Genomic DNA, 55,709 nt, shown 5'->3' with positions numbered 1-55,709 from the left:
TGGTGCGGCTGAGCCGCGTGCTGGCCGGGCCGGAGATCTCTTTGCTGGGCCAGCTTGAAGTGATCTTTGGCGTGCTGTGGGCGTGGCTATGGGCAGCTGAAGTACCATCTACGGCTGCCCTGTGGGGCGGCGCGATGGTGCTGTCGGCCCTGATCGTCAATGAGCTGCTGGCCTGGCACCAAGGCCTTGGCAAGCCCCCGCAAGAACAAGCACAACAACCATCCCGGAGAGAGGTATGAGCGCTACTTTGAATTCCCCGCTGATTCCTGCCCTGCAGTCCGAAGGTCAAATCCTGGCCGAGGTGAATGGCTGCCTTGGCATCATCACCCTGAATCGCCCCGAGGCTTTGAATGCCTTGTCCCTGGCAATGATTCACGACCTGACCGCGCTGTTCGAGGCCTGGGCCGCCGCGCCCGCCATCGAGGCCGTGCTGCTGCTGGCGGCAGGCCGCCCGGGCAAGCCCGCCGCATTCTGCGCCGGCGGGGACATTCGCTTCTTCCACCGTGCCGCCCTGGCCGGGGACGCGTCGCTGGCTGAGTTCTTTACTGCTGAATACGCGCTCAATCACCTGATCCACCAATTCCCCAAGCCCACCATCGCCTTGATGGACGGCATCGTAATGGGCGGCGGCATGGGCATCAGCCAGGGCTGCAAGCTGCGCGTGCTGACCGAGCACAGTCGCCTGGCCATGCCCGAAACCAATATCGGCCTCTTCCCCGATGTGGGTGGTGGCCACTTCCTGAGCCAATGTCCCGGCCAAACCGGCCGCTGGTTGGCGCTGACCGGCCAGGCCCTGAGCGCAGGCGATGCGATCGAGCTGGGCCTGGGCGATGTCTTCGTGCAGAGTTCGGCCTTGCCCGCCATCATCGAGGCCTTCAAGTTCGGCGCGCAAAGCAGCGCCGAGCATGTGGTGGCCACCGTGATGGAGCGTGTGGACCTGGCCCCGGCGGCCGATCACATCAGCCTGCGTCAGCGCATCGACCAATGCTTCGGTCAAGACGATGTGCCGGCCATCCTCGCTGCCCTGGCTGCGTTGGATGACGAGTGGGCCCGCAACACCTTGGCCACCTTGTCCAAGCGCTCCCCCCTGATGATGGCGGTGACCTTCGAGCAGCTGCGCCGCGCGCGCAGCATGAGCTTGGCCGAGGATCTGCGCATGGAGCGCGATATGGTGCACCACTGCTTCCATCTGCGCCCCGTGGCGCAAAGCGAAACCGTGGAAGGCATTCGAGCCCTGGCGGTGGACAAAGACCACGCGCCGCGCTGGCAGCCCGCCGCGCTGGACGAGGTCAACGCGGCCGAGGTACAGGCCTTCTTCGTGTCGCCCTGGTCGGCCGAGCAACATCCTTTGCGCCACCTGGCCTGATCGGCATTCACACGCTGCGGCCGAGCCGCCGCGGCGCAGATAATGAAAAGCGAGCTCCTACCCGGACCTCGCTTTTTTCTTGTCCCACTCGGACTTCAACCAGGACCGACAGATGCCCACCGACATCGACATCGCCCAAGCCGCCAGCCTGCAAAAAATCCTGCCCTTGGCCCATGCCAAGCTGGGCCTGCCCGAAGATTCACTCAGCCCCTACGGCCACTACAAAGCCAAGCTGAGCCTGGGCCAGGTGCAAAGCCTAGGCACCGAACCTAACGGTCACTTGGTGCTGGTCACCGCCATCTCGCCCACGCCGCCCGGTGAGGGCAAAACCACCACCACGGTGGGCTTAGGCGACGGCCTCAATCTGATCGGCAAGCAGGCCATGATTTGCCTGCGCGAGCCTTCGCTGGGCCCATGCTTTGGCATGAAGGGTGGGGCGGCCGGCGGCGGGCGCGCGCAGGTGCTGCCGATGGAGGACATCAATCTTCACTTCACCGGTGACTTCCACGCCATCGCTCTGGCCAATAACCTGCTGGCGGCCCTGATCGACAACCACATCCACCACGGCAATGCGCTCAAACTGGACGTGCGCCGCATCAGCTGGCGCCGCGTGGTGGACATGAATGACCGAGCCCTGCGCGACATCACCGTAGCCCTGGGCGGCCCCGGCAACGGCTACCCCCGCCAGGACGGCTTCGACATCGTCGTCGCCTCCGAGGTGATGGCCATCCTCTGCCTGGCCACCTCCCTGGCCGATCTGCAGCGCCGCTTGGGCAATATCGTGGTGGGCACCACGGCCGACAAGAAGCCGGTCACCGCCCGCGAACTCAAGGCCGACGGCGCCATGACGGCCTTGCTCAAGGACGCGCTGGCGCCCAATCTGGTGCAAACGCTGGAAGGCAATCTGGCCTTTGTGCATGGCGGCCCTTTTGCCAATATCGCGCATGGCTGCAATTCGGTGATCGCCACGCAGACGGCCCTGAAGCTGGCCGACTATGTGGTCACCGAGGCTGGCTTTGGCGCGGACCTCGGCGCCGAGAAGATCATGTCTATCAAATGCCGCAAGGCCGGCCTGAACCCCAGCTGTGCGGTGCTGGTCGCGACTGTGCGGGCACTGAAGTTCCACGGTCACGGCGATGATCTGGCGGCCCTGGAGCGTGGCCTGGCGAATCTGCGCCGCCATATCGAAAACATCCGCCAGCACTACGAGTTGCCGCTGGTGGTCTCCATCAACCGTTTCGACGCTGACTCGCCCGAGGAAATCGCGCTGATCCAGGCCGCCTGCCAAGCGCTCGGCGTTGCCTGCGTGCTAGCCACGCATTGGGCCGAGGGAGGCGCCGGTGCCGCTGAACTCGCGCGTCAGGTGGTGGCGCTGTGCGAGGCGAATGCCAGCCGCGCTGCTCAACCCGCCGCGCAGATGTATCGCGATGAGGACCCCTTGGCCGACAAGATCCGAGCCGTCGCCGCCAAGATCTACCGCGCCGAGGAGGTGCAGTTTGAGGGCCGCACGCTGGCGCAACTGCAGGAGTGGCAGGACGCCGGATGGGGCCATCTGCCGGTGTGCATCGCCAAGACGCCGTATTCCTTCAGCAGCGATCCCACGCTGCGCGGCGCCGCCACTGGCCACACCTTGCGGGTTCGCGAGCTGCGCCTGAATGCGGGTGCTGAGTTCATCGTGGCCATCTGCGGCGACATCATGACCATGCCTGGCCTGCCCAAGGTGCCGGCGGCCGAGCATATCGGCGTGGACGCTGCCGGGCGCATCAGCGGCTTGTTCTGAAGGCGCTGCCTGGCCAAGATTTTTGAAGCTGAAGAGCTGGGCAAGGGCAGTTGCGATGATTACGGCAATTGCGACTGCTGGCCCGCCTCTGCTCAGTTTCGGCACAAATCGGCAGCTTGTGGTAACGGGCAAATTACACAGGCTTGGGCTCTGGCAAACTCAGCGCATCAATCATTCACCTTGGCTTGCCTAGCTTCAGAACCATGCCCAAACCTGTTTTCAATTTCGCCCGCGCCGGCCTGCAATTGGCCTCGGCTGTCTGCCTCGTGGGTTTGACGGCTTGCGCCAGCACGTCCTCAAAGCCAGGCAAGCCCGGCACTGATGAACAGGTGGCGGGTGCGGTGACCGCACCGCTGCAGGACCTGAACCTGATTCAGGCCAAGATTCCCCCGGTCTTGCTCGCCGCCCAGGATGCCCCGTTCAAACTGCCGGCCGATGAAACTTGCGCTGGATTGGCGCAGGAAAAGGCAGCGCTGGACCAAGCGCTGGGCCCGGACCTGGATTCGCCCGAGCGCCAGAAGTTGCAAAGAGATTTGATGCAAATGGGTGGTGAGGCGGCCAGCGACGCGGCCGTGGGCGCCTTGCGCAGCGCCAGCGAGAACCTGATTCCCTTCCGCGGCTGGGTGCGCAAGCTCAGCGGGGCTGAGAAACATTCCGTGGCCGTCACAGCCTCCTTGGTGGCCGGGCAATCCAGGCGTTCCTTCTTGCGCGGTTTGCAATTGGGCAAAGCCTGCCCCTGATCTCGCTTGGCGGCGATGCCGTCTTTGCTATCGGAGGCGAGCGGGGACGCCTCCTCGCGATCTTTGGGATAATCAGTGCCGCGCTCGGCGCGCCCTGACTGCTCAAGAAGGGCATCCCATTCGCTGGCTTGACACATCTTGTTCGCCAGTCGCTCGCTAGGCACCTACTAACGCTTGGGTGTTTTCGGTCCGCCGAACTCACCCCATAGCCCGACAAATGACAGTTTCCTCACATACCCCCGCAGCGCAAAGCCCCTGGCGGCTGAGTGTTGCCCCAATGCTCGATTGGACCGACAAGCACTGCCGGACTTTCCATCGCCTGCTGACGACCCAGACCCGCCTCTACACCGAGATGGTGACCACCGGCGCGCTGCTGCATGGCGACAAGCCGCGGCATCTTGACTTCAACGAGGTCGAGCACCCGGTGGCGCTGCAACTCGGTGGCTCTGAGCCGGCCGATCTGGCGGCTTGCGCCAAGTTGGCCGAGCAATGGGGTTATGACGAGGTCAACCTCAATTGCGGCTGCCCGAGCGAGCGGGTGCAGCGCGGCGCCTTTGGCGCTTGCCTGATGGCCGAGCCGGCCTTGGTGGCCGATGGCATCAAGGCCATGCGCGACGCGGTGAGCATTCCGGTCACCATCAAGCACCGCATCGGCATCGACCGACTGGAGAGCTATGAGTTTGTGCGCGACTTCGTTGGCCAAATCGCCGCTGCAGGTTGTGAGGTCTTCATCGTCCATGCCCGCAACGCATGGCTGCAAGGCATCTCGCCCAAAGAAAATCGTGAGCTGCCACCGCTGCGCTACGAGATCGTGCACCAACTCAAGCGCGAGTTCCCGCAGCTGACCATCGTGCTCAATGGCGGCATCAAGACCGATGATGAAATCGCCACCCAGCTGCAGCATGTGGACGGCGTGATGGTGGGCCGCCAGGCCTATCACGAGCCCTGGCAGATGGCAGCCTGGGACCAGCGCTTTTTTGACCAAGCCGGCCCTGCGCTCAGCCGAGAGCAGGTGGAAGCCGCTTGGGTGCTGTATCTGCAGCAGCAAGTAGCCGCCACCGGCCGGCCCTGGAGCCAGACCATGCGCCACGCGTTGGGCTTGTGGAACGGGCAGGCCGGCTCGCGCCGCTGGCGGCAGATTTGGTCTGACCACCAGTACAAGGCCATGTCCGTGGACGAAGTGGCTGAGCTTGCCACGCAGGCCCGCAGCGGCATCGCGGCCCAAGTGGATGTGCACGAGCAGGGCTACCAAGCGCGCAAGCAGGCTGCGGCCTGAGTTTGCGCCTGAGTGCTAGCCGCGATGGCAAGACCTGACCCTCAGTACTTCTATTGCTTCGACACGGCCTTGGGCTGCTGCGCCATCGCCTGGACCGACGCACATGGCGTGCAGGGCTCGCAGCTGCCCGAAGAAAATGCCGCCGCCACGCGCGATCGCATGCGGGTGCGTTTTCCGCAGGCCCAGCACCTTAAGCAAGATCAGCAGCTGCCTGCCGAAATTGCGCAGGCAGTGGCCGCCATTCAGGCGCTGTTGGCAGGGCAGACCGGCGATGCCAGCGAGTTGCTACGCGTGCGCCTGGATGAACGTGCGCTGCCCGAGTTTGATGCACGGGTGCGCGCGCTGACGCGCCACATCCCCGTTGGCCAGACGCTCAGCTATGGCGAAGTGGCAGCACGCCTGGGCCAGCCAGGCGCGGCGCGCGCGGTGGGCCGTGCGGAAGGGCGCAACCCTTTTGCACCCATCGTGCCCTGCCACCGGGTAGTGGCGGCGACGCCAGGGCAGGGCGGCTTCTCGGCGCATGGCGGCCTGCAAACCAAGCAAAAGCTGCTGATCATTGAGGCTCGCGCCAGCGGGCAAGCGGTGAGCGAGCAGCAGGGCTTGTTTGAGTAGGCCGCCTCTGCAGGGCTTCAATTGCAGTGTTGATGCGGGTTCGCTCCCTCTGGTTGTAGCTCTGGCCGTAAAATCGCCGCTTCACTTTTAGGCCCTTCATGTCATTCGCTACCCTGGGCCTGTCGCCCGCCTTGTTGCGCGCCGTGCGCGAGCAGGGCTACCACGCCCCCACCGCCATCCAGTCCCAAGCCATACCCGCGATTCTGAGCGGTGCGGATGTCTTGGGCCTGGCGCAAACGGGTTCGGGCAAGACGGCGGCCTATGCCTTGCCTTTGCTGCAGCAGGTGCTGCGGCAACGCCAGCAACAGGGCCGCTCCACCCAGCGCCTACCGCTGGCCTTGATTCTGGTGCCGACGCGCGAGCTGGCGGCCCAAGTGGGTCAAAGCCTGCATGAACTGGCCGACTTTCTGCCCGGCCCACTGAAGATTTCCATCGCCTTCGGCGGTGTTTCGATCAACCCGCAATTGATGGGTCTGCGGGGTGGTACCGACATCGTCGTGGCCACGCCCGGCCGGCTGCTGGACTTGCTGGAGCATCGCGGCTTGAGCCTGGGTGCGATTGAATGCCTGGTGCTGGACGAGGCCGACCGCCTGCTGGATTTGGGCTTTGCCGAGGAATTGCAGCGGCTGCTGGCCGGCCTGCCCGGGCGGCGCCAAAACTTGTTCTTCTCCGCCACTTTCCCCAAGGCCGTCGAGGCGCTGGCGCAGGCCTTGTTGCGCGAGCCGACCCGCATCGAGATCGCTGCTGAACCGGCCCGCGTGGCCGCCATCACCCAGCGCGCGCTGGTGGTTGACGAAGGCCGCCGCACGGCTTTGCTGCGCCACTTGCTGGCGGAGGAGGGCTGGACCCGGGTGCTGGTGTTTGTGGCCACCAAATACGCGACGGAACATGTCTCCGACAAGCTCTGGAAGGCCGGCATCAAGGCCGCCGCCTTGCATGGTGAATTGAGCCAGGGCGGGCGCACCGGTGTGCTGAATGCGTTGAAGAGCGGTGAGATTCAGGTGCTGGTGGCCACCGATGTGGCGGCGCGCGGCCTCGATATTCCTGAGCTGCCGGTGGTCTTGAACTATGACCTGCCGCGCTCGGCCACCGACTACACCCACCGCATCGGCCGCACCGGCCGCGCGGGGCAGACGGGCCTGGCGCTGAGCTTCATCAGCGGGCAGCTGGGCAATGGCGAAGCGCATTTCCGCTTGATTGAAAAACGTCAAGGCCAGCGCGTGGCGCGCGAGCAGATCGCCGGCTTTGAGCCCAGCAGCCTTGCCAGCGCCGAGGCCGGCGTGGGCGGTGTCAAGGGCCGCCGCAAGAGCAAGAAGGACAAGCTGCGTGAAGCTGCAGCAGCCGCCGCCGCTTCTGCCGGGTCAGCCGAATCATCCGGTCCGGTTGACGAGAACAACTGAGCGGGCAGGGCGGACCGGGCAACGAGCGGACGCCCGTCAAGCACCTGTCGGGCAAGCAGCGCGCACAAGCGTGCGCCAGCCAGGGCAGCCGCCCCATTGATTTCGAGTCGGCTATCGCACAGCACGGGCATTACCCGAGGCTGTTGTCATCCTCAAGTTGTACGATGCCGCGCATCGGATTCAATTTGAGGAGATCTGCATGAACAAGCCCAAGCAAGAACCCCTGGCTGGCCGCCGTCAATTGTTGGCCGGCAGTGCCACCGCCCTGGTGGCCGCTGGCCTGGGCTCATTCACGCAGGCCGCCCGAGCACAAGTCGCCGCGCCAACTGCGGCGCCAGCGCTCAAACCCTTCCCGCCCTATGTCAGCTGGAAGGATGCCAACGCGATGATTCTGCACAGCAGCAGCACCATCGAAACCAAGCGCTCGGCCATGGGCATGGGTTTGATCACCCCGGCCGAGCAGCTGTATGTGCGCAACAACCTGCCCGCACCGGCGCCCGCCATTCTGGAAAACCGTGATGCCTGGACGGTCAGCGTCGAGGGCGTGAAGTCGCCGCGCGCGCTGAGCGTGGCGGAGTTGAAGACCTTGGGCGTGGAGACCGTGGCCATGGTCTTGCAATGCTCGGGCAATGGCCGCGGCTTCTTCCCCAGCAAGCCCAGCGGCACACCGTGGACGGTGGGTGCTGCCGGCTGCGTGGTCTGGACTGGCGTGCCGGTGCGAGACGTTGTGGAATTGCTGGGTGGCCTGGTGGCTAGCCCTGAGTTCATGACCGGCACCGGCGGTGAAACCCTGCCCGAAGGCCTGGACCCGAAGTCGGTGATGGTGGAGCGCTCGCTGCCTGTGGCGGCCATGACCGACGCCTTGCTGGCTTGGGAGATGAACGGTCAACCGATCTCGCTAGCCCATGGTGGGCCGCTGCGCTTGGTGGTGCCGGGCTATCAGGGCGTGAACCAGATCAAATACATCAAGCGCCTGGCCTTCGGCTCGTTGGAGTCGGATGCCAAGATCATGGCGCACGGCTATCGCATCTCGCCACCCGGCAGCAAGGCGGACGTGAGCCAGCCTTCGGTGCTGGAGATGGGCGTCAAGTCCTGGATCACCAATCCGCTGCCCGAGCGGCCCGGCGTGGCGGGTCGGGTGCAGATTCAGGGCCTGGCCTTTGGCGGCCTGCGCGGCATCAAGCGGGTCGAGGTGTCGGTGGACGGCGGCAAAAGCTGGAGCCGCGCCCGCCTGGTTGGACCCGATCTCGGCAAGTACGCCTGGCGCCAGTTCGCCTTTGCCACCACCTTGCCCGCAGGCACGCACACGCTGGCCAGCCGCGCCATCGACACGGCCGGCTTCATCCAGCCCGAGCAGCGCCTGGAGAATGTGGGTGGCTACAACAACAATAGCTGGGCGGATCATGCCGTCAGCGTGACGTTGGCATGAGATTGCGCCGCTTCGTGATCATGGCGCTCTGGGGTCTGGCTGGGGTGCAAGCCTCGGCCCTGGCCCAGGGTGCCGCTGAGGCTGGCCAAGCCGAATTCGATTTGGGCAAGCAGCTCTTCACCAAGAGCGCCAAGCCTGCCTGCGCGCTATGCCACACCTTGCGTGACGCCCAAAGCGAAGGCGCGGTGGGGCCGGTGCTGGATGAAATCAAGCCCGACGCGGAGCGGGTCAAACGCGCCCTGCGCAATGGCTTGGGCAATATGCCGGCCTTCCCGCACCTGAGTGAGACGGAGTTGGCAGCGCTGGCTCGCTATGTCTCACAAGCCTCGGGCGGCGCAGCGGCCGCGGCTGCAAAGTAGGTTCAGGCCCAGTTCCAGGTCAAGGTTCGTTCGGGCGCGGCTTCAGCTGCGCCTTCACGCCAACACTGACCTCACTTAAAACTCCACCACCACCGGTGCATGATCGCTGGGTCGCTCGTTCTTGCGTGGCACTTTGTCGATCAGGCAAGACTTGACCCCCGCTTGCAGTGCCTTGCTGACCAGAATATGGTCGATGCGCAGGCCTTGGTTTTTGCGGAAGGCCAGATTGCGGTAGTCCCACCAGCTCCAGCTCTTGGCCGGCTGCTCGAACAGCCGGAAGGCGTCTACCAGGCCGAGATCCAGCAAGCCCTGGAAATGGGCGCGTTCCTCGGGCGTGCAGTGGATTTGACCGGCCCAGGCCACCGGGTCGTAGACGTCGCGGTCTTCCGGGGCGATATTGAAGTCACCCATCAGCACCAGCTTGTCGTGGACCTTCAACTCGGCTGCCACCCATTCGCGCAGCGCCGTCAGCCAGCCCATTTTGTAGACGAATTTGTCGCTATCGGGCGCCTGGCCGTTGGGGAAATAGGCGCCGATGCAGCGCACCCCATCCACCGTGCCGGCGATCACCCGGGCTTGCTCGTCAGCCAAGCCCGGAATGTTCTTCTGCACTTCCAGTGCCCCACTGCGGCTTAGCAAAGCCACGCCGTTATAGGTCTTCTGGCCGAACCATTGCACGCTGTAGCCGGCGGCTTCAATCTCTGCCGCAGGGAACTTGTCATCGGTCTGCTTGGTTTCCTGCAGCACCAGCACATCCACGGGGTTGGCGCTCAACCAGTCCAACATCTGGGGCAGGCGGACGGTCAAGGAATTGACGTTCCAAGTGGCAAGTTTCATGGCGAATTGATGGTGGAGGTTGTCGGGTTGAGCGTGGTTTTCGACGACGAGCTCAGAAATGGAACCAGGCCAGCGCGCCAAGCGTGACGCCAAGGCCACCCATCACCAGGGTGGCCCATTCCATCCAGCGCTTCTTGGTCAGCAAGGCAATGGCGGCCAGGGCGATGGAGACTTGCAAGGCCGTGGTGGCCTGGGCCCAGCGGTGATGCTCATGCATCTGGGCTTCGCTCTTTTCGTCGAAGCTCTTGGACTCGGCTTCAAGCTTTTCGGCTGCCAGCTTGATGTCGGCCTTTTCGGTCTTGTAGCGGTCCAGCTCGCCCAGATATTTGGCTTTCTGGTTGGGGTCCACCACCAAGGCCGCAGCCAACTCGGCCAGGTTTTGCTTATTGCTCTTGGATTGATAGAGCGCCCATTGATTGGCGGCTTCGGTCTTCTTGATGGCCGCGTCGTTCTTGTACAGGCCGGCATTGGCTTGCGTGGCGCCGCCCATATAGGAAAACATCGCGCCAACCGTGGCCAAGACAGCGGTGATCACCGCCAACTGGCCGGCCAGGCCCTTGGGGTCGTGTTGACTGGCATGCTCCAACTCGTGGTCATGCGGGCCGTGTACGTGAAATCCATGTCCAGACATCGTCGTTCCTCTGTATTTGTATGTGAATTGCTTGCGCCGCCAATTGCTGAGGGGCGAGGCGGGGCTGTCGCTTTTTCGGCCTGGGCGTGAATACTCTTTAAAGCGCCACAAGGCTTGCGAGTTGTGCGCCGGCTATTTTGACGCGCCTTGCTCGCTGTGCTCGCCGCAGCAGCCGTACCTGCTCAGCGGCGCAGATAGCTGACGAAGTCATAGCGCCAACCCTGCGCGCTCTTGTGTTGCTCTCGTGAGGTTTCGATGAACAGGCCGCGATCCCAGGCGGGGAAGAAGCTGTCGGCCTCGAACTCGGCATCAATCTCGGTCAGCTCCAGGCGGTGCGCCAAGGGCAGGGCCTGGGCATAGATATCGGCGCCGCCGATGATGGACACGCGAGCCTCAGCCCGGCAAGCCGCCAGCGCATCTTCCAGGCTGCCGAATACCTCGGCGCCACTGAGCTGCAGATCAGGGCTGCGGCTCAAGACCAGATTGCGCCGCGCGGGCAGGGGGCGAAACTTGACTGGCAATGAATCCCAGGTCTTGCGGCCCATGATGACGGGCGCGCCCAGGGTCAGTGCCTTGAAGCGGGCCATGTCCTCGGGCAAGCGCCAGAGCAAGGCGTTGTCACGCCCGATCGCGCCGTGGCGCGCCACGCCCGCCACCAAGCTGATCTGCGGGCCAGTGCCGAAGCTGCTCATACAGCCACCGGCGCCTTGATGGCGGGGTGGTGTTGATAGTCTTGCAACTCGAAGTCGTCGAACTCGTAGTCGAAGATCGAGGCTGGGCGGCGCCTGATGTGCATGGTCGGGTAGGCAAAGGGCTGGCGGGCCAGCTGTGTTTGCACCTGCTCGGCATGGTTGCTGTAGATGTGGCAGTCGCCACCGGTCCAGATGAAATCACCCAGGGCCAGGTCACATTGCTGCGCCAGCATCTGGGTCAGCAAGGCATAGCTGGCGATGTTGAATGGCACGCCGAGGAAGATGTCAGCACTGCGCTGATAGAGCTGGCAAGACAGCTTGCCATCGGCCACATAGAACTGGAAAAAAGCGTGGCAAGGCATCAAGGCCATTTGGTCCAGCTCGGCCACATTCCAGGCGCTGACGATGATGCGGCGCGAATCCGGGTTGTGCTTGAGTTGCTTAATCACTTCGGCGATCTGGTCGATGTGGCTGCCGTCGGCTTTGGGCCAGCTGCGCCACTGCACGCCATAAACAGGGCCTAAGCTGCCGTCCGCACGGGCCCATTCGTCCCAGATGGTGCAACCGCGCTCTTGCAGCCACGCCACATTGGCGTCGCCGCGAAGAAACCACAGCAGTTCAAGAATGATGGACTTGAGGTGCACCTTCTTGGTGGTGACCAGCGGAAAGCCTTCGCTCAGATCGAAGCGCATCTGGTGGCCAAACACCGAGCGCGTGCCGGTGCCGGTGCGGTCTTGTTTGAGCACCCCGTGCGCTTGAACATGGGCCATCAGGTCTTCGTATTGACGGCGAACCGGGCGCTCGCCGGCGGGAATTTGGGGGCTAGGGATGCTGCTGCTCATGGGGGCTGATTCTAGTGAGGTTTGCCGCTATCCTTAGTCGCATTGGCCGCCATCGGCCCTGACTTACGCTCACAGGTGTCATCATCAAAACCAAATTTGCCACTCTGATCCTGATTGCCGCCACCAGTTTGAGCGCGTTTGCCGCGGGCGATTTCAAGGTCATGCGAGATAACCCCTTCACCCGCTTCAACGCCGCCGACCAAGCCCTGCTGCAAGCCAGCATCGACAAAGCCTTGCTGGCCGAGGCCGAAGGGCAAGAGCAGGCCTGGAAGAACGACAAGTCCCGCGCTTCAGGCGCCGTTTGGGGTCTGGCGCGCTACCAAGACAAAGGTCAGGCCTGCCGCAAGCTGCGCGTACGTAATCAATTCGGCAAGATGATCAGCGAAGGCGTGTTCAATTTCTGCAAGCAGCCTAACGGAGAGTGGAAACTGCTTGGGCCGGATCTTGAGCCTTGAGCCTTGAGCCAAGCATGACAAGTGAGGCCAGCGGCTGGGGCCGGACTGGCTTGCGAAGATAGCGGCTCACGGGCTTGTGCCAGGTCGGCAAGACCTGCGCCAAGATGCTTGTGGGCAGTTCTTCGACTGCTTCAGCAGGCAAGGTTCAAAGCGCCCGGGTCGACCCTTGCACGCGCTCGTACCCCTAAGCCTAAGCCCTTGGCTGACACAGATCGGCGCTAAGCTCTCTTGATTGGTTGAATGAAGCAGGAGCTAGGCAATGAGCAAGCGCGGCGCGCGTGGTTTGGATGATTTTTTTGGTACACGGTTGGGCCAGGGCGCAGCGCTTGGCGGGGCGATGTCGGTGTCCTCTGTGTTCATGGCAATCGTGCTGGCCACACAGGCGACGGCCGTTGTTGCCGCCGATAAGGCCGCGCCAAGCCAGACGGCAGCCGCCACAACACTGATGGTCGAAGGCAGCGCCAGCTACCGTGAACGCATCGCCTTGCCGCCGGGTGCGGTGCTGCAAGTCAAGGTGGAAGACGTGTCGCTGATGGATGCGCCGGCCAAGGTACTGGCAGAACATCAGCAAGTGCTGGGCGGCAAGCAGGTGCCGCTGGCTTTTGCGATCCCCGTGGCTCCTGAATTGGTCGACTCCCGCCATCGTTACGGTGTTCGCGCCACTATTTTTGTCGACGGGCAGAAGCGCTTCACCAGCACCCGCCACTATCCGGTGCTGACACAAGGCGCGCCTAAGCGCCAGGATTTGCTATTGCAGGCGGTTCCCGCCAGCAGGCCCCAAGCCGACGGCGCAGCATTTGGCGCTGATCTGGGCTTAGCCCTGCCAGCCAGTTTCGCGGGCATCGTGCCCTGTGCTGATTGCCAGGGCATCGCCCAGACCTTGACGCTCAGGCCCGATGGTCTCTACCGCCTGCGCAGCCTTTATCTGGGCAAACCGGCCGGGCCGTTTCTGGAGCATGGCCGCTGGAGCAGCCAAGATAGCGGCAGCAAGCTGGTCTTGCGCTCTGGGATGGCGCAGCGCGTTTTAGCTCTGAGCAAACCTGCTGGTGTGCAAGCGGCTGAGTTGAGTTGGTTGAGTCCCGAAGGCAAGGCCATCGTGTCCGCATCCCCGTCGGTCTTGCGAGCAGTGGCCCAAGTTGATCCCATCAGCGAGACTTTGCGCTGGCGGGGCGAGTTGCAATGGCGCGGCGACGCCGCCCGATTCACCGATTGCGATAGCGGCCTGACTTGGCCTGTGGCCGCTGCATCGGGCGCGCTCTCCATCTTGAAGACCGAGTTCAGCCGCTTGCGTGGCAACTCGGACGCCCCTTTGCTGCTGCAAATTGATGGCCGGCTGCAGGGCGGGGCCACCGGGCCATCGGGCGCAGGCGAACAGCTTTGGGTGGAGCAAGTCATCAGCGCCGAAGCCGAGGGGCGATGTGCCGTTCGGGCCGTTTTGAAAGTGCCGCCGGACTATCAAGCCAGCGGTGCCGCGTCACCAGCACAGGCAACAGCGGCGGCAGCAGCTTCCGCGAGCCTGATCAACACCTACTGGAAGCTGCTGGAACTCAAAGGCAAGGCTGTGCCGCGCCCCGAGGAGCAAGGCCGCGAGGTGCAGATCACTTTGTTGGCGCAAGACCAGCGCGTGGCCGGTTTTTCAGGTTGCAATCGCTTGATGGGCAGCTACCGCTTGGGCGCGACCGGGCAACTCAAATTCGGCCAACTCGCCGGCACCATGATGGCCTGCCCGCCTGCAGCGATGGCCTTGGAACAGCAAGTGCATGCCATGTTGGCCGATGTGGCGAGCTACCGCCTGCAGGGCCAGCAGTTGGAGTTGCTGAATGCGGCGCAACAAGTCTTGGCCCGTTTTGAGGCCGTGTACTTGCGTTAAGCTTTTGCTGTTGATGAATCATCCAGGCACGCCGCCAAAGGCGCTGCCCAAAGAGCAATTTTTTTACTGGGAGTTTTTGCAATGACAAGTATTTCTTCGCGCGTGAAGGCCTTGAGCCTGGCCCTGGCCCTGGTGGGTAGCGTGGCCATGCCCGGCCTGGTGAATGCACAAGCCAGCGCAGGCGTGGCGACGGTGTCCACCGATACGGTTCGCGCCAAGGGTGGCGAATTCGAATTGCACGCCAAAGTGGTGGAATTGGACCAAGCCCAGCGCAGCATCGTCTTGCGCACCAAACAGGGCAAGCTTTTGAGCGTTGACGTGCCGGCCTCAATTCCTAACTTCGAACAAGTGCGGGTGGGTGATGGCCTGGTGATTCGTTATGCCGCCGCCGTGGCTGTGGAGTTGGAGCCGCTGGCCAGCACCACCGGCATCCGCGAGAAGATTGAATCGATGAGCGATGGCAAGAGCAATGTCGGTGGCTTGCCCGGCGCCGTGGCCGGCCGCAAGGTCGAGGTGCTGGCCGTTGTTGAAGGCATTGACCGCCAGGCCCGCACCGTCAAGCTGCGCGGTGTCAAGCGCATCGTCACGGTCAAGGCGCCTGACAACGTCGATCTGGCCAAGATCAAAGTGGGCCAAGAAGTGCGTGCCGTGTTCATCGAGGCCGCCGCCGTTAGCGTGGAACGCCGCGCCGTCAAGTAATTCACTTGTTGATTCATTGAGCGTTTGAAGGAGAGCCCTGTCATGACAAACACTGCGCCCAAGTTTTCCATTTCCTCCCTGCTGAGCGCCGGACTACTGGCGACGGGTTTGTTGCTGACGGGCTGCGCCAGCGGCCCCGAGGTCAAGGCGAACGCTGCGCAAGGCACTGACTTCGCTAGCTACAAAACCTTCGGTTTTGCCTCGCCGCTGGGCACCGACAAGGGTGGCTATCAAAGCATCGTGTCGCAGTACCTGAAGGCGGCCTCGCAGCGTGAGCTGGAAGCGCGCGGCCTGAAGTACGAGCCCAATGCGCCGCAGCTTTTGATCAACTTCAACGCGGCCTTGAATGACAAGCTGATGGTCACCAGCATGCCGACCATGGGTGTGGGCATGAGCCGCGGCTACTACGGCTATCGCTCGGGCATGTACTCGACCTGGCCGATGTACCAGGACCAGGTCAGCAGCTACAAGGAAGGTACGCTCAATGTGGACCTGATCGACGCCGCCCGCAAGCAGATGGTTTGGGAGGCCGTGGTCACTGACAGCGTCACCCAAAAAGACGTTGATCAGCTGAAGCAAGCCATCGATATCGCGGTGGCGGCGGCTTTTGCCAAGTTCCCGCTGCCAGCCACGGCACCTATGCCGGTGCAAGCCAAGTAAGCGAAAGCCGTCCTGGCACAAGCCAGGGTTCAAGTCCTCAGCTGACTTGAACCCTGGCTTTTTTTCGTCATCGCCGCCGGGCAGGGCGCAACAGCGGCCAAAAATCGCGTCCAATGCGCTTCTTGCAGCCGACGCGTCATTGGCTCAATCCGGCTTCTACCGAATAACCACCCATCATGATTTTCAAACGACTGATTCTTCCCCTGCTTGTGCTGGTGCTGCTGATTGCGGCCTATTTCGCCTTTGTGCTGAACTGGAGCTATTCCTCGGGGGAGCGCGCCGGCTGGATCCAGAAGCTTTCGTACAAGGGCTGGATCTGCAAGACCTGGGAAGGCGAAGTGGCGCTGGTTTCGCTGCCCGGCACCTCGCAAGTGGAGAAGTTCACATTCACGGTGCGGGACGATAAGGTTGCCGCGGAACTCAATGCCGTCATGGGTCGCCGGGTGGCGCTGCACTACGAACAAAAAGTGGGCCTGCCCACCAGCTGCTTTGGCGAGACCCGCAATTACGTGACCGGCGTGACCATCACCAATGACATCTCGATCTCCCCCGGCGTGGTGGTGCAGACTCGCGAAGGCCAGGTCGCGGATCAAGCGGCGGCAGCTGCAGCCAGCGCTGCCGCGGCGTCTGCTGCTCAGGGCTACTGAGCCCGCGGCGCAGAGGCTGACGATTCGACAAACAAGAATCGATCAATAGCCCGCGTCAAATTGCAGGGCCGCCAGGCGGGCATAGAGCCCGCCTTTTGCTGTCAGCTCGGCATGTGTGCCTTGCTCGACGATGCGGCCATGCTCCAGCACCACAATGCGGTCGGCCCGCTGCACGGTGGCCAGGCGGTGGGCGATCACGAGCGTGGTGCGGTCTTGCATCGCAGCTTCCAGCGCGGCTTGCACCATGCGTTCGCTCTCGGCGTCTAGCGCGCTGGTGGCTTCGTCCAGCAGCAGCAAGGGCGGGTTCTTCAGCATCGCCCGCGCAATGCTGACGCGCTGCCGCTGGCCGCCTGACAGGCGCACGCCGCGCTCACCCAAAAAGGTTTGATAGCCCTCGGGCAGGGCGCGGATGAATTCATCGGCAAAGGCCGCCTTGGCGGCTGCCATCACTTGTTCATCGGTCGCCTCGGGGCGGCCGTAGCGGATGTTTTCCAGCGCGCTGCTCGAGAAGATCACGCTGTCTTGTGGCACCAAGCCGATGCTGGCGCGCAAATCATGCAGGCTCAGCTGCTGGGTGTTGACGCCGTTGAGCAAGACCTGACCCTGCTGGGCATCGTAAAAACGCAGGAGCAGTTGGAACACCGTGCTCTTGCCCGCGCCACTGGGGCCGACCAGGGCCACGGTTTCACCCGGCGCGATGTCCAGATGGAAGTCCTGCAGCGCCGCCTGCTGGGGGCGCGAAGGGTAGTTGAACTGCAGGTTCTGCAGGCGCAGCGCTGTCCCGCCCGCCAGCTGGGGCAAGGGCAGGGGCTGGGTGGGTTCAGCCACTGGTGAGCGGCTGGCCAGCAATTCCATCAAGCGCTCGGTGGCGCCCGCCGCGCGCAGCACATCGCCGTAAACCTCGGCCAAGACGGCCACGCTGCTGACCATCAAGATGGCGTAGACCACCGACTGGCCCAGATGCCCGGCGCTGATGCGCCCGGCCATCACCGCTTGGGTGCCGATGTACAAGCCCCACAGCAGGGCGGCAAACGTGGCGGTGATGATGAAGGCCACCAGCCCGGCGCGCATCTTGGTGCGTTTGCGTGCGGTCTCAAAGGCGTTCTCGCTGGCCTGGGCAAAACGACTGGCTTCACCAATTTCCTGGGTGTAGCTTTGCACCACCGGCACGGCATTGAGTACCTCGGCAGCAATCGCGCTGGTGTCGGCCACACGGTCCTGGCTGGCCCGGCTGAGCTTGCGCACGCGCCGGCCAAAGTAGACGGCAGGCACCACCACCAGCACCAAAATTCCGAGGACCTGCAGCATCACGACCGGGTTGGTGGCCACCAGCATGGCCATGGCGCCCACGCCCATCACCAGGCTGCGCAAGCCCATCGAGAAGCTCGAACCCACGACGGTTTGCACCACGGTCGTGTCGGTGGTGATGCGGCTCAGGACCTCGCCGGTTTGGGTGGTTTCAAAAAACTCGGGGCTTTGGCGGATCACATGGCTGTAGACCGCATTGCGCAGGTCGGCCGTGACCCGCTCACCCAGCCAAGTCACCATATAAAAGCGCAGGGCCGAGAACACGCCCAGGGCCGCGCCGACGCCGAACAGGGCCAGAAAGTGCTCACGCATGGCCATCAAGCGGGCGCCCGGGTCGCCGCTGACCATGCCTTGGTCCACCAGGCCACGCAGCGCGAGCGGAAAGGCCAGGGTGGCCAGTGCGGCCAGGGTCAGGAATACCAGCGCGGCGGCAATGCGCCAGCGGTAAGGCCGCAGAAATGGCGCCAATCCGCTCAAGGAGCGGGGCTTACCGGTCGGCTTGACGTCGCTGGTGGCTTTGTTGGTGGGCAGGGGGGCGTTTGCGCTCAGGGCTGGGTTGGATGCAGGCATGGGCGCAGTTTAGGGGCGGGGCCATGACCTTGTGCTGACGGGCTGGTGCAGAAACCCTATTCCCATGTTTGACTTGAAATAATTGCATTGACAATGATTGCCTAGGCAACTAAATTGCACGCCTTGCCAAACAAGCGCCGCCACCGTGCCCAAAAAAACCACCCATGCGCCGCCCGAGTTTTACCGGGCTGAAAGCTATTGCCGCGAGGACAGCCTGGGCTGGTTGATGCGCAAGTTCAAACAGTCCGTCACGCGCCAGGCGGAGTTGCGCCTGCACGATGTCGGCCTGACGCATGCGCAATGGGGCACTTTGATGAGCTTGCGCTTCGGCGGCCCCAGCTCCACCGTGGCCCTGGTGCGTGAGTTGGATGTGGATGCCGGTGCTTTGAGCCGGCTGCTTGACCGCCTGGAAAGCAAAGGCTTTGTGACCCGTGAACGCAGCGAGGAAGACCGCCGCGTGGTCACTGTGGCGCTGAGCGCAGAAGGGCTGCGTGTCACGGCAGAGTTGCCCGCTGTCTTGTCCGACGTGTTCAACGCCCATCTGGCGGGTTTCAGTGAACAAGAGTGGCGCCTGCTGCTCAGCTTTTTGCGACGAATGATTGATAACGGCGAGGCCTTGCGTGACAGCAACGCAGCCCGCCCCAGCTCGAACGACACCCCCCTATGACAATGCGCCTAAGCTTGCTGATGACAGCGGCCCTGAGCCTGGTGGCTTGTGCCCCAGTGCCCACACTCAAACCCGCCGCACAGGCGATTTCAGCCGAGCAGGTCGGGCTGTCCAGCCCCAGCCAGCCAGCCAGCAGCCCAGCTGCGCCAGAACTTGCCCAGCCTCAAGCTTGGTGGCAGGCCTTCAAGGATGCGCAGCTCGATGCCTTGATCGAACGCGCCCTGGCCAACTCGCCCAGCTTGGCCTTGGCCCGCGCCCGCATGGACCGCGCTGCCGCGCAGGTGGAGCAGGCGCAGGCAGCAGACAAGCCGGTGGTCGGCGCCGGCCTGGACATGACTTACCAGCGCTTCCCCGAGCACAGCCTCTATCCGCCGCCGTTGGCCGGCAGCCTGCGCACCACGTCGACGCTGCAGGCGGGTGTTGGCTATGACTGGGACTTTTTCGGCCGCCACCAGGCGGAACTCGACACGGCCTTGGGCCAGGGGCGGGCGGCGCAAGCCGACCAGGCTGCCGCGCGACTGAGCTTGTCGGCCCAAGTGGCGCGCAGCTATCTGGCTTTGGCGCGGACCTTGGCGCAGCAAGAGCTCTTGCAACGCCAGCTGGCCGAGCGCAAGGAGACACTCAGCCTGGTGCAGCAGCGTGTTGCCGCCGGCTTGGATAACGGCCAAGATCAGCGCAATGCCGAAGCTCCCTTGCCTGAGCTGCAGCGCCAAAGCGTTTTGCTGGACGAGCAAGCGGCCGCCTTGCGTCAACAGCTGGCCAGCCTGAGCGTGCAGCCGGCCGCGGCCCTGCGTGAGCTGGCGCCGCGCCTGCCCGCCGCTTTGAATCTGGGCCCCGAAGCCCAGGCGCAGCTGGGCGTGGACCTGCTGGGCCGCCGCCCCGATGTGGTGGCCGCGCGCTGGCGGGTTGAAGCAGCCAGCAGCCAGGTCAGCCTGGCGCGCGCCCAGTTCTACCCCAATGTCAGCCTGAATGCTTTTGTGGGATTCAGCTCGATTGGCATCGACAAGCTCTTGCAGCCGGGCAGCTTGCAATATGGCCTTGGCCCCTCGATCCGCCTGCCGCTGTTTGACACCGGGCGCCTGCGCGCCCAGTTGCATGGCTCGGCCGCGGAGCTGGATGCGGCCGTGGCCGCCTACAACGGGGCGGTGATTGAGGCGGTGCGAGAGGCCAGCGATCAGCTGCGTGCCTTGCAGTCGGTGCAGAGCCAGCAGCAGGCCCAGCAAACCGCGCTGCTCAATGCCGAGGCCTCGCGGCAGTTGCAGACGCAGCGCTTTGAAGCCGGCCTGGGCAACAAGTTGGCCCTGCTGAGCGCGCGCGGCAATGCCTTGCAGCAACAGCGCCAGATGCTGGACTTGTATGCGCAGCAGCTGGACACGCAGGTCAGCCTCGTGCGCGCCCTGGGCGGCGATTGGCAGGACCTGCCCAAGCGCTGACCCACTGAAGCACTCCGCGCACTGAGCACTCCCAGACACGCCAAACATTGAAGTGGCACGCCGGCCAGCCAGGCCCAGCGCGTGCCAACCACAGCTACTTACGCCAACCTAGAGCCACATTCATGAGCGACTCTGCCAACTCGGCTTCCCCCATTTCCGCCCCGGCCTCAGCGTCTATGCCTAAATCCTCCGCCCGCAAACGCGGCCTCAGCATCGTTGGCTTGACCGTGCTGGTCGGGCTGGTGGCCTATGTTGGCTATCAATGGCTGGTGAGCAGCCGGGTCGAAGTGACCGACAACGCCTATGTCAACGCCGATGTGGTTCAGATCACGCCCCTGGTGGGCGGCACGGTGCGTGCCGTTCATGTGGATGACACCGACTTCGTCAAGGCCGGCCAAGCCCTGGTGAGCTTAGACCCCGCCGACACCCGCGTGGCGCTAGAGCAGGCCCAAAGCGCGCTGGCGCAAACCGTGCGTGAAGTGCGCACCTTGTATGCCAATAACGCCACCCTGCAAGCGCAAATCCGCGCCCGCGACGCCGATGTGCAACGCGCTCAAAGCGAGCTGACCCGACTGAGCGCCGATGTGCAACGCCGCCAGCCCCTGCTGAGCAGCGGTGCCATTGGCCGCGAAGAGCTGGACCACGCTCAGGCCCAAGTGGCCGCTGCCAAGTCCACGCTGGCCGCCGCGCAATCGGCCCAGCAAGCCGCGCAGGAACAACTCAGCAGCAATCAGGTGCTGACCGATGGCACCAGTGTGGCTCAGCACCCCAATGTGCAGCGTGCTGCGGCCAAGCTGCGCGAGGCCTTTTTGGCCCAGCAGCGCACCAGCTTGCAGGCGCCGGTGGACGGCTGGGTGGCCCGTCGCTCTGTGCAGTTAGGCCAACGCGTCGCCGCTGGCGCGCCGCTGATGGCGGTGGTCGGCCTGCAGCAAGCCTGGGTGGATGCCAACTTCAAGGAAGGCCAAGTGGCCCGCCTGCACATCGGCCAAAGCGCCAAGCTGGTGGCTGATGTTTACGGCAATAAGGTGGAGTTCCAGGGCAAGATCGTCGGCCTGTCGGCCGGCACCGGCGCGGCATTCGCCTTGCTGCCTGCGCAGAACGCGACCGGCAACTGGATCAAGGTGGTGCAGCGTGTGCCGGTCCGCATTGCGCTGGACCCCAAGCAATTGGCGGAGCATCCGCTGCGTGTCGGCCTGTCGATGATGGTGACGGTGGATGTGCAAGACCAGAGCGGCAAGAGCCTGGTGGACGCGCCCCGCAGCGCGCCGGCCAGCCAGACCGCCATCTTTGACCAGGCGGACGCCGCGGCCGAGGCCGATGTGGCCCGCATCATCAAGGCCAATCTGGGCCAGCCGGCCGCTAAGCCTGCTGCCAAGCCCGCCGCCAAGGTGCACGCCTAAGCCATGAGCGCACCGCACGCATTGCCTGAGCCGCTGAAGGGCTCGGCCCTGGTGCTGGGCACCATCGCGCTGTCCCTGGCCACTTTCATGAATGTGCTGGACTCCAGCATTGCCAATGTCTCGCTGCCGGCGATCTCGGGTGACCTGGGGGTCAGCCCGGTGCAGGGCACCTGGGTCATCACCAGCTTTGGTGTGGCCAACGCGATCTCGGTGCCGCTGACCGGCTGGCTGACCCAGCGCTTTGGCGCCGTGCGCCTGTTCACCACCAGCGTGCTGCTCTTCGTGCTGGCCTCCTGGTTGTGCGGCTTCGCGCATTCGCTGGAGATGCTGGTGGCCTGCCGGGTGCTGCAAGGCCTGGTGGCTGGGCCGATGATTCCGCTTTCGCAAACCTTGCTGCTGGCCAGCTATTCGCGGGCACGCGCCGGCACGGCTTTGGCCTTATGGGGCATGACCACGCTGGTCGCACCCGTGGTCGGGCCCTTGCTGGGCGGCTGGATCACTGACAACGTGTCTTGGCCCTGGATCTTCTACATCAATGTGCCGGTGGGCTTGTTCGCCGCCTTTCTGACCTGGAGCATCTACCGCGAACGTGAGACGGCGATCAAGAAGCTGCCGATCGACGGGGTGGGTCTGGCCTTGCTGGTGATCTGGGTCGGCGCGCTGCAAATCATGCTCGACAAGGGCAAGGAGCTGGATTGGTTCGCCAGCGGCGAGATTCAAATCCTGGCTGTTGCCGCCGCGGTGGGCTTTGCCTTCTTCGTGGTGTGGGAGCTGACGGATAAGCATCCGGTGGTGGATCTGCGCTTGTTCGCCCGGCGCAATTTCGTCTTCGGTGCGGCCACGCTGTCGGTGGCTTATGGCCTCTTCTTCGGCAATGTGGTGCTGCTGCCGCTGTGGTTGCAGCAGTACATGGGCTACACGGCAACCGATGCAGGCATGGCCCTGGCGCCGGTGGGCGTGCTGGCGATTTTGCTGTCGCCCGTGGCAGGTAAAAACGTGGCCCGCTTTGACCCGCGTTGGATGGCCAGTTTTGCCTTCGTGATGTTCGCGGTGGTACTCGGTATGCGCTCCAACTTCACCACGCAGACCGATTTCGCGACCATCATGATCCCGACGATTCTGCAGGGTGCGGCGCTGGCCTTCTTCTTCATCCCGCTCACCACCTTGACGCTCAGCGGCATCACGCCGGACCGCTTGCCCGCCGCCGCCGGCCTGTCTAACTTTGTGCGCATCACCGCTGGCGCCATGGGCACGTCCATCGCCACCACCTTGTGGGAGAGTCGCGCCACCTTGCATCACCATCACATGGTGGAGCAACTGAGCCTTGGCAACCCGGTGGCGGGCGAGACGCTGGGCAAGTTGATGGCAGGGGGCTTGAGTGAAACCCAGGCTCTGGCGCAGATCAACCGGCTGATCGATCAGCAAGCCTTCACGCGTGCGGCCGACGATATTTTCTTGGCCTCGGCCATGATCTTTGTGCTGCTGATCTCCACCATCTGGCTGACCAACCGCCCGCCCAAGCTGACTGGTGCCACAACAGTGGATGCCGGAGGCGCCCACTGAGCGTGTTGGCCTGCGGGCCTCAAGGCAGATTCATGCCGCCCGCATAACCGGTCATTTCCAGGTAGCCATAGCCCAGCGCTGGGCCGCCCTGGGCTGGCAGCAGTTCAGCCGGCCCTTCCCAGTAGCGCATGCCGGTGCTGAGCCGGGCGTCGATTTCCTGCGCTTCGCTGATGGCCTTGAGGCGCCACTGACCGACCGGTGTGCTGAGTTGCCATTCCACCGGATAGCGGGCGCCGCCCTGTGGGCTGTCCCAATGCCGCAGGGCTTGCATCTGCAACACGCCGTTGGGGAAGTTGAGCGTGCTGCCGTCCGGCCGGCGCCAACTGCCGCCGCTCCACAGCACCGAGCCGTCGGCCCGCCGCAAGCGGAACAAGGTCAGCGCGCCACCGTCCAGCAAATTGATGCCGCACCAGTCCCAGCCCACGGCGCGGTCGGCCCCCGCCACGCCCAAAAAGCTATGGCTCCACTCATGGTCCAGCCAGGAGCGTCCTTGCAAGTCCAGGCGCTGGTTGCCCAGGCGCAGCTGTGCGTGGGCCTGCAATTGCACCTGGCTGTAGTACTGGCTGAACTGCGCGGCTTGGGGGCCTTTGCGTGACAGGCCTTGCTCGCCTTGCAGCAGCAAGGCTTGAGTGGATTGCAACTGCAGGTCCAGGGCAAAACCTTGCTCGTTCTTACTATCCCCGCCGCCAAAACGAGCTTGGTAGCGGCTACGCCCTGGGCTCAAATCCTGGCGCCGCAGCTGCCAATCACGCAGATGCACAGCGCAGTCGCTTTCGCTGGCTTCGGCAATGCCCAGGCCGGCGCGGGCGCTGCGTTGCGCGTGCCAGGTCTTGCCGCTGCGCAGATCACTCAGCGCGATATGCCCGATCAGCAATTGCTTGGCGGCCAAGGCGCTCGGGTGACTGGCTGCGGCCGGGCCTTTGAGGCGAAAGAAAGTAAGCTGATATCCGAAGGCAGGGCGCTCTTGCGCTTGGGGCGCCAGCAGTCCGGTCAGGTACCACCATTCCAGGCTGTGGCCGGGGTGAGCGCCGAAGTCGCGCGGGAAGGTGAGGGCGGTTGAGGAGGGGGCAGCGGCTTGAGTCAGCGGTGCTTGCCCCGCCAGCCAGCTGGCAGACAAACCCTGCAGGACGTGCCGGCGCCGCATCACCAATCCTCCTTCACCGCATGGACGGCTGCATCACTCGCGGCGCGGCGGCCTGCCAACCAGGCTGCCGCCACACTCGCCAGCCACATGGCGCCGGCCAGCGCGGCCAAGCGGGCGACTGGGATATGCATGTCCATGCTCCAGTGAAAACTCTGCGGATTGAGCACCCATACCAACACCGCCGATAAGCCCAGGCCCAGGCTCAGGCCCGCCAGCGCGCCGACCGCGCACAGCAGACCAGCCTCCAGCAAGAGCAGGCGCAACACATCGGCGCGGCAAAAGCCCAGGTGCAGCAAGAGGCCGAATTCGCGTTTGCGCGCCAACATCTGGGCCGACTGCGCCGCAGCGATGCCAAACAAACCAATCGCCAGCGTGACCGCTTGCAGCCACACCGTGACGGCGAAGCTGCGGTCGAAGATCTTCATCGACATCTCACGCAGGTCCGCACTCTCGGCAATCTCGATGTCTTGCGGCTGCGCCGCCATGGCACGCAGGCGCCGAATTGCCGGCCCGGCCGCTTGGCCCTCGGGCAGCCAGATCAGCAACTCGGTGATGCGGGTGTCGCCGCGCCAGCGCTGGTAGGCGTCCATCGGCATCAGCACCGCGCCGGACTGGCGCGCATAGTCGCGCCAGACGCCGCGCACATAGGCGGGCAGGCCGGGCTTTTGTTCGGCCCCTGGCGTGCCAACTGCGGCGTTCTCACTCAGCCCACCCGGCTGCAGCAGCATCAAGCGCTGGCCGGGGCGCAGGGCCAGGGTGTCGCGCAAAGCTTCGCTGATGTAGATGGGGGTCAGGTCTTGCTCTGCGATCTTGCCCAGCTTGCCCGTGCCTGGCGGCTCAGGGCGGGCCAAGTCGCCCTGCAAGGGCAGGCGGGCTTCGTCAATCCGGCGGGCCATGAGGGCAAAGCGCTCGCTGCTGCCTTGCAGCTGAATCCGGTCGCTGCGCTGTGGCTGCAGGCGCTGGCTCAGGCCGCTGGCAGATACGGCCTCGACGAACTCGGTCGGCAGCGGCGCGGTTTGGCCGTCAAGTCCTGTCGCCAAGCTGGCGCGCACATAGAGGTCGGCCGGCAACATGCGCGATAGCCAATCGTCCAGCGAGAACCGGAAGCTGCCCACCATCACCAGCATGGACACCGACAGGCTCAGGCTCACCAGCACGCCGGCCAGCGCTCGGCTGGCTTCACCGGCCTGGTCACGCGCGCGTTCACGCACCAAGAGCAGCAAGGCAGAACGGCCTGCGCCCGGCCAATGCGCTAGCGCACTCATGCTCAGGTGCAGCAATTGCGGCACGCAGGCGATGCCGCCAAGCAAAAGGCTCAGCATGGCGGCATAAGCCCCCAGCGGCACCTCGGCACAGCCGGAAGATCGAGGCAAGGGCGGCAACATTGCCAGCCCCAGACCCAATATGAGCAGGCTGGGGCCCAGCCACGCCGGCAGCCCGCGCGCACTTTGGCTGCCCAAACCTTTAAGCACCTGCGCGACAGGCAAACGGCGCAGCTCCAGGGCGGGCAAGGCCGCGCTGAGCAAGCTGACCAACACGCCCAAGGCGCCAAAGGCTGCAGCGGCGCCCCAGGGCAATTGTTCAAACGCCAGGGTGGCATGGCTGCGGCTCAAACCCAGCTGACTGCCAAGAACTTGCAAGCCCAGCTGCGCCATGCCCCAGCCCAGCAGCAAGCCCAGCGCGGAGCCGATAAGCCCGAGCAGCAGAGCCTCGCTCAGCAGCATGGTCGCACGCTCGCGCGCCGTCATGCCCAAGACGCCCAGCAAGGCCCACTGCGGCAGGCGCTGCGCGACCGACAGCGACATCACCGAAAACAGCAGCAAGCTGCCGGTGAACAAGGCCATCAGCGAGAGCACGCTCAAATTGACGCGGTAGGCACGCGTCAACTCGCTCAAGCGCGCCCCTTCGTCGGGCGGCGGCGCGGCGCTGATGCCGCCCGGCCAGTTTTGCTGGGCCAGCCAGGCTTGCGGGCTGATGCCGGTGTTATGCAGGCGCAGGTCGATGCGATCGATGCGCCCCAGGCGGCCCAGCAGGAGTTGCGCGGCGGCAATATCCATCACCGCCAGGGGTGAACCGGGCGCAGGCACTGAGCCGGCCAGATTCAAGTCCAGGCTGAGGGCCTGACCGTTTTCGGCCGAGGCGGCTCTCAGTGTCAGCGCTTGGCCTGGCTCGCGCGCGGCTGGTGCCAGGCGCTGTAGGGCCGCGGCATTGAGCCAGATCAGCTGCGGGTCGATCAAAGCGGTGAGTCCACCCGAGGCTTTGGCGCCAGCGCTTGGCAGCAGTTGCGGATTCATGGCCGCACCTGCCAAGGCATCCCAGCCGATCAGGCGCAGATTGAAGGGTTGGCCTTTGGCATCACGCAGCTGCGCCTGGCCTTCGATGACAGGCGCGGCCAGACTGAGGGCCGGGTCTTGCGCGACGCGGGCAAAAAGAGATTCGGGCAAGCCGCCGCCGTCGGTGGCCCGCAGCACCAGGTCGGGCTGACCATTCAAGCTGGCGCTCGCCCGGCCAAATTCATCCAGCGCGCTGCTATTGAGCAGGTGAACTGCAAAGCTCAGGGCCACGCCTAGGCAGATGGCTAAGAGAGCCAAAAGTTGGCGGCCGGCTTGATGGCGTAAGGCCGGCCAGGAGAGCTTGAGTAGCCAGGTTAGCAAGATTGCAGACCTGATTCGCTCAGGCGCAGGCTGCGATCGGCGCGCGCGGCGGCCACTTCTGAATGGGTCACAAGCAAGCAGGCTGTGCCTTGCTCGCGCACCTGGGCTAGCAGCAGATCCAGCACCTCGCGGGCGTGGCGGGCATCCAGATTGCCGGTGGGTTCATCGGCCAGGATCAGGGCAGGGCGGTGCACCAGGGCGCGGGCGATGGCCACGCGCTGTAGTTGCCCGCCGGAAAGCTGGCGCGGCATGCGCTGCGCCAGCGAGCCTAGGCCCACGGCATCGAGCATGGCGTGCACGCGCGCCGGGTCGGGCTGCTTCAAGAGCAAAAGCGGCAGGCCCACGTTGTCCGCCACGCTGAGATGCGGCAGCACATGAAAGGCCTGGAACACAAAGCCGAGTTTGGCGCGGCGCAGCAGGGCACGCTGCGCTTCATTCATGGCGCTCAAATCCGCGCCTTCGATCAGAACCCGGCCCTGGCTGGGTTCATCCAGCCCGGCTAGGCAATTCAGGAGCGTGGATTTACCGCTGCCAGATTCGCCCACCAGGGCTAACAATTCACCGCTGCGGATTTGCAGGTCCACGCCGCTGAAGACCGGCGTGTCGCCATAGGCCTTGGCCAAGCCTTGGGCCTGCAGAATCATGCGCGCAGCAAGCGTTGCAAGGCCGCCAGCACATGGAGCTGGGCATGCGCATCGTCACAGGCAATCACCTGGCGCTGCGGCATGCTGCGCAGCCAGGTCAGCTGACGCTTGGCCAGTTGGCGGGTGGCGGCTGTGCCGCGCGCCACCAGGGTGGAGAAATCGCCGCTTTCCAGCGATTCCCAGGTCTGCCGGTAGCCGACGCAGCGCATCGAGGGCAGGTCTGCCGTCAAATCACCGCGGGCACGTAGCGCTTTCACTTCGTCCACCAAGCCGGCGTCCAGCATTTGCGCGAAGCGCTGATCCAGGCGTTTGTGCAGCCAGGCGCGGTCTTGCGGTTCGAGCGACAGCAAGGGCCAGTTGACGCCTTCGCTGCGGCTTTGGTGCAACTCGCTCATGGGCCGGCCGCTCAAAATGTAGACCTCCAGCGCGCGCTGGATGCGTTGCGAATCAGCAGGGGCCAGGCGTGCTGCCGTCACGGGGTCAAGTCTTGCCAGTTCCGCATGCATGGCCGGCCAACCTTGCTGCGCGGCGCGCGCATCCAGCTCGGCACGCAGGGCTTCGTCGGCCTGCGGCATGTCGCTCAAGCCCTCGAACAAAGCTTTGAAGTAAAGCATGGTGCCGCCCACCAGCAAGGGCAGGCGCCCACGGGCCAGGATCTCGTCGGCCAAGCTGCGCGCCGAAGCGACGAACTGCGCGGCCGAATAGGCCTCAGTGGGCTCGATTATGTCGATCAGATGATGCGGAACCAAGGCCTGCTCGGCGGCCGAGGGCTTGGCGGTGCCGATGTCCATGCCACGGTAGACCAGCGCCGAATCGACGCTGATGATCTCCACCGGCAAGACCTCGGCAATCGCCAGCGCTGCCGCCGTTTTGCCGCTACCCGTCGGCCCGGCCAGACACACCGGCCCTCTCATTGGGGTCAGAGTCATTTAATCAAACTTCTCCCAAGGCGTCAGGAAGCGCCATTGGCCCACCGGCAAATTGCCGAGATTGATGCGGCCGATGCGCACGCGCTTGAGGCCCACCACCTTCAGGCCGACCTGCTCGCACATGCGGCGGATTTGGCGCTTGCGGCCTTCGCGCAGCACAAAACGCAGCTGGTCTTCGTTCTGCCAGCTGACCTTGGCCGGCTTGAGCTTCACGCCGTCCAACTCCAGCCCATGCTGAAGCAGGGCCAGATCGGCCGCGGGCAGCAGGCTGCTGGTGTCGATCTTGGGCGCGCCTTCGGCCGGCGCTGCAGGCGCGGACTGGCCGTCACGGCCCTGGTACTCCACCCGCACCAGATACTCTTTTTCGATGATCGAGTCTTCACCGATCAGCAGCTTGGCGATGCGGCCGTCTTGCGTCAGCACCAGCAGGCCGGTGGAGTCGATGTCCAAGCGCCCGGCGGGTGCCAAGCCACGGCTGTGGCCGATGTGGTACTTGATGCCCGAGGGATCTTCGGCCCAGTGGTTGTCGGACTTGATCAGGGTTGCCGCGTTCTCGTAGCCGTCTTCGGCCTGGCCGGAGACATAGCCGATGGGCTTGTTGATCAGGATGGTGACGCGCTTGGCTTGCTCTTTGTTGGCGAGTTGGTCGATCTCGATCTTGGCGTCGGGGCTGACGCGCTGACCCAAAACGGCTAACTTGCCATCCACACGCACCCAGCCGGCGGCGATCCATTCGTCCGCTTCGCGGCGCGAGGCCATGCCCAGCAAGCCCATTTGCTTGGAAAGGCGCAGGCCTTCGCTATTGGCGTCGCTGCGCAAGATGCGCTCGTCGTCGCCATCGTCTTCGTCGTCATCGGCGCTGTCGCCCAGCTGGCGGCGCAGCTTGGCGGCTGCTTCACGCAGATGTTCTGGCAGGTTCTGGCCGGCGCGCTCAGCGGCGCTGGGGCCACGCGGCGTCGGGTTGGCGCGTTGCTGGCCGTAGGCCGGGCGTTGCTCAAAGCGCTGGCCGCCTTGGTTGAAACCGCCGCCACCACCGTCACGGCGGAAGTTGTCGTCTGGGCGCGGGCCGCTGGCGCGGCGCTGGTCCTGACGTTGGTCGCGATTGCCGTCGCGGCGCGGGTCAAACGCCGGGCGCGCGTCACCGCGCGGGCCGGGGTTGAAGCTATTGCCGTCGCGGCGTTGGCCGCCTTGGTCGGCCGGGCCACGATTGTCACGATAGTCACGTGAATCGCGCGAATCCCAATGCCCACGGTTGTCCCGCGGATCAGCCGGCGGGCGGCCGTAGTTGCCCGGGCCCTGGCCTTGATAGCCAGTTTGCTGGCCGTGCTGCGGCCGGCGCTCGTCAAAGCGCGGACGATCGTCCCGCTGGCCATAGCCACCGGCACCGCGTGGGCCGCCGTGGCCCATGCCTTGCGCGGGGCCTTGCAGTCTTTGCGGTCCTTGTGAGTAAGGCCTGTCCTGGCGCTGGCCTTGGTAGCCGCCGGGGCGGCGATCCTCGAAGCGCGGACCCTCATCGCGGGAGGGGTAGCCACCGCCGGACGGACGCCCGTCTCGCTGGGGGTATTGCTCACGCGGGCCGCCATGCGATTGCGGGCCGCGCGGGCCACGTGCGTCACGCTCGTTCGGGCGACCGAAGTTGCCACCACCGGCGCCGCCCTGGGGGCCACGCTGGGCGTAGGGGCCGGATGGAGCACCATCGCCGCCATCACGACGGGCGGGGCGGCGTTCTTCAAAACGCGGACCCTCATCGCGCCCGGGGCGGGCTGGGCGATCACCGCCATGTGATCCGTGCGGACCGTGCGGACGGTGAGAACCATGAGGGCCATCGCTGCGCGGGCCGCCGTGGGGGCGCTGCTGCTCGTACTGCGCCTGGCGCTCCTGGCGTTCCGACTGGGCACGCTCCAGGCTTTGGCGCGGACGCGACAAGCCCTTGCCGCGAATCGGCGCGCGCTTCTCGCCATCGGCATTTCGGGATCTGCTGGAACCGGGCGGGCCTGCATTTTTCTTATTGAGTTTCAAAGTGGCCATCACGCCTCCGGGGTTTCCATCATCACAAAGAACAACATACGCAAAACAACTGAACCAAGAGGTTCAGCGTCCGCGCAAAAACAGGGCATCCAATTCGCGCATGCTCAGTTGGCGCCAGGTGGGTCGACCGTGGTTGCATTGGTCGGCCCGCTCGGTGCGCTCCATATCGCGCAGCAAGGCATTCATTTCATCCAAATTCAATTGCCGATTGGCGCGCACGGCGCCATGGCAGGCCATGGTGGCCAAGATTTCATGCTGGGCGCGCTCAATCGCATGGCTGGCATCGAACTGGCTCAGCTCGGCCAGTACATTGCGCACTAAATCGACCACATCACCGCCGCTCAGTGCGGCCGGGCGGGCGCGCACGGCCAGCATCTTGGCCGACAGCGGGGCCACATCTAAACCCAAACGCTCCAGCGTGGACGCATGGGCTTCCGCCGTGGCGATCTCGGTCGCGGTGGCGGCAAAAGTGACAGGAATCAGCAGGGGCTGAGACTCGATGGCGGCCACCCCCAGGCTGGCCTTGAGGCGCTCATACACCACCCGCTCATGGGCGGCGTGCATATCGACGATCACCAGGCCTTGGGCGTTCTCGGCCAACACGTAAACGCCCTGAATTTGCGCGATGGCGCGGCCCAAGGGCCAGGCATGGTCGGGCAGGGCTGATGCAGCGGCGGTGTTGGTCGCGGGCGCGGCGCTGGTGCCCAGCGATTGCGTGTTCAAACTGCCGCTGAAATCGCGGCCGCCAAACAGGGTGGCGGCTTCGGCCAGGGCCAAGCCGGTTTGCTGTGAGTTGTGAATCGGTGCGCGCCAGTCGCTGGGGGCCTGGTGCTGCAGAGGCGCGCCGTAGGCGGGCGCAGCCGGCTCTTGCACCTGCGGGGCGTTCGCCGCGAACCAGGCGGGCGGGTTGCCAGGGCTCGGGCGCTGGCCCGGCGCGGTAGCGGCCGCCAGTTGGGCGGCTTGCAGATCGGCGGCCGACGGTGTGGCGGCCGCAGGCTCACTGCTGCGCGACAAGGCCAGGGCGTCTTGCACCGCGTAGCGCACTCGTTGGTGGATCTCGCGGCCATCGCGAAAGCGCACTTCGATCTTGGTTGGGTGCACGTTGACATCCACCCGGTCGGGCGCGATGTCGATGAACAGCACATAGCAGGGCTGGCGATGGCCGTGCAGCACATCTTCGTAGGCGGAACGGATGCCGTGGGCGATCAGCTTGTCGCGCACATAGCGGCCGTTCACATAGACGTACTGCATATCGGCCCGGCTACGCGCAGCCTCGGGCAGGCCGGCGCGGCCGTAGATGCGCAGGGGGCCGGTCTCGGCAAACACGGCGCGGCTCTCGGCCATGAATTCTTCGCCCAGCACATCGCGCAGGCGTGCTTCGGAGCTACCGGCGCGCCACTGCTCAACCAGCTTGCCCTCATGCCAGACCGTGAAGCCCACATCCGGCCGGGCCAGGGCGTGGCGGCGTACCGACTCCACGCAATGCGCCAGCTCGGTGGCATCCGTTTTCAAAAACTTGCGTCGTGCCGGCGTGCTGAAGAAGAGTTCGCGCACTTCGACGCTGGTGCCGCGGGCACGCGCAGCCGGCTGCAACTCGCCCGAGCGGGCATCCAGGCGGTGGGCGTGTGGGGCACCTTCGAAGCGGCTCGACACTGCCATCTCGGCCACCGAGGAAATGGCGGCCAGCGCCTCGCCCCGGAAACCCATGGTGGCGACCGATTCCAACTCATCCAGCGAGCGGATCTTGCTGGTGGCATGACGCTTGAGCGCCAGCGGCAGCTCCTCGAAAGGAATGCCCAGGCCGTCGTCTTCCACCACCACGCTGCGCACGCCACCGGCCATCAGCTTGACCTGAATCTGCGAACCGCCAGCATCCAGCGCGTTATCCACCAACTCGCGGACCACAGACGCCGGGCGCTCCACCACCTCGCCGGCGGCGATTTGGCTGATCAGTTCATCGGGAAGTTCGCGGATGGCGCGGCGCGGCTCAGCGGCGGCGGCGGGCGCCCTTTCGGGAGCGCAGGAGGAATTCATGGGGCCGATTGTAGAAGGGCACAGCGGCAAATCGTTTTTTGCGGCCAACGGGTGCCTAGCTTGTTCCAGAGAAATGTGTCGGAATTCTTTACAAACGTTCTTTGATCCATATTCTTATGGATGAAAATCACCTTGAAATCAAGGGATTACATGATCAGGCATGAATAGTGCTTTGTGAAAATCTGTCACCAATTTGCCACTGAGAATAGAAATGACTTTTGCTAAGGCCCTGATCGCCGCCTCCCTTGTTGCCAGCTCTTTGTTCGGCGCTTCCGCCGCTCAGGCTTCCATCGTTCCCTTCGGCGTTAAGAACGACGTAGCTGCGGCTACCGTGACCGATACCTGGGGCTTCACACAGTGCTTCAGCGCCACATACGGCAGCAATGGCCTGAGCACCGCGGGCATGCTGTCGAACTGCAAAGGCGATTACTTGATGATGGGCGCACGCCGCACCGGCAGCAACGTTTTTGAAGTCCTGGCCGCGGCCAATTACGCTGACGTGATCTTCAACACGGGCACCAGCAATACCACCCATAAGGCCAATGGCGTGGGCTGGTACTTCAGCACCAACTATTCCTGGGGCTTTGCGAGCGCCACGGATACCGTTTCGCGCAATAGTTGTGACACAACCGGTACGCAAGAACGTGACCGCTTGTGCTGGCATACCGGGTCTGGTTCGGGCGGATGGCGCGCTGGCAGCTTTACCAACTTGAATAGCGACAATGGCTGGGAAAAGGTCTTGCTGGTTGGCAATGCAGCGCAGAGCAGCAATGTGCCTGAACCCGCCTCCTTGGCCCTGGTGGGTGCCGCCTTGATGGGCCTGGCTTTGGCCCGTAAGCGCAAGGCAAACTAATCAGCTGGCGCCTTGCGCCTGTATTGCCAAGCCCCTGCAGCCCAATCGCTGCGGGGGCTTTTTCATGCGCTGTTCGCGCAACGCGCCGCACAAGCATCGGCTTGCAATCACCTGCCCGCATAATGCGCGCCCATGGAACTCATCAGCTTTCTCATTGACTTCATCGTCCACGTCGATCGGCATATTGCCGATTTTGTTCAGGCCTACGGCATGTGGGTGTATGCCCTGCTGTTCCTGATCGTCTTCGTCGAGACCGGCTTGGTGGTGATGCCCTTTCTGCCGGGCGATTCGCTGCTCTTCGTCGTGGGTACTTTGTGCGGGGCGGGGCTGATGAATTTGCCGCTGGCCATTGCCGTGCTGTTGGTCGCAGCCATTCTGGGCGACCAGTGCAATTACCTGATCGGACGCTACTTTGGCCCCAAGGTATTTCAGTGGGAGCAGTCGCGCTTTTTCAATAAGCGCGCCTTCGACACCGCGCATGAGTTCTACGAGCGCAACGGTGGCATCACTATCGTGATCGCCCGATTCATGCCTTTTGTGCGCACCTTCGCGCCCTTTGTGGCCGGTGTGGCCGCGATGAGCCGGGGCAAGTTCACCGCCTACAACGTCGGTGGCGCCCTGCTGTGGGTGGTGGGCATCACCTCGATCGGCTATGCCTTTGGCAATGTGCCTTGGGTAAAGGGCAATCTGGAAAAAATCATCTGGGCCATGATCATCGTGCCTGGCTTGATTGCCATCGTCGGCGGCTGGCGTGCCAGCCGGCAGAAGAAGCAGGCTGCCTGAGTCTGACAAAGCCGGGTGGGCTTGGGTAGGCCCGCCCCCACACCGGCAGAGCCAAGGTCAGGACAAAGGGCGGTGCCGCGCCAGCGGCGGGTTTTTCGCGAAGTAGCGAGCAATGCCGGTGGCTAGCGCTGCCACCAGCTGGGCCTGATAGTCCGGGTCGCGCAGCTTGGCTTCTTCCTCGGGGTTGGAGATAAAAGCGGTCTCCACCAGGATGGAGGGCACATCCGGCGCCTTCAGCACCGCAAAGCCGGCTTGCTCCACCGCGCGCTTGTGCAGATTGCCGACCCGGCCGATTTGCCCCAGCACTTCGGAGCCAAGCTTGAGACTGTCCTTGATTTGAGCGGCCGTGCTCATGTCCAGCAAGGCTTTCAGCACATGGGCGTCCTTGACGGCGGTGTTGACATTGACCCCGCCGACCAGATCGGCCGCGTTCTCCTTGTTCGCCATCCAACGTGCCGTCTGGCTGCTGGCAGCACCGTCGCTGAGCGCAAACACCGAGGCGCCGCGCGCCTTGGGCGTGACGAAGGCATCAGCGTGGATGGACACAAACAGATCGGCCTGCACCCGGCGCGCCTTGCGCACCCGCTCCTGCAAAGGCACGAAGAAGTCGGCATCGCGGGTCAGCATGACGCGGATATTGGGGTTGCTATTGAGCCGGTCGCGCAACTGCAAGGCGACGGCCAGAACCACATCTTTTTCCCGCAAGCCCGTGGGGCCGATGGCGCCCGGATCTTCGCCGCCATGGCCGGGATCCAGCGCGATGACGATCAGGCGGTCCAGCTTGGCTTGAGCCAGGCTGGTTTCTGCGGCCGTGACGGCGGGTGAGCTGGTGGCCGGGGGCAGAGGCGGCGCGGGCACCGGCGTTTGCACCGGGCCGGTATTGGCCGTAGCCGAGGATGCGGCAGGCGCACTCGGCTTGGCGGGACCGGTGGCGTTGATGCCACCGGGGACCGGCACTGGCACAGGCAGGGGTACGGGCGCCGTCGCCACCGTCACCGCAACCGACTTGGGCTTGTCGATGCGCGCGATCAACTCGCCCAGGGCGTCTTGCACCGATTGGGCGGCGGCTGATTCGGCCTTCTCCTTTTCGCGCACCAGAGCCAGTAGCGGGTCGGTTTCCACCTTGGGGTAAAGATCAAACACCAGGCGGTTTTGGTAGGCCGCCACCGGCGCCAGGGTAAAGATCTGCGGCGCCACCGGCTGCTTCAAGTCCAGCACGATGCGCACCACGCGCGGCCGGTTCTGGCCCACGCGCACACCGGCGATGAAGGGGTCATCTGCCTTGACCTTGCCCAGCAGCTCGCGCAGGCCGGGGCTGAGTTCCAGGCCTTCCACGTCGATCACCAGGCGATCCGGCGCTTCCACCACAAAGTGCTGGGCGGCCAGGGGCTTGTCGGACTCCAGCGTGACCCGTGTGTAAGCGTCGGCAGGCCAGACGCGCACAGCCACGATATTGCTATTGCCACCCGCCGGATGGCTTGCGGCGGCGGGGGCGGGCGCTGGCGTGGGGGCAGGAGCCGGTGCAGGCGCTGGCTTGGTCGCCAGCGGCGCCAAACTGCCATCCGCATTGCCACCCGTCGGTTTGGGCTTGGCCAGCACCTGCGGCGCGCGCATCAGCAAGACCAGGGAGCCCATGGCGCGTAGGGCGGCGCGGCGCTGGCGCTTCATTTCAGGTGAGCGCGTCAAGACCTGACCCCTTGTGTTTGATCGAGTGCGTTCAGCAAGGCCTGGCCCAATTCACTGCCGGCCTGCAAGCGCACCGCGCGGCTATCGTCCTCGTTCACCTCCAGCCAGATCTGCAGGTCGGGCGTGGGCAGCATGCCGGCAGCCTTCTCGGGCCATTCGCTGAGCTTGAGGCCCGGTGCGGCGAAGACATCGCGGAAGCCCGCGTCTTCCCATTCGCGCGGATCGTTGAAACGGTAGAAGTCGAAATGGCTGGCGCAGCCCAATTCGGCGGCCAGCTCATAACTCTCCATCACCGCGTAGCTGGGGCTTTTGATGCGCCCCTCAACGCCTAAGGCTCGCAGCAAGTGGCGCACCAAGCTGGTCTTGCCGGCACCCAGGCTGCCGTGCAGCTCGATGCTGGCATTCATCAGCGCGGGCTGGCGGCGCAAGGCGCCAGCCATTTGCTCGCAAAAGGCTTGGGTGGCGGCCTCATCGGGCCACTGCAGAAGGCGGGTTTCTAGAATGCGCAAATGACGCAAGCTCCACGGACATTGAACGACAAAGAAATGCAGGCCTTGATGGGCCAGCTGCGCGCCTGGGCGCTTGAGTTGGGATTCTCACAGATTGGCGTGGCCGATATTGATTTGTCCAGCGCCGAGCCCGGCTTGCAAGCCTGGCTGAGCGCCGGTTTCCACGGCAGCATGCACTATATGCAAGCCCATGGCCTCAAGCGCGCCCGGCCCGCCGAGCTGGTGCCCGGCACCGTGCGTGTGCTGACCGCGCGCATGGACTATCTGCCTCAGGATAGCCGCAGCGATTGGCAGGCTCTGGAGTGGCAGGGCTTGCGCGATCCACAGCGCGCACAGCTCTCCATCTACGCCCGTGGCCGGGATTATCACAAGGTGCTGCGCAGCCGCTTGCAAAAGCTGGCCGAACGGCTGGGCCAAAGCATTGGCCCCTTTGGCTACCGCGTCTTCACCGATTCGGCGCCGGTGCTGGAGGTGGAGCTGGCCTCGCGCTCCGGCATTGGCTGGCGCGGTAAGCACACCTTGACCCTGCACCGCGAGGCGGGCTCGATGTTCTTTCTGGGTGAGATCTATCTGGATCTGCCGCTGCCGCTGAGCGAGCCCGTGACCGCGCATTGCGGGCAATGCCGCGCTTGCTTGGATGTGTGCCCGACTCAGGCCATCGTTGCGCCCTACCGGGTGGATGCGCGGCGCTGCATCTCCTATTTGACGATTGAGCATGAGGGCGCCATTCCATTGGAGTTGCGGCCGCTGATGGGCAACCGCATCTACGGTTGTGATGATTGCCAGCTGGCCTGCCCCTGGAACAAATTCGCCGCCAAGGCGGTGGTGGCGGATTTTGATGCTCGCCCCGAGTTGGACGGCGCGAGCTTGTTGCAGCTCTGGGCCTGGGATGAGGCGCAATTCCTGCGCCGCACCGAAGGCTCGGCCATCCGCCGCATCGGCCACGCGCGCTGGCAGCGCAATCTGGCGGTGGCCATGGGCAATGCCTTGCGTCAGGGCGAGGACTCCAACCTTCGCGCCGCATTGCAGTCCGCGCGGCCGCAGGCCTCGGCGCTGCTGGCCGAGCATATCGATTGGGCGTTGGCCCAGGCCTGAATGTCCCTGGCTTGGGTTTGCCCGTACCGATGTGTCTCCCGCCTGCGCTAGCATGGCGCCACTGGAGGTTTGACCATGACACGACACGTTTGGAATGCCCGGCTCGGTTGCTTGGCGGTGATGGCTTTGCTGCAGCCCACGCTGCTGTGGGCGCAGCAGGCTTACCCGAGCAAGCCAGTGCGCTTGATCGTGCCTTTTGCACCGGGCGGTACCACCGACATCGTGGCCCGCGTGCTGGCCGAACGCATCAGCGGTCCCCTGGGCCAGCAGATGATTGTGGAGAACAAGGCCGGTGGCGGCGGGCTGGTGGGCGCCAATGACACGGCCAAGGCGGCGCCGGATGGCTACGCCCTAGGCATGGCCACCGTCTCCACCACGGCGGCCAACCCGGCCATCAACCCCAAGATCCCCTACAACCCGCTGACCGACTTCACCCCCATCATCAATTTGGCCGCCACGCCCAATGTGATCGCGGTGCATCCCAGCTTCCCGGCGCGTGACTACGCCGGTTTTGTGGCCGAGTTGAAGAAGAACCCCGCCAAGTACAGTTACGCCAGCTCGGGCACCGGCGGCATTGGGCATTTGCAGATGGAGCTGTACAAAAGCCTGTCCGGCTTGTTCGTGCTGCACATTCCTTACCGTGGCGCAGGGCCGGCCCTGAATGACACGGTGTCGGGCCAGGTGCCGATGATTTTTGACAATCTGCCCTCGGCGCTGCCCTTCATCAAAGATGGCCGCTTGATCGCCATCGTGGTGGCCGCGCCGCAGCGCCTGGCCCAGCTGCCCAATGTGCCCACCTTCAAAGAAGTGGGCCTGGAGCCCGTCAACCGCATGGCCTACTACGGGCTTTACGGCCCCAAGGGCTTGAGCGCGGACGTGGTGGCCAAGGTCAATCAGGCTGCCCGCAAGACCTTGGAAATGCCCGAGGTGAAAAAGCGCATCGAGGACACCGGCTCACTGATCGTGGCGGGCACGCCCGAGCAGTTCTCGGCCCAGATCAAGGCCGAATTTGAGGTCTACAAAAAAGTTGTCGAACAGCAAAAACTCAAGCTCGATTGAACTCAGCCCGTCACGCCAGGCCAGCGAGGCCTGGATTGATGGCTTTGTGGAGGCTCTGTGGCTGGAAGATGGCCTCTCAGCTAACACCCTGGCGGCCTACCGGCGTGACCTGAACTTGCTTGCCGATTGGCTGCAAGCGCATGGCGACAAAAGTCTGGACCAGGCGGTAGAGATCGACCTGCAGGACTACGCCCTGGCCCGGCATGAGGGCGGCAAGACCACCAGCGCCAATCGGCGCCTGAGTGTGTTCAAGCGCTACTTCCGCTGGGCCTTGCGCGAGCAGCGCATCAGCCAGGATCCGACGCTGCGCCTGACTAACGCCAAAGCCGGCCATCGCAATATCAAGCTGATGAGCCAGGCCCAGGTTGAGGCGCTGCTGAACGCCCCCGATATCGACACGGCTCTGGGCCAACGCGACCGCGCCATGCTGGAGCTGATGTATGCCAGCGGCCTGCGCGTGACCGAGTTGGTCACACTCAAAAGCGTGCATGTGGGATTCAAGGAGGCGGTGCTGCGCATCACCGGCAAGGGCAGCAAAGAGCGGCTCGTGCCCTTTGGCGAAGAGGCACACGCCTGGCTGCTGCGCTATCTGCAGCATGCGCGCAGCGAACTGCTGAAGGGCCAAAGCAGCGATGAACTCTTTGTCACCGCCCGCGGCGCAGGCATGACGCGGCAGATGTTCTGGGTGGTGGTGAAAAAGCATGCCCTGGCCGCCGGCATCGCCAGCCCGCTGTCACCGCACACCTTGCGCCACGCCTTTGCCACCCATTTGCTCAACCACGGCGCCGACCTGCGCGTGGTGCAGCTGCTGCTGGGGCACGCTGACCTGTCCACCACGCAGATCTACACCCATGTGGCCCGGGAGCGGCTCAAGCTGATCCACGCCCAACATCATCCGCGCGCCTGATTTCGCCCCGGCTGGAGCCGTGTATTGCGCATGCCAGGACTTGGCAAAGATGCGTTAGCCGGGCAGGGCGGCGACAATGCCGCCCTATGGATCACAGTTTTCTCTCCGCTTTCATTCTGCTTTTGCTGGTTTTGGACCCGCTGGGCAGCCTTCCCATCTTTATTTCCATCATGCGCGAGGTGCCCAAAGAGCGCCGCACGCTGGTGGCTGCCCGCGAGGTGGGTATCGCCTTCGCGGCGCTGTTCGCCTTCATGTTTTTGGGCGGCAGCTTTTTGGAGGTCATGCATTTGTCCGAGCGCTCACTGGAAGTGGCCGGTGGCGTGATCCTCTTGATCATTGCGATCAAGATGATTTTCGGCAGCGCCAGTGAATCGGCCTACGGCCTGGAGCCGGGCAAAGAGCCTTTCATCTTCCCCTTGGCCGTGCCTTTGCTGGCCGGCCCTTCGGCGATGGCGACTGTGCTGCTGCTGGCCTCGCGTCAACCTGAGCGCATCTTTGACTGGATTGGCGCTTTGACCGCGGCCATGTTGGTCTCGGGCTTGACCCTGCTGGTGGCCGATCGCATTCGCAAGATCTTGGGTGACTCGGTGGTTTCGGCCATCGAGAAGTTGATGGGCTTGGTGCTGACCGCGATTGCCGTCGAAATGATCTTGGCGGGCTTGAAGCGCTACTTCATCGGCGGCCTGTAAGCCGCCGCCAAGTCAAACGCCAGTTGAATCTCACGATACGAAACCACCATTTCATATCGTGAATTCAAGTGATGCTGCAGTGCGACATTTTTTCTCATGATGGTGAATTGCATTTCACGATCAGAAATTTTTAAATTAAGTTATTGATTTTATTGGGAAATAAATTCAGTCTTATATAAGACATAAGTCTTCACATGCGGAGCCAAGAGGACTAATCTTGAGTCACAGCGACGGGATCGCAAACGCCAGCAAAACAGCCTCAACAGGCAGGACAGCAGGCCCAGCGATTCAGCCCTTCCGGACAACCGAAAGCGCACGGCGCCATGAGTTTTGATCTACGTCCTTTCCCTTTGACTTTGCAGGAGCACTTCATGTCGACCAACTTGACCCGTGAGCAACAAATCGCCGCCCTCGAAAAAGACTGGGCCGAAAATCCCCGTTGGAAGGGCATCAAGCGCAGCTACACCGCCGCTGACGTGGTTCGTCTGCGTGGCTCGATCAAGATCGAACACACCCTGGCTCAGCGCGGCGCCGAGAAGCTGTGGAATCTGGTCAACACCGAGCCCTTCGTCAATTCGCTGGGCGCCTTGACCGGCAACCAGGCCATGCAGCAAGTCAAGGCCGGCCTGAAGGCCATCTACCTGTCTGGCTGGCAAGTGGCTGGCGACGCCAACAGCAATGGCGAGATGTACCCTGACCAGTCCCTGTACTCGGTGGACTCGGTGCCCAAGGTCGTCAAGAAGATCAATGCCACCTTCAAGCGCGCTGACGAAATTCAGTGGAGCGAAGGCAAGAACGACACCGACTACTTCGCGCCCATCGTGGCCGATGCCGAAGCCGGTTTCGGCGGCGTGCTGAACGCCTTCGAACTGATGAAGTCCATGATCGAAGCCGGCGCCGCAGGCGTTCACTTCGAAGACCAATTGGCCGCGGCCAAGAAGTGCGGCCACATGGGCGGCAAGGTGCTGGTGCCTACCCGTGAAGCCGTTGCCAAGCTCAACGCTGCACGTTTGGCCGCTGACGTGATGGGCACGCCCACCGTGCTGTTGGCTCGTACCGATGCCGAAGCCGGCGACCTGGTCACCAGCGATATCGACGACAACGACAAGCCTTTCTGCACCGGCGAGCGCACGGTGGAAGGTTTCTTCCGTACCCGCAACGGTCTGGAGCAAGCCATCAGCCGCGGCCTGGCCTACGCCGAAGTGGCCGACATGATCTGGTGCGAAACCGGCAAGCCAGACCTGGCTTTCGCCAAGGCCTTCGCTGACGCGATTCACGCCAAGTTCCCCGGCAAGCTGCTGGCCTACAACTGCTCGCCTTCCTTCAACTGGAAGAAGAACCTGGACGACGCGACCATCGCCAAGTTCCAGCGCGAGCTGGGCGCCATGGGTTACAAGTTCCAGTTCATCACCCTGGCCGGCTTCCACAGCCTGAACTACTCGATGTTCAACCTGGCCTACGGCTACGCTCGCAACAATATGAGCGCCTTCGTGGAGCTGCAAGAAGCCGAATTCGCCGCCGCCGAGCGTGGCTTCACCGCGGTGAAGCATCAGCGTGAAGTGGGTACCGGTTACTTCGACGCTGTCACCACCACCATCGAGCGCGATGCCTCGACGGGCGCCCTGAAGGGCTCAACCGAAGACGAACAGTTCTTCGACAAGAAGCACGGCTAAATCGAACAGCGCGCTGCGCTGAGTTAGCCTCGAAAGCCCGGCTCTGCCGGGCTTTTTTCATGCCTGAATCAGACTGAACTTGAGTGGCGGGCCTACAGCGATTGCGCCAACATGACCAGGTAGTCGGCTCGGCTGGCCAGACGAGGATTGGTCTTGTGGCAATGGTCCTGCATGGCCCCGTCAATCACGCGTTCGAACAAGTCAGGCCCCACGCCCAATGCGGCCAGCCCGGTAGGCAGGCCCAGGCGCTGATTCATCGCCACGATGGCTTGGGCAAGCGCTTCGCCATCTGGCCCACAGTGCGGCAAGCCCATGGCCTGGGCCATGCGATTGAATCGGTCTTCGGCCTGCATGCTGGGTGCGGCGGCATTGAAACGAATCACAGCCGGCAGGAACACCGCATTGAGTGTGCCGTGATGCAAGCGGGGCTCAAGGCCACCCAGTGAATGGCTGAGCGAATGCACGCAACCCAGGCCTTTTTGAAAGGCCATGGCGCCTTGCATGCTGCAGCTCATCATCTGCCAGCGCGCATCCCGATCCTGCTGTCCCGCGTGTGTGGCGCGCTCGATATGGGACCAGCCATGGCGCAGGCCGTCAAGAGCAATGCCATCCGCCGGCGGATTGACCGCGGCCGACATAAAGGTCTCCATGCAATGTGCGATGGCGTCCATGCCGGTGGCAGCCGTCAAGCCCGGCGGCAGACCCAGGGTCAGGGCCGGGTCACAAATGGCGGCCTTGGGCAGCAGGACCCAGTTGTGAAAACCAAGCTTGCGGCCGTCGTCCACGATCAGAATGGCGCCGCGTGCCACCTCGCTGCCGGTGCCGGCCGTGGTGGGCACGGCGATGACGGGCAGCACGCTGTCGGTGATCAAGGCACTGCCGCCCTCGATGGTGGCGTAGGTTTTCAAGGGTCCCTCGTGGGTGGCCGCAATCGCCACCGCCTTGGCCAGATCCATGCTGGAGCCACCGCCAATGGCCACCAGGCCATCGCAGCGCTCACGTCGCAGCATCTCCACGGCCAGGCGCGCGGCCGCTTCGGTGGGGTTGCTGGGGGTCAGGTCAAACACAGGAGGCGGCGTAGGCCCCCATGCGGCCATGGCTTGCGCAAGAACCCCCGCGTCGCGCACGCCGGCATCGCTGATGATCAGCGGCCGCAACATGCCCACGCGCAGGCATTCCTGGGGCAGCAGGGCGCAGGCGCCGAAGTCGATGTGGATCTGGGTCAGGTATTGGATCAAAGCCATCTTGCGTCGTCCTTGTCGTGAGGTCTGGCACACTGCCCCAAGCCTAATGGATCTGAATGATCTGAGCGAACTCAGTGACCGGAATGATGGAGAGCTTTTTTTGAGCAGCAGTTTGTTAACCCCCCGCATGGCCGGTGTGTTGGACCGGATACAGCGGGCCAAACGCCCGGCGTTTCACAGCCTGAGCCCGCAGCAGGCCCGCATTGCTTATTTGATGGGCGCAGAGATTCTTGACCTGCCGCGCGCCGCGCTGCCCCGCGTGGAAGATTTCAATATCCCGGGCCCGACCGGTGATTTGGCCGCGCGGCTCTACGCCAGCAGCAGTGCGTCGGGATTGCCCGTCATGCTTTATCTGCACGGCGGCGGTTTCACCATCGGCAGCCTGGAAACGCATGACAGCTTGTGCCGCCAACTCGCTCTGCGCAGTGGCGCTGCCGTTGTGTCACTGGACTACCGCTTGGCACCCGAGCACCCCTTTCCCGCCGCGGTGGACGACGCCTGGGCCGCCTTGCAATGGCTGGCCGCGAACGCTGGCAGTCTGGGCCTGGACGGCAGCCGGCTGGCCGTGGGTGGCGACAGTGCTGGCGGCACGCTGGCGGCGGTCTGCGCCTTGCTGGCGCGTGACAAGGGCCTGCCCCTGGCCTTGCAATTGCTGATCACACCGGGCACGGCCGCCCACGCCGACACGCCTTCGCACAAATTCTTCGGCCAGGGCTTTTTGTTAGACGCCGCCGCCATTGCCTGGTTCTTTGACCACTACATCGGTTACCACCACCGGCGCGACTGGCGCTTCGCACCGCTGGAAGCACCCAACCACAGCGACCTGGCGCCTGCTGCCATTTTGCTGGCCGAGTGCGACCCGCTGGTGGACGAAGGCCTGGCCTACGGTGACCTGCTGCGCGCCAATGGCAATGCGGTGCAGCTGGAATTGGTGCGCGGCGTGACCCATGACTTCATCAAGATGGGCCGCGCCATTCCCGAAGCTTTGAGCGCGCAGGACTTCTGCACGACAGCCATGCGGGAAGCCCTGAATCCGCCTTCGCCCCACGATCAACCCCCGCCCCAGAGAACCGTATGAAACGCCAAGACTTCCGCTTCGCTGAACCCCTGCGCGTGCGCTGGGCCGAGATCGATGCCCAGCAAATCGTCTTCAACGCCCATTACCTCAGCTATTTCGACCTCGCCGTGGGCGGCTACTGGCGAGCCATGGCCTTGCCCTATGTCGACACCATGGCCGCGCTGCAAGGCGATTTATTCGTGCGCAAGGCAACGGTGGAATATCTAGGCTCGGCCCGTTATGACGATCAACTCAACATCGGCGTGCGCTGTGAGCGCATCGGCAATAGCTCGATGCAGGTGATTGCGGCGGTGTTCCGGGGCGAAGAGCTGCTGGTGCACGGAGAGTTGGTCTACGTTTTCGCCGACCCCAAGACCCAGCAGCCGCGCAGCATTCCAGCGGACTTGCGCGCCGTGATCAATGGCTTCGAGGCGGGTGAGGCCGTCGTCACCGTGCAAGAAGGCGCCTGGGATGAATTGGGTGAGGCTGCGGCAGCGATCCGCCAAACCGTGTTCGTGCAAGAACAGAAGATCCCCGCGGAAATGGAATGGGACGCGGCCGACGCTACTTGCCTGCACGCCGTGGCTTACAACCGCATGGGCCGCGCGCTGGCCACCGGTCGCTTGCTGGAGCATGTGCCGGGTGTCGCCAAGATCGGCCGCATGGCCGTGCTGCCGCAGGTGCGCGGCAGCGGCGTGGGCCGTGCGGTGCTCGAAGCCTTGATGTTGCGCGGCAAGGCCCTGGGCTACCGCGAGGTGATCCTGCATGCCCAGCTCTCAGCGGCCGGTTTCTACACCCGCGCCGGTTTTGTGCAGCGCGGCCCGCAGTTTGAGGAAGCGGGCATTGGCCATGTGGAGATGGTCAGGCTGCTGTGAACCTGCCATGGCGCGCGAGCCTTACTTCAGCAGCGGCTTGAAGCGCTCCAGATGGCGCGCACCCTGGATAAAGGGCCGCAGGGCGGCAGCGACCTGCGCCTCGGCGGCGGACTGATCGCTGCTGCCGCTGTTGTAGATCTCCATCCAGGTTTGCATGCCCGGCGAGCCCTGCGCCTCGTCCTGGCGGCACAGCATACGCGGCGCGGCTACCCCCAAGTTCAAGGCCTCAAAGGCTGCCAAGGCCGCGCCGACATCGTCGGTGCGGACCTTGTAGTAGAGATACAGCTCGTCCATCAAACCTCGGAGTTGAGCGGAATCTCGTAGGGCAGGGCGCGATGCGTCAGCAGCGGGCCGCTGGCCGCGCCCAGGTGCAGCGTGCCTTCTTCCAAGGCGGCGATCTTGATTTCCGCCAGCAGCACGCTGTGGCCCGCGCGGCTGGCCACATTGGCCACCAAGCCGGCCGGTTGCTCGGGGTCCAGGCTGTGGAAGATTTCCTGCCCCGGCTTGGCCTCAGCCGAGCCGTCCGCCAACTCAAACAAATGGGTGCGGCGCTTGAGCGTGCCGCGGTATTGGCTGCGCGCCACCACTTCCTGGCCGGGGTAACAGCCCTTTTTGAAGTTGACGCCGTCCAGCAATTCCAGATTGATCATCTGCGGCACAAAGGCTTCCGCCGTGGCGCTGCCCACCCAGGCCAGGCCGCTTTGCACTTGCAGCCAGTTCCAATCCGCCATGTCCAGTGCGGCCAGGGCAGGCGCGGCGGCGTCCGAGGCTTGGGCCAGCAGATAGCGGGGGCTGCTGGCACCGGCATCGGCGCCGCTCTCCGGCAGACGAATCAAGGTGGCACCAGTGGCCGTGACTTGCTTGCCCCATCGCGCTGACGGGCCGGCCTGCTCGGGCAATTCACCCAGCACACCCCATAGGGCTTGCTCGGCCGTGGCATCGCTGAGCTTGCACTTGGCGCGCAGCACAAACATGCTCAGGCGCTTGAGAATGGGCGGCAAAAGCTCCAGGGGCAAGGCCAGATAAATGGTCTCCGGCCCGGCTTTCCAGCCGATCAGATTGGCCATCAAGCGGCCTTTTGCGCTGCAAAAACCGGCCAGGCGGGCCTGGTCTTCTTTCAAAAGCTCGAAGTCCTGGGTCAGCTGGCCGTGCAGAAACTTGGCCGCTTCCGGCCCTTCGGCGCGGATCAGGCCCCAGTCTGAAAGGCGCAGAGCGCCCGCGCTTGGAATAAATGCTTGGGGGGTGGCGATCGTAGTCATGGCCTTGATTATCATCAGCGCCCGGCTTCCTCGGTGAAGCCCCGAACATTGAACAGACAAAGGCTAGGGATGATGAAGTGGCTTGGACGATTGCTGCTGATGGTGGTGGCGATCGCGGCGCTGGCCTCGGCTTGGGCCTGGTGGTGGCTGGACCAGCCGCTGGAATTGGCCACGCCAACGGTGGAGTTGTCCATCGAGCCCGGCACCCCGCCGCGTGAGGTGGCGCAAGCCTGGGTGAACGCCGGCGTGCAAGCCGATGGGCGGCTGCTCTACCAATGGTTCCGCTGGTCCGGCCAATCGCGCCAGATCCGCGCCGGCAGCTACGAGGTTCACCAAGGCGCCACACCGCGTGAGTTGCTGGCCAAGATGGTGCGCGGCGACGAGGTGCTGGAGCAATTGCGCTTGATCGAGGGCTGGACCTTCGGTCAAGTGCGCGCCGCCCTGGCCAAGTCCCCCGCGCTCAAGCCCAGCACGGCTGGTCTTAGCGATGCGGAACTGATGGCCGCCTTGGGCCAGCCGGGTCTGGCGCCCGAGGGTCGCTTCTTCCCCGACACCTATGCCTACAGCCGCGGCGTGAGTGACCTCACCGTGCTCAAGCGCGCCTTCAAGGCCATGCAAAAGCAGTTGGACCTGGCCTGGCAGGGCCGCAGCGAGGGCTTGCCGCTGAAGAGTGCCGATGAGGCGCTGATCCTGGCTTCCATCGTGGAAAAGGAAACCGGCGCAGCCGCAGACCGCAGCCTGGTGGCCTCCGTCTTCGTCAACCGCCTGCGCATCGGCATGCCTTTGCAGACCGACCCAACGGTGATTTACGGCTTAGGCACGAGTTTCGATGGCAATTTGCGCAAGCACCATTTGCAAACTGACACGCCGTTTAACACCTACACCCGCGGCGGCTTGCCGCCCACCCCGATCGCCATGCCCGGCAAGGCCTCGTTGCAGGCCGCTTTGCATCCGGCGCAAAGCAAGGCCTTGTACTTTGTGGCGCGGGGCGACGGCAGCAGCCAATTCAGTGAAGACCTGGCCGCGCATAATCGCGCCGTCAACAAATACCAGCGCGGCAAGTGAACAAGACCAGCAGATTCATCACCTTTGAAGGCATAGACGGCGCGGGCAAATCCACCCACATCGCCCGCCTGGGCGAGCGCCTGAGCGCGCGTGGCGCCAGCGTGCTCAATACCCGCGAGCCGGGCGGCACGCCCTTGGCCGAGACCCTGCGAGGCCTGTTCCTGCACAGCGGCATGGACGGTTTGACCGAAGCGCTGCTGGTCTTCGCCGGTCGCCGTGACCATCTTCGCCAGGTGATTGAGCCAGCCCTGCAAGCCGGACAAACCGTTTTGTGCGACCGTTTCACCGACGCCACCTTCGCCTACCAAGGCGGCGGCCGAGGCATGGACTTAGACGTGCTGGCCACGCTGGAGCAATGGGTGCAAGAAGGCCGCCAGCCCGATCTGACCTTCTGGTTCGATCTGCCTGCTGAACAAGCTGCGCAACGCCGCGCCGCAGCGCGCGAAGCTGACCGATTCGAGCAACAAGACCTCGACTTTTTCAATAAGGTGCGCGCTGGTTATGCCGCTCGGGCGGCGCAATCGCCCGAACGCTTCGCGCGTATCGACGCCAGCTTGACGGTGGCCGAAGTGGCCGCGCAAATCGAAGCGGTGCTGGAGGCACGAGGATGGTAGGCCCCGATCAGCAGCTTCCATTGCCCTGGCTGGCGCGGCCCCTGAGCCAGGCGCTGGCGACGGCGCGCTCCCACGCCTTGCTGGTGCAAGGCCCGGCAGGGGTGGGGCAGTTCGACCTGGCCATGCTGCTGGGCCAGGCTTGGCTGTGCGAAACCCCGCTGCAGGACGCGGGCCGCCAAGGCTGGGCCTGTGGCAATTGCGCGAGCTGCCATTTGTTTCAATCGCACACCCACCCCGATTTCATGCTGCTGCTGCCCGAGGCCTTGCGCGAGCAGCTCGGTTGGGTGGCCGACAGCGAGGCGCCGGTCAAGGAATCCAAAACCAAGCCCAGCCGCGAAATCAAGGTGGACGCCGTGCGCGCCATGCTCAGCTTCGCGCAAGCCACCTCGGCACGCGGGCGCGCCAAGGTGGTGGTGGTCTACCCGGCCGAGGCGCTCAATACCGTGGCCGCCAATGCTTTACTGAAGACGCTGGAAGAACCTGCCGGCGTGCTGCGCTTTGTGCTGGCCAGCACCGCGCCGGAAGCGCTGTTGCCGACCATCCGCAGCCGCTGCCAGCCCGTGCCATTGGCCTTGCCCGACACCGCGCCCAGCCTGCAGTGGCTCAAGGCCCAAGGGGTGGAAGGCCCGGAGATTTTGCTGGCCGCGGCCGGTGGCCGCCCGCAGGAAGCCCGTGACTGGTTCGAGGCCGGCTTGCGCGCCAGCGCCTGGCAGCAACTGCCGCAGCGCCTGGCTCGTGGTGAAGTGGCCCTGGGCGATTGGCCGCAGCCCCGCGCCATCGACGCCTTGCAGCGCCTGTGCCACGACTTGCTGCGCTTGGCGCATGGTGCGGCACCGAGCTACTTCCCGGCCGACTCCTTGCCCAAGCCCAAACTGGCGGCGCCGTTGCATGCCTGGGAAGCGCAACTGCGCCGTGCCGCCCGGCATGCCGAGCATCCGCTGAACGCGGGCCTGTTGATGGAATCCTTGTTCGCCCAGGGCCAGCAGGCCTTGCGCGAGGCCATGCCGCGCCGGGGCTGAAAGCTCAGCCTTCGCTACACTTGCCGCCATGAGCGAAACCATTCCGTCACCCGCAGCGCCGGCCGCTGCCGGGGCCTTGTCAGCCAGCGGCCCGCGGCCCAGCGTGATCCAGCTGGTGTTCCGGGAAAAAGGCGCCCTGTACGCCGCCTATATGCCCATGTTCACCGACGGCGGCTTGTTTGTGCCCACGCCGCGTGAGTACCGCCTGGGCGAAGATGTCTACTTGCTGCTGGCCTTGCCCGAGGACCCGCAGCGCTACCCGGTCGCGGGCAAAGTGGCCTGGCTGACGCCGCCCAATGCATCGGGCGGCCGCACCCAAGGCATTGGCGTTCGTTTTCCGGCGGATGAGAAGAGCCGCTTGATCAAGCTGAAGATCGAAGAGATTCTGGGCACCCTGATTTCCTCCACCAAGCCGACTCAGACGCTTTGAGCGCTTGTTGCCGCCTCGTCTTGTCGCTTGGCTCTCCCTGACACCCTGATCGCCTAACCCGCCAAGCCCACGGTCTTGGCCCCGCCATGTTCATCGATTCCCATTGCCATCTGAGCTTCCCCGAGTTGCACGCGCAACTGCCCGAGATCTTGCAAGCCATGCAGGCCGCGCAAGTCGAGCAGGCCATCTGCATCTGCACCACGATGGAAGAATTTCCCCAGGTGCTGGGCTTGGCCACCGCGCACGAGCAGCTTTGGGCCTCGGTGGGTGTGCATCCCGACAACGAGGATGTGCATGAGCCCAGCGTGGATGAACTGGTCAGGGCAGCGAGCAGTAGCGCCAAGATTGTGGCCATCGGCGAAACCGGATTGGACTACTACCGCCTGAACGGCCGCAGCATCGAGGCCGATATGGGCTGGCAGCGCGAGCGTTTCCGCACGCACATCCGCGCCGCCAAGCTCGTGGGCAAACCGCTGGTGATTCACACCCGTAGCAGCGCCGCCGATACCTTGAAGGTGCTGGACGAGGAGGGCGGTGAGCAAGCCGGTGGCGTGTTCCACTGTTTCACCGAAACGGTGGACATCGCTCTGGCGGCCATCGAGCGCGGCTTCTACATCTCTTTTTCCGGCATCCTGAGCTTCAAGAATGCCCAGGCCCTGCGCGATGTGGCAGCCGCCCTGCCGCTGGAGCGCTTGCTGATCGAGACCGACAGCCCTTATCTCGCCCCCGTGCCTTATCGCGGGCGCACCAACAGCCCCGCTTATGTGCCTCATGTGGCAGCGGCATTGGCGGAGGTGAAGGGCGTGTCTGTGGCGGAGCTGGCCGCGCAAACCACGGCCAATTGCCGGCGTCTCTTTTCTCTGCCCTGAACCTTCGAGCTCCACCATGCTGCGTCACTTCAAGCCCGTTCTTGTTTCCTGCCTGCTGCTGAGCGCAATGGGTGCATGCCGAGCCGCACCCATCGATGATTTGGTGCTGGCCGCCGAGCTGGACGATGGCAGGGCAATCAGCCAAATGGTGGCCGCTGGCGTCGACCCTAACGCGCTGGACGCACGTGGGCGCAATGCACTCGCCATCGCCATCAAAGAAGACTCCGACAAGGCCGTCAAGAGTCTGCTGGCCGCCCCCACGCTAGCCCTGAATGCGCGCAGCAAGAACGGTGAAACGCCCTTGATGCTGGCCGCCATCAAGGGCCGGCTGGACTGGGTGCAAGCCATGGTCAAGCGCGGTGCGCCCATCAACCAAGAGGGCTGGACGCCGCTTCACTATGCCTGTAGCGGCCCGGACAACGGCGTGGCCGCCTGGCTGATCAGCCAGGGTGCGGAGATCAACGCGCGCTCGCCCAACGGCAGCACACCGCTGATGCTGGCGGCCGGCTACGGCGCGCTTGACCTGACCCCCGTGCTGCTCAAGGCCGGCGCCGATGTGTCGCTGCGCAATCAACAGGGCATGAACGCCGCCGACTTCGCGCGCAAAGCCGATCGCGAGCGGGTTTTGAAGCAGCTTGAGGCCGCCACCAAGCGCTGAAACGCCGTAGCCGCTGCTGACAGCGGCCTAGGACTTTGCCTGACAAAGCCTTTGGCAGCGGGCCGACTAGGCCAGGCCGAGCGGGCTCTCTACAGTCACTTACATCTTGAAACCGTAAGTCCTGAGGAGAAACATCATGCTGAGCCCCGCACTTGTCAGCCCCTTCGCCATGTTGCTGAACCCGGAAATCGTGTTGCAAGCCATGGAAGATTCGCACCGTCTGAATCATCTGCACAGCCGCGTCTACCGCCCCCTTGACAAGCCGCTGATTCCACGCGGCAAGTTGCAGGCCTTGGCCGCGCTGGCCGATTTGGCTGAGTTTGACCGCCTGGTCGATGAAGCCACCGAGCCTGCCATCGCCGACAGCGATGTCGATGGCCTGGTTGACTTCGGCCTGCCCAGCTGAAGGTTTTTTCCTCTGGGGCCTGAGCCCAGAGGCTTGGATGCGTTCCAATGCCGGTTCCCTCAAGGAGCTAGGCATATGAACACATCGATTCCCTTGCAGACCCATCTTCCTCAAGCAAGCCGCTTGGTGCTTGGCTGTATGGGCTTGGGCGGGGGCTGGGACCAAACGCCGATTGGCGAAGCCGATATTGCCAAAGCGCATGCGGCGGTGGAAGCCGCACTTGAGATCGGCATCACCCTGTTCGATCACGCCGACATCTACACCCGCGGCAAGGCCGAGCAATGCATGGGTGAGCTGTTCAAACGTCAACCCTCGCTGCGCCAGCGCCTGCTGCTGCAATCCAAATGCGGCATTCGCTTCGCCGATGCCAGTGGCCCCGGTCGCTATGACCTGAGTGCCGAGCACATAGCACGCAGCGTCGACGGCATTCTGCAGCGCTTGCAGATTGAGACGATGGAGATCTTGATGCTGCATCGCCCCGACCCGCTGATGCAGGCCGATGAGGTGGCCGCCGCCTTCAGCCGGCTGCGCGCGGCCGGCAAAGTGCAGCACCTGGCCGTCTCCAATATGCAAGCCGCGCAAATGCGCCAGCTGAGTGCTAGTCTGGATCAGCCCTTACTGGCCAACCAGCTGGAAATGAGTTTGGGCAAGCTGGACTGGCTGGAAGCCGGCAGCTGCTTCAATGACCCGCAGCTGCGCCAGCAAGCTTATGCGCTCAATTGGCCCGAGACGCTGGCCTATTGCCAGGCCCATCATGTTCAGCTGCAAGCCTGGGGTTCCTTGGCCAAGGGCCTGTTCAGCGGCGCGGCCTTGCCCAAGGGCGATGACGCTGCCGCATCTGCTGTGCGCCGCTGTGCGGAGTTAGTGCAAGAACTGGCGCATGCGCATCAGGTCTCACGCGAAGGCATCGTTCTGGCTTGGTTGATGAAACATCCGGCCGGGATTCAGCCTGTCATCGGCAGCAGCGATCCGGCGCGGATCCATGCTTGCGCCGACGCATTGAAGATTGAACTCAGCCGTGAAGACTGGTATCGCCTGTATCTGGCGGCACGGGGTCAGGCCTTGCCGTAAACGGCGCTGGGCCAAGAGGAGGAGGGCGCAGGCAAGCGAGCGAACATGGCATTCCTCGCCGAATTTACGCCCTAGCCAACATCCTCTACAGGGATGAATCGCTGGCGCAACAGGGCAGGAATCCCAATTCGGGCGGACTATTCAAGCCCAATCAGGTGCCATATAGTGGGTCGCGTCCTGGACGTTTGTGAACAAGGCTGTCCGACCTATGTCATTCGCCCATTCGACCGGCAAGCTCAGCACCCAGTGCCCGTACTGCGAGCACGTTAGCCCCGAAGGCTCGAAGTTCTGCAATGAATGCGGCGCGGCTCTGCATTTGCGGCCCTGTGCGCACTGTGGGGCTCTGAATGACGTCAGCTTGGTCGAGGCCTGTGGCCGTTGCGGCGAGTCCTTTTCGGCGCCAAGCGCGCCATCCGAACCGGAACCAACCGCCACTGCTGGCGGTGCCGCCGGTGCAGACCTAGTTTCACTCGAAGCTGAAATGCCGGGGCAACCCTCGCCCCAACATTTCGATGCGCCTGGCCCTCGGGAAGATGAGCCCAGCCTCCAACCCACGGCGTTGAGCAAGTCGTCCCAACCTAGCTGGCGGGCAGCGTTGGCATTGCTGGTCCTGATCATCGGCGGCGGCACCGTCTTTTTGATCAATCGGCAGCCCGCGGCCTCAGCGTCAGCGCAAGGCACTTCAGCGGTGGCCCAGCCGGCCGCCATTAGCCCAGCCATCGACACAGCAGACAAAGAGGTGAGGGCGCCAGTCTTCCCAAACGGCCAGCCCAATACTCAGCCCGGCGAGCCCGTGGCGGCCAACATCACTCCATCACCAAGTGTTGAAGCAAGCACACTGCCAGCGGTGCTTCCTGCCTCGCCGCGCAACGCTGACTCGGCCGAAGCAGTGGCCGCAACGCCAGCATCCGCTCCGGCGCAGCGGCGCCGTCCTGGTCTTGTCTCAAGCAATAGTGTGCAGCCTTCCCCAAGCATCCCAAGCATCCCCAGCAGAGCCGCCTTGCCCTCAGCGCCCACCAGCGCTGGCCCGATTGAGGCTATCGGCTTGAGCAGTAACGGCCGGCCGAGCTATCCGATCGCCCCGCCTAAACCAGCCAAGATCGGCGCTTGTACCGAGGCGGTTGCTGCGCTCGGCCTATGCACTACACCCGAAGTTCCAACTCAAAGGTAAGCCTGCTATGCACACATTGGACTTAACTCCCGGGCGAATTGGCGCCTTCGCTAGGTGTTTGCTTGCCAGTGGCATGGCCCTGTTGGCCGCGCTGATCATGCCTGAGCGTGCAATGGCCGCGGCCGAGTACAAGATCGTCACGGCGTCCGACAAAGGTACTTACTACGCCATCGGCAAAGACCTGGCCAAGTTCGTGGCGCCCGACGCTGATGTGCAGTTGGAAGTGATGGCCACTTCAGGCTCGGCCGCCAACGTCAAGCTGCTGCGCTACGAGCCAGGAGTCAAGCTGGCCGTCGTGCAGGCCGATGTGTTTCAAGCCTTTGTCGACCGCGCTGGCAGCGGCAATAACGAGGCGGCTGCCATGGTCAGGCCTTTGCGGGTGATCTTGCCGCTCTACAACACCGAGATCCATTACATCGTGCGGGCCGATTCACCTCTCAACTACATCCACGACATCAAGGATGCCAAGATCAACGGTGGTCTGGTGGGCAGCGGCGCGGCGCTGATCACCCACACGCTCTACCGCATGATGTTCAGCGGGCCGATGCCGGAGGCACAGGCCAGCTTCATGTCCAATGAAGAGGCGCTGGTCAAGCTGATCTCCGACAAATCGGTCGATGTGGTGGTGGTCGCCGCCGGCCAGCCCGCGCCGCTAATCGCCAATATGCGGCCCGAAGCGCAGAAGTTCATCAAGCTGCTGAAGTTTGACCCCGACCATCCCGCCAGCAAGACCGCCTTGGGTACCTATACGCCAGCCAAGATGCTGGCCGCCAGCTATCCCAATCTGCTGAGCGAAGACTTCACCACCATCTCGGTGGGCGCCTTTTTGGTCACCTATGACTACAACCTGAAGGACACCATCTCGCACATGGCCCGGTTCGGCCGCTCGCTCTGCCAGAACTTCTCACGCCTGCAAGCAGACGGCCACCCGAAATGGCGTGAGGTCAGCCTGAAGCTGCCGGAGCTTGGCAATGGCTGGACCTATTTCGGGCCCACCGCACGCGAATTGCGCGCTTGCAACGTCGTTATGAAGAAGCGGTGTTCGGCGGAGGAACGCATCTTGGGCCTGTGCAATTGAGTTGCTTGCCAATGGGCTAAGCCGGCTGATAGCCACTCGCCAAGGCTTTTGAGTTGGGCGCTTCTGTTTTGTCTGCCCCGCACAAGGCATTGAAAATGACGCCAGCATTGGTCGACCTTTTAGCAACTGCCCGAACGGGAGCTTTTGTGACGGGCCTTACCCAGGGCCACCTTGCTCAGGCAAGACTTCGCTTTCGCGAATAGGTTTACCTTGAGGGCGGGCAAGCCGGCGGAGCGGCGTTGAACACTTAGCTAGCCTTGGGAAACAAGCTCCTCAGGCACTTCGGTTAAGGATGGGTGCCCAAACACCTGATTTGGAGCGAGAAAGTTGCTGGCGAACCTGGGCGCTTACATGACTGCCTCGGCCCGGCATTTCCTTGCTACGTTGGAACGCTGCCCTCAAGTGCGTTTCAGCGCACGTTTCATGCCGAGTGTTTCCCATTCAGACCTGTCTCTGTTGGCGCAAGCTGCTACTTCTGGACCGTATTGCGACGGTCGTCTGCTGCGTCGATTAGAAAGACGCTCCTCACCAACGCGATGGAAAGTTTCGTCATCGTCATGGTGGACGCAGCTCTCAGCTCAAGTGCGTGTTGAGCACTTCCACTTTGGCGCATTGATGCCTTTACGGGTGGCAGCGTTCATCGCGTCGCCTGCAGGCCCGTCGAATCCGATATTGCTCTCCCTCGGTTTGGTGCTTGCCCGTTCATGGCTGTCACGATCTTCTTGCGCAGCATGCACAATCCCAGCCACGCCCACGCTTTCATACACCGCAATGCCGATCCATGATTGACGAGTCGCGCCTGCAGGCCCTGGTCCGAATGGACGTGGCGCAGCGCCTGCGCAGCAATGATCTGAGCCTGACCGTGGGCAATTTCGTGCTGGCGTTACTGGTTGCGGGCAGCCTGCACAAGGCAGCGCCGCCGGCTTGGGTGGCCTGCTGGCTAGGCTTGCAGTTCGTCAACATGGCCTTT

At 64.0% G+C, this 55,709-nt stretch carries 54 protein-coding genes (2 of these 54 cut by a window edge); 38 read left to right on the top strand and 16 right to left on the bottom strand.

The window, feature by feature from the left end; genetic code table 11:
• From AT984_RS08610 to sorU, 9 genes are all read left to right on the top strand, one after another.
• A protein-coding gene (locus AT984_RS08610) for a DMT family transporter (RefSeq protein ID WP_058719745.1) crosses the window boundary here: on the top strand, positions 1-239 show its end. The gene continues 697 nt to the left of window position 1, outside the view; 239 of the gene's 936 nt are visible here — the last part of the coding sequence; its start codon lies beyond the left edge, outside the window; it ends in the stop codon at positions 237-239.
• A complete protein-coding gene (locus tag AT984_RS08605) occupies positions 236-1,366 on the top strand; it encodes an enoyl-CoA hydratase/isomerase family protein (RefSeq protein WP_058719744.1) in 1,131 nt (376 codons plus the stop codon). The genes AT984_RS08610 and AT984_RS08605 overlap by 4 nt, the downstream gene beginning before the upstream one ends.
• Before the next feature lie 112 nt (positions 1,367-1,478).
• The gene (locus AT984_RS08600) at positions 1,479-3,146 is read left to right on the top strand and encodes a formate--tetrahydrofolate ligase (protein WP_058719743.1); all 1,668 of its coding nucleotides are present in this window, start codon (positions 1,479-1,481) and stop codon (positions 3,144-3,146) included.
• A gap of 203 nt (positions 3,147-3,349) precedes the next feature.
• Positions 3,350-3,886: a hypothetical protein gene (locus AT984_RS08595; protein ID WP_058719742.1), complete on the top strand. Its 537-nt coding sequence runs from the start codon at positions 3,350-3,352 to the stop codon at positions 3,884-3,886.
• 217 nt (positions 3,887-4,103) lie between these two features.
• Complete coding sequence (dusA, locus tag AT984_RS08590; protein ID WP_058719741.1) at positions 4,104-5,162, top strand: tRNA dihydrouridine(20/20a) synthase DusA; 1,059 nt, start codon at positions 4,104-4,106, stop codon at positions 5,160-5,162.
• A 24-nt stretch (positions 5,163-5,186) separates the two neighbouring features.
• Positions 5,187-5,774 carry a methylated-DNA--[protein]-cysteine S-methyltransferase gene (locus tag AT984_RS08585; RefSeq protein ID WP_058719740.1) on the top strand — a complete coding sequence of 196 codons (588 nt, stop codon included), beginning with the start codon at positions 5,187-5,189 and terminating at the stop codon, positions 5,772-5,774.
• Positions 5,775-5,872: 98 nt separating this feature from the next.
• Entirely contained in the window at positions 5,873-7,174 is a 1,302-nt protein-coding gene (locus AT984_RS08580) for a DEAD/DEAH box helicase (RefSeq protein WP_058719739.1), read from the top strand.
• A 199-nt stretch (positions 7,175-7,373) separates the two neighbouring features.
• Entirely contained in the window at positions 7,374-8,603 is a 1,230-nt protein-coding gene (gene sorT, locus AT984_RS08575; protein ID WP_058719738.1) for a SorT family sulfite dehydrogenase catalytic subunit, read from the top strand.
• The gene (gene sorU, locus AT984_RS08570) at positions 8,600-8,962 is read left to right on the top strand and encodes a SorU family sulfite dehydrogenase c-type cytochrome subunit (RefSeq protein ID WP_058719737.1); all 363 of its coding nucleotides are present in this window, start codon (positions 8,600-8,602) and stop codon (positions 8,960-8,962) included. The genes sorT and sorU overlap by 4 nt, the downstream gene beginning before the upstream one ends.
• Before the next feature lie 75 nt (positions 8,963-9,037).
• On the opposite strand, the gene xth is transcribed toward sorU, so the two are convergent.
• From xth to AT984_RS08550, 4 genes are all read right to left on the bottom strand, one after another.
• The gene (gene xth / locus AT984_RS08565; protein ID WP_058719736.1) at positions 9,038-9,799 is read right to left on the bottom strand and encodes an exodeoxyribonuclease III; all 762 of its coding nucleotides are present in this window, start codon (positions 9,797-9,799) and stop codon (positions 9,038-9,040) included.
• Positions 9,800-9,851: 52 nt separating this feature from the next.
• The gene (locus AT984_RS08560) at positions 9,852-10,430 is read right to left on the bottom strand and encodes a DUF4337 domain-containing protein (RefSeq protein ID WP_058719735.1); all 579 of its coding nucleotides are present in this window, start codon (positions 10,428-10,430) and stop codon (positions 9,852-9,854) included.
• 182 nt (positions 10,431-10,612) lie between these two features.
• Complete coding sequence (locus AT984_RS08555) at positions 10,613-11,122, bottom strand: dihydrofolate reductase (RefSeq protein ID WP_058719734.1); 510 nt, start codon at positions 11,120-11,122, stop codon at positions 10,613-10,615.
• On the bottom strand, positions 11,119-11,964 hold the full coding sequence (locus AT984_RS08550; protein WP_058719733.1) for a thymidylate synthase: 846 nt from the start codon (positions 11,962-11,964) through the stop codon (positions 11,119-11,121). The genes AT984_RS08555 and AT984_RS08550 overlap by 4 nt, the downstream gene beginning before the upstream one ends.
• A 161-nt stretch (positions 11,965-12,125) precedes the next feature.
• On the opposite strand from AT984_RS08550, the gene AT984_RS08545 reads away from it, so the two are divergent.
• The 5 genes from AT984_RS08545 (at position 12,126) to AT984_RS08525 (ending at position 16,295) form a co-directional block, all read left to right on the top strand.
• Positions 12,126-12,419 carry an RT0821/Lpp0805 family surface protein gene (locus AT984_RS08545; protein ID WP_156421955.1) on the top strand — a complete coding sequence of 98 codons (294 nt, stop codon included), beginning with the start codon at positions 12,126-12,128 and terminating at the stop codon, positions 12,417-12,419.
• 259 nt (positions 12,420-12,678) lie between these two features.
• Complete coding sequence (locus AT984_RS08540; RefSeq protein WP_058719731.1) at positions 12,679-14,289, top strand: YbaY family lipoprotein; 1,611 nt, start codon at positions 12,679-12,681, stop codon at positions 14,287-14,289.
• Positions 14,290-14,370: 81 nt separating this feature from the next.
• Positions 14,371-14,988: a hypothetical protein gene (locus tag AT984_RS08535; RefSeq protein ID WP_156421954.1), complete on the top strand. Its 618-nt coding sequence runs from the start codon at positions 14,371-14,373 to the stop codon at positions 14,986-14,988.
• A 42-nt stretch (positions 14,989-15,030) separates the two neighbouring features.
• On the top strand, positions 15,031-15,648 hold the full coding sequence (locus AT984_RS08530) for a DUF4136 domain-containing protein (protein ID WP_058719729.1): 618 nt from the start codon (positions 15,031-15,033) through the stop codon (positions 15,646-15,648).
• Between the two features lie 176 nt (positions 15,649-15,824).
• The gene (locus tag AT984_RS08525; RefSeq protein WP_197418284.1) at positions 15,825-16,295 is read left to right on the top strand and encodes a hypothetical protein; all 471 of its coding nucleotides are present in this window, start codon (positions 15,825-15,827) and stop codon (positions 16,293-16,295) included.
• Positions 16,296-16,337: 42 nt separating this feature from the next.
• On the opposite strand, the gene AT984_RS08520 is transcribed toward AT984_RS08525, so the two are convergent.
• On the bottom strand, positions 16,338-18,173 hold the full coding sequence (locus AT984_RS08520; protein WP_156421953.1) for an ABC transporter transmembrane domain-containing protein: 1,836 nt from the start codon (positions 18,171-18,173) through the stop codon (positions 16,338-16,340).
• A 145-nt stretch (positions 18,174-18,318) separates the two neighbouring features.
• Here AT984_RS08520 and AT984_RS08515 point away from each other — a divergent pair, with 145 nt between their 5' ends.
• The 4 genes from AT984_RS08515 to AT984_RS23480 all read left to right on the top strand — a co-directional run bounded on the left by AT984_RS08515 (position 18,319) and on the right by AT984_RS23480 (position 23,236).
• Entirely contained in the window at positions 18,319-18,840 is a 522-nt protein-coding gene (locus AT984_RS08515; protein WP_058719728.1) for a MarR family winged helix-turn-helix transcriptional regulator, read from the top strand.
• Complete coding sequence (locus AT984_RS08510) at positions 18,837-20,273, top strand: efflux transporter outer membrane subunit (protein WP_058719727.1); 1,437 nt, start codon at positions 18,837-18,839, stop codon at positions 20,271-20,273. The genes AT984_RS08515 and AT984_RS08510 overlap by 4 nt, the downstream gene beginning before the upstream one ends.
• Positions 20,274-20,395: 122 nt before the next feature.
• Positions 20,396-21,673 carry an HlyD family secretion protein gene (locus AT984_RS23485; protein ID WP_231741595.1) on the top strand — a complete coding sequence of 426 codons (1,278 nt, stop codon included), beginning with the start codon at positions 20,396-20,398 and terminating at the stop codon, positions 21,671-21,673.
• 3 nt (positions 21,674-21,676) lie between these two features.
• Positions 21,677-23,236 (top strand): DHA2 family efflux MFS transporter permease subunit, encoded by a 1,560-nt coding sequence (locus tag AT984_RS23480; RefSeq protein WP_058719726.1) that lies wholly within the window; start codon positions 21,677-21,679, stop codon positions 23,234-23,236.
• Positions 23,237-23,255: 19 nt separating this feature from the next.
• Here AT984_RS23480 and AT984_RS08495 read toward each other — a convergent pair whose 3' ends face one another.
• From AT984_RS08495 to mutL, 6 genes are all read right to left on the bottom strand, one after another.
• Entirely contained in the window at positions 23,256-24,380 is a 1,125-nt protein-coding gene (locus AT984_RS08495) for a lipocalin-like domain-containing protein (protein WP_058719725.1), read from the bottom strand.
• Positions 24,380-26,971 (bottom strand): ABC transporter permease, encoded by a 2,592-nt coding sequence (locus tag AT984_RS08490; protein WP_156421952.1) that lies wholly within the window; start codon positions 26,969-26,971, stop codon positions 24,380-24,382. Before AT984_RS08490 ends, AT984_RS08495 begins: the two co-directional genes overlap by 1 nt.
• A 56-nt stretch (positions 26,972-27,027) precedes the next feature.
• Positions 27,028-27,678: an ABC transporter ATP-binding protein gene (locus AT984_RS08485; protein ID WP_197418283.1), complete on the bottom strand. Its 651-nt coding sequence runs from the start codon at positions 27,676-27,678 to the stop codon at positions 27,028-27,030.
• Positions 27,675-28,607, bottom strand: coding sequence for a tRNA (adenosine(37)-N6)-dimethylallyltransferase MiaA (miaA, locus tag AT984_RS08480; protein WP_058719723.1), 933 nt, complete (start codon positions 28,605-28,607; stop codon positions 27,675-27,677). Before miaA ends, AT984_RS08485 begins: the two co-directional genes overlap by 4 nt.
• A complete protein-coding gene (locus AT984_RS08475) occupies positions 28,608-30,635 on the bottom strand; it encodes a pseudouridine synthase (protein WP_156421951.1) in 2,028 nt (675 codons plus the stop codon). It lies immediately after the preceding gene.
• Positions 30,636-30,698: 63 nt separating this feature from the next.
• Positions 30,699-32,669 (bottom strand): DNA mismatch repair endonuclease MutL, encoded by a 1,971-nt coding sequence (gene mutL, locus AT984_RS08465; RefSeq protein ID WP_058719720.1) that lies wholly within the window; start codon positions 32,667-32,669, stop codon positions 30,699-30,701.
• A 211-nt stretch (positions 32,670-32,880) separates the two neighbouring features.
• On the opposite strand from mutL, the gene AT984_RS08460 reads away from it, so the two are divergent.
• Positions 32,881-33,522: a PEP-CTERM sorting domain-containing protein gene (locus tag AT984_RS08460; protein WP_058719719.1), complete on the top strand. Its 642-nt coding sequence runs from the start codon at positions 32,881-32,883 to the stop codon at positions 33,520-33,522.
• Between the two features lie 132 nt (positions 33,523-33,654).
• A complete protein-coding gene (locus AT984_RS08455; protein WP_058719718.1) occupies positions 33,655-34,305 on the top strand; it encodes a DedA family protein in 651 nt (216 codons plus the stop codon).
• A gap of 57 nt (positions 34,306-34,362) precedes the next feature.
• On the opposite strand, the gene AT984_RS08450 is transcribed toward AT984_RS08455, so the two are convergent.
• The gene (locus tag AT984_RS08450) at positions 34,363-35,973 is read right to left on the bottom strand and encodes an N-acetylmuramoyl-L-alanine amidase (RefSeq protein WP_058719717.1); all 1,611 of its coding nucleotides are present in this window, start codon (positions 35,971-35,973) and stop codon (positions 34,363-34,365) included.
• A gap of 14 nt (positions 35,974-35,987) precedes the next feature.
• Positions 35,988-36,500, bottom strand: coding sequence for a tRNA (adenosine(37)-N6)-threonylcarbamoyltransferase complex ATPase subunit type 1 TsaE (gene tsaE, locus AT984_RS08445; RefSeq protein WP_257721175.1), 513 nt, complete (start codon positions 36,498-36,500; stop codon positions 35,988-35,990).
• Positions 36,501-36,548: 48 nt separating this feature from the next.
• Between tsaE and queG the strand changes: the two genes are divergently transcribed.
• From queG to aceA, 5 genes are all read left to right on the top strand, one after another.
• On the top strand, positions 36,549-37,595 hold the full coding sequence (queG, locus tag AT984_RS08440) for a tRNA epoxyqueuosine(34) reductase QueG (protein ID WP_082680313.1): 1,047 nt from the start codon (positions 36,549-36,551) through the stop codon (positions 37,593-37,595).
• 120 nt (positions 37,596-37,715) lie between these two features.
• The gene (locus AT984_RS08435; protein ID WP_231741742.1) at positions 37,716-38,654 is read left to right on the top strand and encodes a tripartite tricarboxylate transporter substrate binding protein BugE; all 939 of its coding nucleotides are present in this window, start codon (positions 37,716-37,718) and stop codon (positions 38,652-38,654) included.
• On the top strand, positions 38,623-39,561 hold the full coding sequence (gene xerD / locus AT984_RS08430; protein ID WP_442952171.1) for a site-specific tyrosine recombinase XerD: 939 nt from the start codon (positions 38,623-38,625) through the stop codon (positions 39,559-39,561). Before AT984_RS08435 ends, xerD begins: the two co-directional genes overlap by 32 nt.
• An 86-nt stretch (positions 39,562-39,647) precedes the next feature.
• Positions 39,648-40,250, top strand: a complete 603-nt coding sequence (locus AT984_RS08425; protein ID WP_058719713.1) for a MarC family protein — start codon at positions 39,648-39,650, stop codon at positions 40,248-40,250.
• Positions 40,251-40,621: 371 nt separating this feature from the next.
• Entirely contained in the window at positions 40,622-41,923 is a 1,302-nt protein-coding gene (gene aceA, locus AT984_RS08420; protein WP_442952170.1) for an isocitrate lyase, read from the top strand.
• A 92-nt stretch (positions 41,924-42,015) separates the two neighbouring features.
• Here the strand turns inward: aceA and AT984_RS08415 are convergent, their stop codons facing one another.
• The gene (locus tag AT984_RS08415; RefSeq protein ID WP_058719712.1) at positions 42,016-43,167 is read right to left on the bottom strand and encodes an iron-containing alcohol dehydrogenase; all 1,152 of its coding nucleotides are present in this window, start codon (positions 43,165-43,167) and stop codon (positions 42,016-42,018) included.
• Between the two features lie 127 nt (positions 43,168-43,294).
• Between AT984_RS08415 and AT984_RS08410 the strand changes: the two genes are divergently transcribed.
• Together AT984_RS08410 and AT984_RS08405 are read left to right on the top strand one after the other, a co-directional pair.
• Entirely contained in the window at positions 43,295-44,245 is a 951-nt protein-coding gene (locus AT984_RS08410) for an alpha/beta hydrolase (protein ID WP_058719711.1), read from the top strand.
• On the top strand, positions 44,242-45,099 hold the full coding sequence (locus tag AT984_RS08405; RefSeq protein ID WP_058719710.1) for a YbgC/FadM family acyl-CoA thioesterase: 858 nt from the start codon (positions 44,242-44,244) through the stop codon (positions 45,097-45,099). The genes AT984_RS08410 and AT984_RS08405 overlap by 4 nt, the downstream gene beginning before the upstream one ends.
• A gap of 21 nt (positions 45,100-45,120) precedes the next feature.
• Here AT984_RS08405 and AT984_RS08400 read toward each other — a convergent pair whose 3' ends face one another.
• Together AT984_RS08400 and ygfZ are read right to left on the bottom strand one after the other, a co-directional pair.
• Positions 45,121-45,393: a DUF4936 family protein gene (locus AT984_RS08400; RefSeq protein ID WP_058719709.1), complete on the bottom strand. Its 273-nt coding sequence runs from the start codon at positions 45,391-45,393 to the stop codon at positions 45,121-45,123.
• On the bottom strand, positions 45,393-46,358 hold the full coding sequence (ygfZ, locus tag AT984_RS08395; RefSeq protein ID WP_058722180.1) for a CAF17-like 4Fe-4S cluster assembly/insertion protein YgfZ: 966 nt from the start codon (positions 46,356-46,358) through the stop codon (positions 45,393-45,395). Before ygfZ ends, AT984_RS08400 begins: the two co-directional genes overlap by 1 nt.
• Before the next feature lie 72 nt (positions 46,359-46,430).
• Between ygfZ and mltG the strand changes: the two genes are divergently transcribed.
• From mltG to AT984_RS08345, 11 genes are all read left to right on the top strand, one after another.
• On the top strand, positions 46,431-47,423 hold the full coding sequence (gene mltG, locus AT984_RS08390) for an endolytic transglycosylase MltG (RefSeq protein WP_058722179.1): 993 nt from the start codon (positions 46,431-46,433) through the stop codon (positions 47,421-47,423).
• On the top strand, positions 47,420-48,037 hold the full coding sequence (tmk, locus tag AT984_RS08385; protein ID WP_058719708.1) for a dTMP kinase: 618 nt from the start codon (positions 47,420-47,422) through the stop codon (positions 48,035-48,037). The genes mltG and tmk overlap by 4 nt, the downstream gene beginning before the upstream one ends.
• The gene (locus AT984_RS08380; protein WP_058719707.1) at positions 48,031-49,056 is read left to right on the top strand and encodes a hypothetical protein; all 1,026 of its coding nucleotides are present in this window, start codon (positions 48,031-48,033) and stop codon (positions 49,054-49,056) included. The genes tmk and AT984_RS08380 overlap by 7 nt, the downstream gene beginning before the upstream one ends.
• A 28-nt stretch (positions 49,057-49,084) precedes the next feature.
• Entirely contained in the window at positions 49,085-49,486 is a 402-nt protein-coding gene (locus tag AT984_RS08375; RefSeq protein ID WP_058719706.1) for a PilZ domain-containing protein, read from the top strand.
• An 86-nt stretch (positions 49,487-49,572) separates the two neighbouring features.
• Positions 49,573-50,355, top strand: a complete 783-nt coding sequence (locus AT984_RS08370; protein WP_058719705.1) for a TatD family hydrolase — start codon at positions 49,573-49,575, stop codon at positions 50,353-50,355.
• 16 nt (positions 50,356-50,371) lie between these two features.
• Positions 50,372-51,013, top strand: a complete 642-nt coding sequence (locus AT984_RS08365) for an ankyrin repeat domain-containing protein (RefSeq protein ID WP_058719704.1) — start codon at positions 50,372-50,374, stop codon at positions 51,011-51,013.
• Positions 51,014-51,149: 136 nt separating this feature from the next.
• Positions 51,150-51,419, top strand: a complete 270-nt coding sequence (locus AT984_RS08360; RefSeq protein ID WP_058719703.1) for a hypothetical protein — start codon at positions 51,150-51,152, stop codon at positions 51,417-51,419.
• 75 nt (positions 51,420-51,494) lie between these two features.
• Positions 51,495-52,490 (top strand): aldo/keto reductase, encoded by a 996-nt coding sequence (locus AT984_RS08355; protein WP_058719702.1) that lies wholly within the window; start codon positions 51,495-51,497, stop codon positions 52,488-52,490.
• Positions 52,491-52,698: 208 nt separating this feature from the next.
• Positions 52,699-53,661 carry a double zinc ribbon domain-containing protein gene (locus tag AT984_RS23955; protein WP_156421950.1) on the top strand — a complete coding sequence of 321 codons (963 nt, stop codon included), beginning with the start codon at positions 52,699-52,701 and terminating at the stop codon, positions 53,659-53,661.
• A gap of 7 nt (positions 53,662-53,668) precedes the next feature.
• Positions 53,669-54,739 carry a TAXI family TRAP transporter solute-binding subunit gene (locus tag AT984_RS08350; RefSeq protein ID WP_058719701.1) on the top strand — a complete coding sequence of 357 codons (1,071 nt, stop codon included), beginning with the start codon at positions 53,669-53,671 and terminating at the stop codon, positions 54,737-54,739.
• 781 nt (positions 54,740-55,520) lie between these two features.
• Positions 55,521-55,709: the 5' portion of an ATP-binding response regulator gene (locus tag AT984_RS08345; RefSeq protein WP_058719700.1), read on the top strand. The gene runs 1,617 nt beyond the window's last position; 189 of the gene's 1,806 nt are visible here — the first part of the coding sequence; it begins with the start codon at positions 55,521-55,523; its stop codon lies beyond the right edge, outside the window.

The sequence above is a fragment of the Paucibacter sp. KCTC 42545 genome (genome assembly GCF_001477625.1).
In the GTDB taxonomy this organism is placed as follows: Bacteria; Pseudomonadota; Gammaproteobacteria; order Burkholderiales; family Burkholderiaceae_C; genus Paucibacter_A.
Note: the sequence above shows the minus strand (reverse complement) of the source record. Positions and strands in the feature narration are given on the sequence as shown.

What these genes read in the sequence shown, in the direction of transcription:
- AT984_RS08475 (WP_156421951.1), bottom strand. Translation starts at nt 30,635, where the DNA reads ATGGCCACTTTGAAACTCAATAAGAAAAATGCAGGCCCGCCCGGTTCC.
- AT984_RS08375 (WP_058719706.1), top strand. Translation starts at nt 49,085, where the DNA reads ATGAGCGAAACCATTCCGTCACCCGCAGCGCCGGCCGCTGCCGGGGCC.
- AT984_RS08580 (WP_058719739.1), top strand. Translation starts at nt 5,873, where the DNA reads ATGTCATTCGCTACCCTGGGCCTGTCGCCCGCCTTGTTGCGCGCCGTG.
- AT984_RS08550 (WP_058719733.1), bottom strand. Translation starts at nt 11,964, where the DNA reads ATGAGCAGCAGCATCCCTAGCCCCCAAATTCCCGCCGGCGAGCGCCCG.
- AT984_RS08355 (WP_058719702.1), top strand. Translation starts at nt 51,495, where the DNA reads ATGAACACATCGATTCCCTTGCAGACCCATCTTCCTCAAGCAAGCCGC.
- AT984_RS08460 (WP_058719719.1), top strand. Translation starts at nt 32,881, where the DNA reads ATGACTTTTGCTAAGGCCCTGATCGCCGCCTCCCTTGTTGCCAGCTCT.
- AT984_RS08410 (WP_058719711.1), top strand. Translation starts at nt 43,295, where the DNA reads ATGGCCGGTGTGTTGGACCGGATACAGCGGGCCAAACGCCCGGCGTTT.
- sorU (WP_058719737.1), top strand. Translation starts at nt 8,600, where the DNA reads ATGAGATTGCGCCGCTTCGTGATCATGGCGCTCTGGGGTCTGGCTGGG.
- AT984_RS08540 (WP_058719731.1), top strand. Translation starts at nt 12,679, where the DNA reads ATGAGCAAGCGCGGCGCGCGTGGTTTGGATGATTTTTTTGGTACACGG.
- AT984_RS08370 (WP_058719705.1), top strand. Translation starts at nt 49,573, where the DNA reads ATGTTCATCGATTCCCATTGCCATCTGAGCTTCCCCGAGTTGCACGCG.
- AT984_RS08535 (WP_156421954.1), top strand. Translation starts at nt 14,371, where the DNA reads ATGACAAGTATTTCTTCGCGCGTGAAGGCCTTGAGCCTGGCCCTGGCC.
- queG (WP_082680313.1), top strand. Translation starts at nt 36,549, where the DNA reads ATGGGCCAGCTGCGCGCCTGGGCGCTTGAGTTGGGATTCTCACAGATT.
- AT984_RS08530 (WP_058719729.1), top strand. Translation starts at nt 15,031, where the DNA reads ATGACAAACACTGCGCCCAAGTTTTCCATTTCCTCCCTGCTGAGCGCC.
- AT984_RS08595 (WP_058719742.1), top strand. Translation starts at nt 3,350, where the DNA reads ATGCCCAAACCTGTTTTCAATTTCGCCCGCGCCGGCCTGCAATTGGCC.
- dusA (WP_058719741.1), top strand. Translation starts at nt 4,104, where the DNA reads ATGACAGTTTCCTCACATACCCCCGCAGCGCAAAGCCCCTGGCGGCTG.
- AT984_RS08560 (WP_058719735.1), bottom strand. Translation starts at nt 10,430, where the DNA reads ATGTCTGGACATGGATTTCACGTACACGGCCCGCATGACCACGAGTTG.
- AT984_RS08360 (WP_058719703.1), top strand. Translation starts at nt 51,150, where the DNA reads ATGCTGAGCCCCGCACTTGTCAGCCCCTTCGCCATGTTGCTGAACCCG.
- AT984_RS23485 (WP_231741595.1), top strand. Translation starts at nt 20,396, where the DNA reads ATGAGCGACTCTGCCAACTCGGCTTCCCCCATTTCCGCCCCGGCCTCA.
- AT984_RS08495 (WP_058719725.1), bottom strand. Translation starts at nt 24,380, where the DNA reads ATGCGGCGCCGGCACGTCCTGCAGGGTTTGTCTGCCAGCTGGCTGGCG.
- AT984_RS08380 (WP_058719707.1), top strand. Translation starts at nt 48,031, where the DNA reads ATGGTAGGCCCCGATCAGCAGCTTCCATTGCCCTGGCTGGCGCGGCCC.
- aceA (WP_442952170.1), top strand. Translation starts at nt 40,622, where the DNA reads ATGTCGACCAACTTGACCCGTGAGCAACAAATCGCCGCCCTCGAAAAA.
- sorT (WP_058719738.1), top strand. Translation starts at nt 7,374, where the DNA reads ATGAACAAGCCCAAGCAAGAACCCCTGGCTGGCCGCCGTCAATTGTTG.
- mltG (WP_058722179.1), top strand. Translation starts at nt 46,431, where the DNA reads ATGAAGTGGCTTGGACGATTGCTGCTGATGGTGGTGGCGATCGCGGCG.
- AT984_RS08365 (WP_058719704.1), top strand. Translation starts at nt 50,372, where the DNA reads ATGCTGCGTCACTTCAAGCCCGTTCTTGTTTCCTGCCTGCTGCTGAGC.
- AT984_RS08520 (WP_156421953.1), bottom strand. Translation starts at nt 18,173, where the DNA reads ATGCCTGCATCCAACCCAGCCCTGAGCGCAAACGCCCCCCTGCCCACC.
- AT984_RS08435 (WP_231741742.1), top strand. Translation starts at nt 37,716, where the DNA reads ATGGCTTTGCTGCAGCCCACGCTGCTGTGGGCGCAGCAGGCTTACCCG.
- AT984_RS08350 (WP_058719701.1), top strand. Translation starts at nt 53,669, where the DNA reads ATGCACACATTGGACTTAACTCCCGGGCGAATTGGCGCCTTCGCTAGG.
- AT984_RS23480 (WP_058719726.1), top strand. Translation starts at nt 21,677, where the DNA reads ATGAGCGCACCGCACGCATTGCCTGAGCCGCTGAAGGGCTCGGCCCTG.
- miaA (WP_058719723.1), bottom strand. Translation starts at nt 28,607, where the DNA reads ATGACTCTGACCCCAATGAGAGGGCCGGTGTGTCTGGCCGGGCCGACG.
- AT984_RS08585 (WP_058719740.1), top strand. Translation starts at nt 5,187, where the DNA reads ATGGCAAGACCTGACCCTCAGTACTTCTATTGCTTCGACACGGCCTTG.
- AT984_RS08400 (WP_058719709.1), bottom strand. Translation starts at nt 45,393, where the DNA reads ATGGACGAGCTGTATCTCTACTACAAGGTCCGCACCGACGATGTCGGC.
- AT984_RS23955 (WP_156421950.1), top strand. Translation starts at nt 52,699, where the DNA reads ATGTCATTCGCCCATTCGACCGGCAAGCTCAGCACCCAGTGCCCGTAC.
- AT984_RS08600 (WP_058719743.1), top strand. Translation starts at nt 1,479, where the DNA reads ATGCCCACCGACATCGACATCGCCCAAGCCGCCAGCCTGCAAAAAATC.
- AT984_RS08425 (WP_058719713.1), top strand. Translation starts at nt 39,648, where the DNA reads ATGGATCACAGTTTTCTCTCCGCTTTCATTCTGCTTTTGCTGGTTTTG.
- AT984_RS08545 (WP_156421955.1), top strand. Translation starts at nt 12,126, where the DNA reads ATGCGAGATAACCCCTTCACCCGCTTCAACGCCGCCGACCAAGCCCTG.
- AT984_RS08510 (WP_058719727.1), top strand. Translation starts at nt 18,837, where the DNA reads ATGACAATGCGCCTAAGCTTGCTGATGACAGCGGCCCTGAGCCTGGTG.
- AT984_RS08525 (WP_197418284.1), top strand. Translation starts at nt 15,825, where the DNA reads ATGATTTTCAAACGACTGATTCTTCCCCTGCTTGTGCTGGTGCTGCTG.
- ygfZ (WP_058722180.1), bottom strand. Translation starts at nt 46,358, where the DNA reads ATGACTACGATCGCCACCCCCCAAGCATTTATTCCAAGCGCGGGCGCT.
- mutL (WP_058719720.1), bottom strand. Translation starts at nt 32,669, where the DNA reads ATGAATTCCTCCTGCGCTCCCGAAAGGGCGCCCGCCGCCGCCGCTGAG.
- xth (WP_058719736.1), bottom strand. Translation starts at nt 9,799, where the DNA reads ATGAAACTTGCCACTTGGAACGTCAATTCCTTGACCGTCCGCCTGCCC.
- AT984_RS08455 (WP_058719718.1), top strand. Translation starts at nt 33,655, where the DNA reads ATGGAACTCATCAGCTTTCTCATTGACTTCATCGTCCACGTCGATCGG.
- AT984_RS08555 (WP_058719734.1), bottom strand. Translation starts at nt 11,122, where the DNA reads ATGAGCAGCTTCGGCACTGGCCCGCAGATCAGCTTGGTGGCGGGCGTG.
- AT984_RS08450 (WP_058719717.1), bottom strand. Translation starts at nt 35,973, where the DNA reads ATGAAGCGCCAGCGCCGCGCCGCCCTACGCGCCATGGGCTCCCTGGTC.
- AT984_RS08415 (WP_058719712.1), bottom strand. Translation starts at nt 43,167, where the DNA reads ATGGCTTTGATCCAATACCTGACCCAGATCCACATCGACTTCGGCGCC.
- AT984_RS08485 (WP_197418283.1), bottom strand. Translation starts at nt 27,678, where the DNA reads ATGATTCTGCAGGCCCAAGGCTTGGCCAAGGCCTATGGCGACACGCCG.
- AT984_RS08605 (WP_058719744.1), top strand. Translation starts at nt 236, where the DNA reads ATGAGCGCTACTTTGAATTCCCCGCTGATTCCTGCCCTGCAGTCCGAA.
- AT984_RS08405 (WP_058719710.1), top strand. Translation starts at nt 44,242, where the DNA reads ATGAAACGCCAAGACTTCCGCTTCGCTGAACCCCTGCGCGTGCGCTGG.